General features: G+C 46.1%; 44 protein-coding genes (2 of these 44 cut by a window edge). 34 read left to right on the top strand and 10 right to left on the bottom strand.

The genetic code is table 11. The features are described from left to right. Positions 1–1,219 carry the 5' portion of a bifunctional lysophospholipid acyltransferase family protein/GNAT family N-acetyltransferase gene (locus N2K84_RS10020; protein ID WP_282591668.1) on the bottom strand. It extends 572 nt beyond the left edge of the window, so the window shows 1,219 of its 1,791 coding nt (coding positions 1–1,219); the start codon lies at positions 1,217–1,219; its stop codon lies off the left edge, out of view. A gap of 178 nt (positions 1,220–1,397) precedes the next feature. Between N2K84_RS10020 and N2K84_RS10015 the strand changes: the two genes are divergently transcribed. Beyond that, on the top strand, positions 1,398–3,239 hold the full coding sequence (locus N2K84_RS10015; RefSeq protein ID WP_282591667.1) for a YgiQ family radical SAM protein: 1,842 nt from the start codon (positions 1,398–1,400) through the stop codon (positions 3,237–3,239). A 56-nt stretch (positions 3,240–3,295) separates the two neighbouring features. On the opposite strand, the gene N2K84_RS10010 is transcribed toward N2K84_RS10015, so the two are convergent. The 3 genes from N2K84_RS10010 to N2K84_RS10000 are packed head-to-tail and all read right to left on the bottom strand — an operon-like array spanning position 3,296 to position 5,284. Continuing rightward, a complete protein-coding gene (locus tag N2K84_RS10010) occupies positions 3,296–4,072 on the bottom strand; it encodes a GNAT family N-acetyltransferase (RefSeq protein WP_282591666.1) in 777 nt (258 codons plus the stop codon). A 38-nt stretch (positions 4,073–4,110) separates the two neighbouring features. Beyond that, positions 4,111–4,776: a hypothetical protein gene (locus tag N2K84_RS10005; protein ID WP_282591665.1), complete on the bottom strand. Its 666-nt coding sequence runs from the start codon at positions 4,774–4,776 to the stop codon at positions 4,111–4,113. 1 nt (position 4,777) lies between these two features. Then, on the bottom strand, positions 4,778–5,284 hold the full coding sequence (locus N2K84_RS10000; protein ID WP_282591664.1) for an RNA polymerase sigma factor: 507 nt from the start codon (positions 5,282–5,284) through the stop codon (positions 4,778–4,780). A 441-nt stretch (positions 5,285–5,725) separates the two neighbouring features. Here N2K84_RS10000 and N2K84_RS09995 point away from each other — a divergent pair, with 441 nt between their 5' ends. Next, a complete protein-coding gene (locus tag N2K84_RS09995; protein WP_282591663.1) occupies positions 5,726–5,983 on the top strand; it encodes a hypothetical protein in 258 nt (85 codons plus the stop codon). A 209-nt stretch (positions 5,984–6,192) separates the two neighbouring features. Here N2K84_RS09995 and N2K84_RS09990 read toward each other — a convergent pair whose 3' ends face one another. From N2K84_RS09990 to N2K84_RS09980, 3 genes are all read right to left on the bottom strand, one after another. Then, the gene (locus N2K84_RS09990; RefSeq protein ID WP_282591662.1) at positions 6,193–7,722 is read right to left on the bottom strand and encodes a pectate lyase; all 1,530 of its coding nucleotides are present in this window, start codon (positions 7,720–7,722) and stop codon (positions 6,193–6,195) included. Between the two features lie 432 nt (positions 7,723–8,154). Continuing rightward, a complete protein-coding gene (locus N2K84_RS09985; protein WP_282591661.1) occupies positions 8,155–8,787 on the bottom strand; it encodes a hypothetical protein in 633 nt (210 codons plus the stop codon). Between the two features lie 319 nt (positions 8,788–9,106). Beyond that, positions 9,107–9,409 carry a PDZ domain-containing protein gene (locus N2K84_RS09980; protein ID WP_282591681.1) on the bottom strand — a complete coding sequence of 101 codons (303 nt, stop codon included), beginning with the start codon at positions 9,407–9,409 and terminating at the stop codon, positions 9,107–9,109. Positions 9,410–9,676: 267 nt separating this feature from the next. Between N2K84_RS09980 and N2K84_RS09975 the strand changes: the two genes are divergently transcribed. The 21 genes from N2K84_RS09975 to N2K84_RS09875 all read left to right on the top strand — a co-directional run bounded on the left by N2K84_RS09975 (position 9,677) and on the right by N2K84_RS09875 (position 36,112). Beyond that, positions 9,677–10,102, top strand: a complete 426-nt coding sequence (locus N2K84_RS09975; RefSeq protein ID WP_282591660.1) for a Fur family transcriptional regulator — start codon at positions 9,677–9,679, stop codon at positions 10,100–10,102. 16 nt (positions 10,103–10,118) lie between these two features. Next, the gene (locus N2K84_RS09970; RefSeq protein ID WP_282591659.1) at positions 10,119–10,580 is read left to right on the top strand and encodes a Dps family protein; all 462 of its coding nucleotides are present in this window, start codon (positions 10,119–10,121) and stop codon (positions 10,578–10,580) included. A gap of 6 nt (positions 10,581–10,586) precedes the next feature. Further along, positions 10,587–11,288 (top strand): peroxiredoxin, encoded by a 702-nt coding sequence (locus N2K84_RS09965; RefSeq protein ID WP_282591658.1) that lies wholly within the window; start codon positions 10,587–10,589, stop codon positions 11,286–11,288. Positions 11,289–11,604: 316 nt separating this feature from the next. Then, a complete protein-coding gene (locus tag N2K84_RS09960) occupies positions 11,605–12,303 on the top strand; it encodes a DUF4386 domain-containing protein (RefSeq protein WP_282591657.1) in 699 nt (232 codons plus the stop codon). A 3-nt stretch (positions 12,304–12,306) separates the two neighbouring features. Next, complete coding sequence (locus N2K84_RS09955; protein WP_282591656.1) at positions 12,307–13,518, top strand: serine hydrolase domain-containing protein; 1,212 nt, start codon at positions 12,307–12,309, stop codon at positions 13,516–13,518. 104 nt (positions 13,519–13,622) lie between these two features. After that, complete coding sequence (locus N2K84_RS09950) at positions 13,623–15,341, top strand: serine hydrolase domain-containing protein (RefSeq protein ID WP_282591655.1); 1,719 nt, start codon at positions 13,623–13,625, stop codon at positions 15,339–15,341. A gap of 219 nt (positions 15,342–15,560) precedes the next feature. Next, positions 15,561–17,159, top strand: a complete 1,599-nt coding sequence (locus N2K84_RS09945; protein ID WP_282591654.1) for an Eco57I restriction-modification methylase domain-containing protein — start codon at positions 15,561–15,563, stop codon at positions 17,157–17,159. Next, positions 17,107–18,042 carry a BsuBI/PstI family type II restriction endonuclease gene (locus N2K84_RS09940; RefSeq protein ID WP_282591653.1) on the top strand — a complete coding sequence of 312 codons (936 nt, stop codon included), beginning with the start codon at positions 17,107–17,109 and terminating at the stop codon, positions 18,040–18,042. Before N2K84_RS09945 ends, N2K84_RS09940 begins: the two co-directional genes overlap by 53 nt. A gap of 110 nt (positions 18,043–18,152) precedes the next feature. Then, positions 18,153–19,226 (top strand): magnesium/cobalt transporter CorA, encoded by a 1,074-nt coding sequence (corA, locus tag N2K84_RS09935; protein ID WP_282591652.1) that lies wholly within the window; start codon positions 18,153–18,155, stop codon positions 19,224–19,226. Positions 19,227–19,243: 17 nt separating this feature from the next. Next, on the top strand, positions 19,244–20,200 hold the full coding sequence (locus N2K84_RS09930) for a calcium/sodium antiporter (protein WP_282591651.1): 957 nt from the start codon (positions 19,244–19,246) through the stop codon (positions 20,198–20,200). Positions 20,201–20,235: 35 nt separating this feature from the next. Then, positions 20,236–21,747, top strand: coding sequence for a potassium/proton antiporter (locus N2K84_RS09925; protein WP_282591650.1), 1,512 nt, complete (start codon positions 20,236–20,238; stop codon positions 21,745–21,747). A 97-nt stretch (positions 21,748–21,844) separates the two neighbouring features. Beyond that, positions 21,845–23,677, top strand: coding sequence for an outer membrane protein assembly factor BamA (bamA, locus tag N2K84_RS09920; RefSeq protein ID WP_282591649.1), 1,833 nt, complete (start codon positions 21,845–21,847; stop codon positions 23,675–23,677). Between the two features lie 8 nt (positions 23,678–23,685). Then, positions 23,686–27,561 carry a translocation/assembly module TamB domain-containing protein gene (locus N2K84_RS09915; RefSeq protein ID WP_282591648.1) on the top strand — a complete coding sequence of 1,292 codons (3,876 nt, stop codon included), beginning with the start codon at positions 23,686–23,688 and terminating at the stop codon, positions 27,559–27,561. 399 nt (positions 27,562–27,960) lie between these two features. After that, positions 27,961–28,248 carry a YtxH domain-containing protein gene (locus N2K84_RS09910; RefSeq protein WP_282591647.1) on the top strand — a complete coding sequence of 96 codons (288 nt, stop codon included), beginning with the start codon at positions 27,961–27,963 and terminating at the stop codon, positions 28,246–28,248. Positions 28,249–28,311: 63 nt separating this feature from the next. Then, complete coding sequence (locus N2K84_RS09905) at positions 28,312–28,668, top strand: hypothetical protein (protein ID WP_282591646.1); 357 nt, start codon at positions 28,312–28,314, stop codon at positions 28,666–28,668. 15 nt (positions 28,669–28,683) lie between these two features. Next, positions 28,684–28,887, top strand: a complete 204-nt coding sequence (locus tag N2K84_RS09900; protein WP_282591645.1) for a hypothetical protein — start codon at positions 28,684–28,686, stop codon at positions 28,885–28,887. Between the two features lie 180 nt (positions 28,888–29,067). Next, a complete protein-coding gene (locus tag N2K84_RS09895) occupies positions 29,068–29,967 on the top strand; it encodes an EamA family transporter (RefSeq protein WP_282591644.1) in 900 nt (299 codons plus the stop codon). Positions 29,968–30,482: 515 nt separating this feature from the next. Next, positions 30,483–30,992: an O-acetyl-ADP-ribose deacetylase gene (locus tag N2K84_RS09890; RefSeq protein WP_282591643.1), complete on the top strand. Its 510-nt coding sequence runs from the start codon at positions 30,483–30,485 to the stop codon at positions 30,990–30,992. Between the two features lie 105 nt (positions 30,993–31,097). Further along, on the top strand, positions 31,098–33,512 hold the full coding sequence (locus N2K84_RS09885) for a hybrid sensor histidine kinase/response regulator (RefSeq protein ID WP_282591642.1): 2,415 nt from the start codon (positions 31,098–31,100) through the stop codon (positions 33,510–33,512). A 138-nt stretch (positions 33,513–33,650) separates the two neighbouring features. After that, positions 33,651–35,009, top strand: a complete 1,359-nt coding sequence (locus N2K84_RS09880) for a sigma-54-dependent transcriptional regulator (RefSeq protein ID WP_282591641.1) — start codon at positions 33,651–33,653, stop codon at positions 35,007–35,009. Between the two features lie 200 nt (positions 35,010–35,209). After that, entirely contained in the window at positions 35,210–36,112 is a 903-nt protein-coding gene (locus tag N2K84_RS09875) for a Cbp1 family collagen-binding glycoprotein adhesin (RefSeq protein ID WP_282591640.1), read from the top strand. A gap of 142 nt (positions 36,113–36,254) precedes the next feature. Here the strand turns inward: N2K84_RS09875 and N2K84_RS09870 are convergent, their stop codons facing one another. The 3 genes from N2K84_RS09870 to N2K84_RS09860 all read right to left on the bottom strand — a co-directional run bounded on the left by N2K84_RS09870 (position 36,255) and on the right by N2K84_RS09860 (position 39,169). Next, complete coding sequence (locus N2K84_RS09870) at positions 36,255–36,635, bottom strand: SRPBCC domain-containing protein (RefSeq protein ID WP_282591639.1); 381 nt, start codon at positions 36,633–36,635, stop codon at positions 36,255–36,257. Positions 36,636–36,647: 12 nt separating this feature from the next. Next, on the bottom strand, positions 36,648–38,621 hold the full coding sequence (locus N2K84_RS09865; RefSeq protein WP_282591638.1) for a DUF3078 domain-containing protein: 1,974 nt from the start codon (positions 38,619–38,621) through the stop codon (positions 36,648–36,650). An 83-nt stretch (positions 38,622–38,704) separates the two neighbouring features. Continuing rightward, positions 38,705–39,169, bottom strand: coding sequence for a CYTH domain-containing protein (locus N2K84_RS09860; protein ID WP_282591637.1), 465 nt, complete (start codon positions 39,167–39,169; stop codon positions 38,705–38,707). Positions 39,170–39,579: 410 nt separating this feature from the next. Here N2K84_RS09860 and N2K84_RS09855 point away from each other — a divergent pair, with 410 nt between their 5' ends. The 11 genes from N2K84_RS09855 to N2K84_RS09805 form a co-directional block, all read left to right on the top strand. Continuing rightward, entirely contained in the window at positions 39,580–40,050 is a 471-nt protein-coding gene (locus N2K84_RS09855) for an NADH-quinone oxidoreductase subunit NuoE family protein (protein WP_282591636.1), read from the top strand. 80 nt (positions 40,051–40,130) lie between these two features. Next, positions 40,131–41,318 carry an NADH-ubiquinone oxidoreductase-F iron-sulfur binding region domain-containing protein gene (locus tag N2K84_RS09850; protein WP_282591635.1) on the top strand — a complete coding sequence of 396 codons (1,188 nt, stop codon included), beginning with the start codon at positions 40,131–40,133 and terminating at the stop codon, positions 41,316–41,318. Positions 41,319–41,335: 17 nt separating this feature from the next. Further along, positions 41,336–43,126, top strand: coding sequence for an NADH-dependent [FeFe] hydrogenase, group A6 (locus tag N2K84_RS09845; RefSeq protein WP_282591634.1), 1,791 nt, complete (start codon positions 41,336–41,338; stop codon positions 43,124–43,126). Between the two features lie 191 nt (positions 43,127–43,317). Then, positions 43,318–43,878, top strand: coding sequence for an RNA polymerase sigma factor (locus tag N2K84_RS09840; RefSeq protein WP_282591633.1), 561 nt, complete (start codon positions 43,318–43,320; stop codon positions 43,876–43,878). Between the two features lie 77 nt (positions 43,879–43,955). Beyond that, positions 43,956–44,951 carry a FecR family protein gene (locus N2K84_RS09835; protein WP_282591632.1) on the top strand — a complete coding sequence of 332 codons (996 nt, stop codon included), beginning with the start codon at positions 43,956–43,958 and terminating at the stop codon, positions 44,949–44,951. A gap of 97 nt (positions 44,952–45,048) precedes the next feature. Next, positions 45,049–48,423, top strand: coding sequence for a TonB-dependent receptor (locus tag N2K84_RS09830; RefSeq protein ID WP_282591631.1), 3,375 nt, complete (start codon positions 45,049–45,051; stop codon positions 48,421–48,423). Positions 48,424–48,451: 28 nt separating this feature from the next. Then, on the top strand, positions 48,452–50,131 hold the full coding sequence (locus tag N2K84_RS09825) for a RagB/SusD family nutrient uptake outer membrane protein (RefSeq protein ID WP_282591630.1): 1,680 nt from the start codon (positions 48,452–48,454) through the stop codon (positions 50,129–50,131). An 86-nt stretch (positions 50,132–50,217) separates the two neighbouring features. Beyond that, positions 50,218–51,873 carry an alpha-L-fucosidase gene (locus tag N2K84_RS09820; RefSeq protein WP_282591629.1) on the top strand — a complete coding sequence of 552 codons (1,656 nt, stop codon included), beginning with the start codon at positions 50,218–50,220 and terminating at the stop codon, positions 51,871–51,873. A 385-nt stretch (positions 51,874–52,258) separates the two neighbouring features. Continuing rightward, positions 52,259–54,028 (top strand): alpha-L-fucosidase, encoded by a 1,770-nt coding sequence (locus N2K84_RS09815; RefSeq protein WP_282591628.1) that lies wholly within the window; start codon positions 52,259–52,261, stop codon positions 54,026–54,028. Positions 54,029–54,457: 429 nt separating this feature from the next. Continuing rightward, the gene (locus N2K84_RS09810; RefSeq protein ID WP_282591627.1) at positions 54,458–55,828 is read left to right on the top strand and encodes a glycoside hydrolase family 27 protein; all 1,371 of its coding nucleotides are present in this window, start codon (positions 54,458–54,460) and stop codon (positions 55,826–55,828) included. Between the two features lie 31 nt (positions 55,829–55,859). Next, on the top strand, positions 55,860–57,671 hold the 5' portion of the coding sequence (locus N2K84_RS09805; RefSeq protein ID WP_282591626.1) for an alpha-L-arabinofuranosidase C-terminal domain-containing protein. The gene runs 783 nt beyond the window's last position; only the first 1,812 of its 2,595 coding nucleotides appear in the window; its start codon is at positions 55,860–55,862; its stop codon lies off the right edge, out of view.

Here is a 57,671-nt window from a genome sequence, read left to right as displayed (position 1 = left end):
CCTTCAGACGGAACAAACTCTGCACATAAAAGCCGCGTGGGCCGTAGTCGTGCAGAATGTCGTCTCCTTTGCCGATGCGGTAAGCGCCAACCAGTTTTTGGGCATCAACATCCCAAATAAAAAGCTGGTTGTAATACAGGTCAAACTCGTCGAGATCGATACTGCGGTTGGTGCCCTCACCCACTTCGCGGAAAGTAACCTCGCGCAAACGGCCTATTTCATTCAGCACATTTGGTATTTCACCGGAAGGCGCGCAATAAACAGCAAAGTTCTTTAGCTGAAAAAGCAACCGCTCCGCCTTCAGATTTTTAATCTCATGGGTAAGGATGCCGCTCTCAACCGGCGCAACGATTTCCTCCGGTTTGGGATGACGTTTCAGTGAATAGTTGAAAAAGCGCTTCACTTCCATGCTGCTGCACAAGCTGTAGGTTTTGGCCCGCAAATAGCGGCCGAATTGATAGACTTCCGGAAAATTATCCTGCTCCTTCACCGGGATGGGCGAGCCAATACGCACTTTCACCGGCTTCTTCTTTTTATTCAGCAATTCGGAAGGCAGCTTCACCGTGCGCAGGTTGGGATGAATGCGCCCGATAAGGTGGAACAGGCGGCTGTTGTGCCCGCCGAAATAAACAGGTAGCACCGGAACACCAGCTTTTTTGATAAACTTGAGCACCGGGTATTGCCACTGACGGTCGGTAATTTTATTGGAGGCATCGTAACTGGAAACTTCTCCGGCCGGGAAAATGCATAAGCCACCCCCCGCCTGCAAATGCTCAAATGCGTTTTTGATGCCGCCAATGCTGGAGCTGGCGCCTTTTCGGTTTTCGAAGGGGTTTACAGCTAAAAAGAAATCGCTGATCGGCTCAATCCGTTTCAGCAGAAAGTTAGCCAGTACCTTCGTGTCGGGGCGAACCTGCGCCAGCAGCTTAATGAGCAAAATGCCATCCAACCCGCCAAACGGATGGTTGGCCACCACAATAAAAGGCCCTTCTTTGGGCAACTTTTTCAAATCGGCCGGATCAAATTCGTACCGGATTTCCAGTATTTTAATCAGTTCATCAATAAATTCAATGCCATGCTTATCAGCAATTTGACCGTATATTTTATTCAACTTGTTAAAGCGAAGAACGTACATGATGAACTTTGCCAAATTTTCACCGCCCAGGTAGGCCAGGTACGGACTCGCTTGCAGAATATCCTTCGGGTTGACCAATTCCATAAATTCAATTTTAGTTGCACCTAAAAGTATAAATGTACACTTAATTTGAACACTTCCTTCAGTCCTTTTTTTTCGAAGGAAGAATCAGGCGGGGAAACCCCAAAAAAGACCCAAAAGTCTTTAAAATTGAACAAAACCGGTTTACCTTTGTCGTTTGAAATGAAAATGAACTGCATACGTGAATATACTTTATCAGAAATATAAGACAACCGACTGGTTACCAACCACCAAAAAAGAAGTGGAAGAACGCGGCTGGGACAGCCTGGATGTGATTTTATTTACCGGCGACGCCTATGTGGACCACCCGTCGTTTGGTGCGGCGGTTATTGGCCGCATCCTCGAAGCCGAAGGGCTGCGGGTGGCCATCATCCCCCAACCCAACTGGCAGGACGACCTGCGCGACTTCAAAAAGCTGGGAGCCCCACGCCTGTTTTTTGCCGTCACCGCCGGGAACATGGACTCGATGGTGAACCATTACACCGCCAACAAGCGCAAACGATCGGACGATGCCTACACGCCGGGCGGGCAGGCCGGCAAACGTCCGGATTACCCCACCATTGTGTACGGCAATATCCTGAAAAACCTCTACCCCGACGTGCCGCTGGTGATTGGCGGCATCGAAGCCTCGCTGCGCCGGGTTACCCATTACGACTACTGGCAGGATAAGCTGAAACCATCGATCCTGGTGGACTCGCAAGCAGACCTGCTGTTTTACGGGATGGGCGAAAAGTCGATCATCGATTACGCCCGGCTGGTACAAAAAGGCGTGGACCCGAAAAGCCTGACCAACATTCCGCAAACAGCCTTCCTCGCCGGAATCGAAGAGCATTACGCCACACAGAAAAAATGGAACAGCCTGGAGCTCTATTCCTACGAAGAGTGCCTGGCCGACAAAAAGAAGTTTGCCAAGAACTTCATGCACATCGAAGAAGAATCGAACAAGGCCGAGGCCAATAAGCTCCTCCAACGGGTGGGCAACCGGCAGGTGGTGGTAAACCCGCCCTGGCCGCCGCTCGAAGAAAAGGAAATCGACCGCTTTTACGATTTGCCCTTCACCCGGCTGCCCCATCCGAAATACAAAAGCAAAGCCCCCATTCCGGCCTACGACATGATCCGGCACTCCATCAACATCCACCGCGGGTGTTTTGGCGGCTGCACCTTTTGCACCATCTCGGCCCACCAGGGCAAGTTTATCGCCAGCCGCTCGCAACAGTCCATTCTGAAAGAAGTGGAACAGGTGACACTGATGCCCGATTTCAAAGGCTACATCTCCGACCTGGGCGGCCCCTCGGCCAACATGTATAAAATGAAAGGCATCCACGAGGAGATTTGCCGCAAATGCAAACGCCCGTCGTGTATTTTCCCCGATGTGTGCAAAAACCTGAACACCGACCACCAGCCCATGCTCGACCTGTACCGCGAGGTGCGTAAAAACCCCAGGGTGAAAAAAGCCTTCATCGGCAGCGGCATCCGCTACGACATGATTCTGCACCATACCAAAGATGAGCAGGTAAACCGCAACAACATGAACTACCTGCGCGAGGTGATCAAGCACCACGTGTCGGGCCGGTTGAAAGTGGCGCCCGAACATACCTCCGACAACGTGCTCCGCATCATGCGCAAGCCATCGTTCGGCCTGTTTTTTAAGCTAAACAAGGTATTCAACGAAATCAACAAGCAGGAAGGACTGAAACAGCAGCTGATTCCCTACTTCATCTCGAGCCACCCCGGGTGCAAAAACGAAGATATGGCCAACCTGGCCGCCGAAACCAAACGGCTCGACTTTAAGCTGGAGCAGGTGCAGGATTTTACGCCCACGCCCATGACCCTGGCCACCGTAATCTTTTACACCGGATTCCACCCCTACACGATGGAGGAAGTTTTCACGGCCAAAACCAAAACAGAAAAGCTCGGACAACGTAAGTTTTTCTTCTGGTACAAACGCGAATACCAGCAGCAAATCCGCCAGGAACTGTTAAAGCTGAACCGGAAAGATTTGCTGAAAAAGATTTTGGATTAAAAACTGAAAAACCGGAAGCGCAATAGTCGCAAAGAAGTGAATACGATTGTATCCAATTATCTCAACTTCTTTTTCATGATATTCTCAAACCGGGTGTTGCTGATAGGGTGATAGCTCAGGATTTCGCCATTGTAAATCAGGCAGAACGTACCAAAAGCACAGGGCGAATTCTGAACTTCAGCCGCATTGGCCAAATCAACCCGGTTAACTTGCAGGTTTAGCTTTTGAGCTGTTTCCAGGATGGCGTTAACATTTTTTTCGGTGTACGGACATTGAACCGAACGCAAGATCGTCAGTCCCTGGCCGTATGTTTTCAGGTTCTCTTTCATATCCGACCGGAATTTCGGCGCCTGCGATTCATCCTGGAATTGTTTCACCAACAAATTAAAATCAGGCTCAGCCCGATCAACAATCCGAAAGCCTTTCTTGAGAAAGATGTCGTTACCTGCCATGAACGGGCCTTTTCTGGTTACAGCGGCAACACCAAGCATCTGTTGATCTGCTGCCTCTTTCAGGCATTCATCCAGCAACGCCGAGGCATAACCTTTCCCTTTGAAGTCAGTTTTAAAGCCCACAAAAATGCAGTGGATAAACAGGTAGCCGTCCGCCTCAACCGGGCGATGGGCATATTTTCCGGGAATATACTCCAGCATCCCCTGATAGCCGCCCGTTTTCGAAATGATGGTTTTTATCCGGAGCCCTTTGGGATAATATTCCTTAAACCACGCTATTTTTCTCCGGAGTTCAACATGCTTCGTCAAATCTTTATACCCGCAAACGCCATAATCCGCAATGTTCGCCGGGGTCAGATCGATGATTTGGATCTCTTTCATGGTACTGCCAGTAAATTAGTCCACTTAAAACTCCTTCTCTATCTTTCTTCTTTTTCAAATTCTTCTATCTCAGTCAGAAAGCCAAGCGCCTCGTCAACCTGACTGCCACTTCCTTGCAACATCCAGTTCAGCCATTTTTGACTGATATTTTCCGGGCGAAGTGCACGAAGAACAAATAGCGACAAAATTTCCAGAATGATGGTGACAACTGCGAAAGAGACTATCATCCCATCATTTATTATTTGAATCAAATCAAAATTAAACAAAGCCTTAACTAAAAACAACCCGATAAAAGGCGCAAATGGAAGAATCCAGGCAGCGATTTTCAAATTGTAAACCACTGAAACTTTTATTCGCGAAGTGTCTTTCTGAAGTTTCAAGACAGGCGCTTGGTAGTCAATTGACAAAATTTGCTTTAGCTGACGGATGGAAGAGGCGATAAACAGCAGCGAAAAAAAAGTTACAACTGCCCCCGAAAACGCAAAATACCAGGTTTCCCAATTTACAACCGTAAAATACAATCCGTAAGATGCTGCGATGAGATAAAAAAGCAATGTGCTTATGGGAAGAAAAAGCAGGCTTTTCAACGAAGATTTTGCCTGACCCAGTTTTACCTCCCGTAAAAGACTTTCATTTAATTTCCTGGTCTTTTCGAGCAAGATTCCGTGTTGGTTCCAGATTTCCTGTATGTTTAAATTTTCCATTTTATTTTTGATTAAATTTTTTCTTTAATTGTTTCTTGATGCGGTTGATTTTGGTCCCCACATTACTAACCGAAATTCCTATTGCTTCCGAAATTTCGGCATGGTTATTTCCATCAAGGTACATAACTAAGATCGCCCGGTTCAAGGGTTTAAGTTCATCTATAAATTGCCTCAACCGGTAGATGTTTTCATCCAAATTCGGCTCGTCCTGCTCATCAATTGTAACCAGTTTTTCTGGCATTGGAACAACATATTTCTTCCGGATTTTCACGCTTCGATAGTGCGATATGGAAACGTTAAAAGCAATTCTATACATCCAGGTGGTGACTTTCACCTGATGGTCAAACTTTTCGTAACCTTTTATGATTTGAAAAATGATTTCCTGAATTAGGTCTTCCTGCTCATGATCATCGAAGCAATAGCTGTTTACGACCTTATAAATTAGCCTTCGGTGCTCCTCAATGAGATCAGCTATTTCTGTATGATTATCCGGTTTCCTGGTTCTCATCTCAATTGGTTTTTAACGGCGGGGATGCGACCTTTTCCATGGCCGGTTCAGGGAATCACATCCCGTAACGTTTTTACATTCTGCAAGATAACAATCTTCAGGTGAATCTGTTTTTAGGGATGGAGGATATCCAGTACCTGCAACGAAAAACAAGAAAACTGGAATCCTGTTTTCAACAAAGTTTTTCATACTAAAATGGTTTAACTGTTTATTTGCTCCATTAATCGGTTGACTCAGAAAAAATCACACTTTATCGTAAATTTTATTGAATCACGACCAGATCAAGTTCTATCCATTCTCCGGATTGGTATTAAAACCAGGCAGACTACTGATCCGGATAGACTTCATCTTTCAATGGCTGAACATATCGCTGTGTGACCCGGATCACAGAAAATGACCGTTTGTTTAGCTATACTTGCCGGCACAATTTTAAAAGACACAATGAAACCTTTTCAATTTAAGCAGCTGGATCTGAAACCGGAAGGCAACTGGCTAAGCCGGGCACTGAAATCGCCCCATTTGAGAAAAACCATGCTGGCCGCCGGACTGGGCGCCTTATTGGGATATGCTTTTTTTTATTTCTCGGCTCCGGCAGATTCGAGCGTGCTGTGGAGTAGCGAAGCCCTCTCCAACATCCTGATGGGACTCGGGTTTGGTATTTTTATCACCAACAGCCCCTGCGCCCGGGGAAGATGTTAAGACACGGCTGAGTAAAATACAAGAGGCAGAACTTTTGAATGATGATTGTTGAATGATGATTGATGAATAGCAGCTGTCTATTCCGCTGGCCGTTTCGCTGTGGTCCCGCGAACTGTCAACAGCGACTGGCGACTGAATACTGCGACTGAACAAACAAGCCCCCTGTCGTCGCGTTGCTCAAACAAGGGGCTTGCTGTCTGTGGTTTTCATCAGCTGATGGTATCCACGTTGTTACCGAGGTTGCGGTAGTTAATTTTCTCGTTCGGGTTGGTACCGTTAAGGTATTCTTCAACGTTGGTATAACCATCGCCGTCCGAATCCACTGCGCCATCTGAAGCATCATGCTGATTCAGCCCGTTTTTGATTTCCCAGGCATCGGGCATACCGTCGCCGTCCGTATCAACCGGCAACTTGGCCGGATCATACGTTAATTCAGGATAACCTCCCACCTCCGAAATGTCTTTAATGATACCGGTCTCCGTCATCGGTTTTCCGCTGCGAACCATTTCCGTAACACGTGCATCAACCGCATCGCGCCGGGGCAGCGTGGCACCCACGTTGGCAAGTACCGATTCGAAAACAACATCGGCAGTTTGATGTGGCGCAACAGGCCAGCCTTCGAACGGCGTGTTCACACGCGCCAGTTCCTCGGGACCGCGCATGCCGGCCCAGTTGTTTTGGGTGATCTCCTGATTCCCGTGCATGATATTGCCGGCCACATACCATTTGCCAGGCCGGTTTTCGGCTTTGGGATACCAACCCCCTTCAGCCCAGGCGCTGCCGGGTGAATACATGCTGCGTTGCTCGATACGGGCAAAAACGGCACGCATGTTCTCGTTGGTAGCCGGACCGGGTCTGTAGTAATTATTGATAACGTTTACAAGAGAAGTTTCGTCGCCGCCATCCATGGTGCGGTGGCGCCAGTTGAAGATCACATTGTAGCGAAAATCAAACGGGCCCGACATGCCAATGGAGGGGTTACGGGCCGTGTTGCACGCAAAAAGGTTGTGATGAAACGTGGACGGGTTGCCGCCCCAGGTGCCGCCAAAAGCGTGACCGCGGGCATCGAGCGCTTCGCTGGAGATTGTCCACTGAATCGTAACGTTTTGCACCGGATCTTTGATTTGGGTGCTTCCGTCGAGCGAGGGTCTCATGTGCCGGTAGAGCGAAATGTTTTCGTCCATGCCCCAACTGGTCGAACAATGGTCGATGATGATATCACGGGCCGGATTTCCCCCGATGTTATCGTCGCCTTGTCCGCCAACCGGAACCCCGCGACGCACACGAAGATGCCGTACAATCACGTTGTGCGTGTTGATATTCAGGGTTCCCGCAATACAGATACCGTCGCCGGGGGCGGACTGACCAGCAATGGTAATGTCGGGGTGATTGATATTCAGGTCTCCGTCTACGTGGATGGTTCCGGCCACGCGAAACACCACCATGCGAGGCCCTTCGGCTTCAAGAGCGGCACGCAGGCTTCCCGGGCCACTGTCGTTCAGATTGGTGACGGCGATCACCTGTCCTCCACGCCCGCCTGTGGTAAACATGCCGGCTCCCCAGGCGCCGGGAAATGCCGGAATGGCGCCCTCAGGCAACCGGGGCGGATGTGGGGGGATCTGTCCGGGTTCGGGCAGTGCCGAAGAAGAAGCACTCTCCTGTGCATGCATGCCTGTCACTGCGCTTAGAAGAGCTAGTAGCAGCAAACTTCTGCTGATAATTCGATGAATTGTTCTCATGATTTTATTGGTAAATAAGTAAAAAACTGGGGTTAAAATTCAGTAAAATCAACAAGACGAACAAGTTTTTCGGGCATTTTATGAAAACGTTTTCAATGTTTTTTGATCCATTGTCCCGACAGGTCGCACTTGCCCGAAAAGATTATCTGCCGGGGCGCTTTGCCTCAACGAATTGGACACCGACGGCGCGGATTTATTTTGATGGATGATGATTTAAGCGAAGCCATTCCCTCACAGTTACTCACGACAGTCGTAACCAGCCTCCCGGCCACAGCATACCGTGACCCTGTGTGCCGGGTAAAACCGGAAACATCATATAAGAGAAAGCCCGGTAAGGTCACGATACATCGTGACTAACAAACTAACCCACGGGAAAGCCAGGTGAAGTCACTGCACATCGTGACCAACCTACCAAACTAATCTTTCCAAATCTTATACCCGGAAAAATTTATCGTCCGAGTAGCACGAAGCATCTTTACGCCGGAAGAAGAGGAAAAGCGCCGGGTGTTCCTGTGCTTGCTGTTCGTTAAGGTGAAGGATGTAAGCGCCGGCTCCCCGGCCCACGCCGCAGCCAACAAGCCTCGCCTCATACGGATCGCCCAGCAATACCAGGCAAAGCTCGTCGTCGGCTGCTTCCTGTTGTGTGAAACAACGGGGCTTCCAGCTAATATGTACCTCCGCTGGCTGATCTCCCGATCGCTTGACAGATAGATTTTTGGGCAGGGGCAGCGGCCCACAGGAAAAATGAAGCAGGCTTTGGTCAACCAGTTGCCCAAATTCGCCGAAGGCCGGCAGGTTGGCCTTGATAAATAAGTTGTAACCGGTATGTTTTTTCGTGGACGAAAGCTTCCAGATCGGCTCTGCAAATTCCTGTTTCACCTTCCGGTACAATACATTCACCCCATAAAACCGCCGTCGATGTTCTTGTTGCTTTTGGCTCCAACTGTCGCTTTTCCGTTTTTCGGGGGCCATGCGGACAATGGTTTCGTCGCCGTAAGGAACAAAAACCAGATTGCCCAGCTTACCGCTTAGCTGTAGTCCTCCTATACCTTTCGTTCGTGCCATGTTTGCTGTTTAAATAAAGAATAACTAATTATTCACTAAGATTTCCCTAAGTTAATATATAATAAGCTTAGAGAAAGCTTACAGAAAACTTTTATTAAACACCATGTTTGTCCCTCGGAAAGGCGAAGGAAGAGCCTTAGTAATGTTGATTGATGAATGTCGAATGATGAATGGGGTGCTTTACGCCTGCTTCCCTTTTCTATGCTTCGGCTGTATTTTTTTACTATAGACCTGCTGATTGATATATCCGGTTTAGCGATTTTACGATGAGAAAAATCGCTAAACCGGATACGTTGCGAATGGTGCTTAAGGCTGCCTTCTAAAAGGTCATAGCTGGATATAAAGTTACTTCCTGACCGTTACGGACTGCTTTCACCGAAGCAATATCCGAAGAAATCAGCTTCCGGAATTCATCCATATCCTGAAACGGCGTACCGTTAATACCGACGATGATATCGCCAACGGCAAGTTGCATTTGTGCGGCCACACTCCCCTCCACCACCGAGGTAACCCGGAACCCGGCGTATGCTGTCATGCCCAAACGCTCCCGTTCGGATTCGCTTAAAGGTTGGGCGCTGATGCCAAATACCCGGTTCGAATTTGCTTCAAAAGAACAGCCTATATTGTTATATGAATCCCGCCGCTGTTTCGAATCGGCAATTCACGCTGCGGGTTTCCGCTTCACTCCTTTTCGTGCCAGGATGAATCGATGATAAAAGTGCCTTACAGCACAGCACCAAGGTAAGATCAAAAAAACGAGAATAACTATTAATCAGCAAATCTGATTTAAACTAAATATTCGTTGGTTCTATTCAGATTATCTCTTAATTTTGAACAATAGTTAGTTATGAATCATTCGTGATTAGAGGTTATTACAATGGTAAAAAGCTTGGAAATAAGAAATTTAATTTCAGCAAAAGGAATAAAAGTTACTCCTCAAAGAATGCGTGTCTTAGAGGCTATTCATAAGCTTAATAATCACCCTACTGCGGAGAATATCCTGGCTTATATCAAGAAAAAAGACCTAAATATTGGTTCAGGAACAGTTTATAAAGTGTTGGAAACGCTTGTGGAAAATAACCTGATTAAAAAGGTTAAAACTGAAAAAGATGTGATGCGATATGATGGTATCCTGGAAAATCACCACCATTTGTATTGTCTTTCATGTGATTACATCGAAGATTATAATAACGAAAAGCTGGACAAACTTCTTGTTGACTTTTTTAATGAAAACAAAATCGACAATTTTTTAATTGAAGACATAACGGTCAGTATTACAGGCAACTTTATTAAACACAAAAACATTAATCATTAATTAAAAACAGACAATTATGAACATCGGATTAAAAGACAAGTACAAAAATGAAATGGTAGAAAAACTAAATGCTTATTTGAGCAATGTTCAAATCATGTATATGAATGTACGTGGATACCATTGGAATGTAGTTGGCAAACAGTTTTTTGCCTTACATGCAAAATTTGAGGACGTCTATAACAGTCTAAATGAGATGGCTGATGAAATAGCTGAGCGTATTTTAATGCTCGATGGAAAACCTTTACACTCTTTTTCGGAGTATATTAAAGTTTCCTCAATTAAAGAACGATTAAATGTAAGTTCTGCGGAAGATACCATTAAAGCTCTTCTTGAAGATACCGCTAAACTTTTAGAAGCTGAACGTGAAATTCTAGCCTTGGCATCCGATAATGATGATGATGGAACCGCAAGTCTAATGTCAGGATTTATCGGGGAACAGGAAAAAATGGTTTGGATGTTTAATGCACTTTTAAAATAACTGATTATGGGATGCGCAACAGGTGTAAAACCACTTAAGAAAAAAGAAAATAAAGAAAACTTAGTACAAAATATAAATTTGGAGGAAAAACCTATGAGTTCAACAATGGTAAGGCAGCTAATGCCGGAATTTGAAATGGATGCCTACGATGCAAAAACCGGACATTATACAACTGTTAAAAGTGATGATTACAAAGGCAAATGGGCTGTAATTTGTTTTTATCCTGCCGATTTCACATTTGTTTGCCCAACAGAAATAGCAGCAATGAATGCCCATTACGATGAGTTTCAGGAAATGAATGTCGAAATATTGGCAGTATCGGTTGATTCTAAGTTCTCGCATAAACGATTTGCAGAAACCGAACCCATACTAAAAGGATTGAAATTAACAATGGGTGCTGATTCAAACCAAGAGGTAAGCCGTGCATTTGGAGTATTGGTTGAAGAAGAAGGAGTTGCTCTTAGGGGGCGTTTCCTCTTTAATCCTGATGGTATTTGTGTTGCTCAGGAAGTTCAGGCTGATTCGGTTGGCAGGAATGTAAACGAATTTATTCGGCAAATTCAGGCTTGGCAATATGCCAGCAAAACCGGAGAAGTTTGTCCAGCCGGGTGGAGACCAGGAAAGAAAACTTTACCTGTCAATACCGACGTTGAGAAAATGACTGGTCATGTTGGTGATTATATTACTATTGAAGAAATATTAAGCTAATAAACACTCCCACGACCACTACATCGTATAAATAATGCCGGGGTTTGTAATGCATTCAAGCGTTCTGCCCCGCATTTATTTTTGTGGTAACTTGATAGGAAACTCACTCCATCAGCTGCCAGTCATGCACGTACCGTTGTAGAACGTGCCAGGATGAATCGATGATAAACGTGCCTTGAAAACCTTAGAAATAAATATTGAAGCCATCACCTGAGATAACTTTAGGGGTACAGACAACAGAGTTACAATCACCTTAGATTGAGAACAAAAAAGAATTATTGGTGTTTTAAACAAATAGAGTTAAACCTGTTTTAAAATGCACAACAAAGAGAAAAAACAAGGAATCATTGCAGGTATTTCATTGGTTATTATGGCCATTGTCGCAGGTTTCTCTTTCGGATATGCTCACAATAATCTGGTTACAGATTCTCCTGAAAATACTTTAAATAATCTGATCGCTAATAAATCACTGTTTTTTGCCGAATTGTCTGGTTGGAGTTTAATTCTGATTACCGACTTAATTGTGGCCATTGCATTGTATTTCTTCTTTAGCAAGACATCAAAGCAAATATCGACATTAACTGCCTCAATAAGAATCATTTATACCTTAATACTAGGGATTGCCATTGTGCAGCTGTTTAAAATAATTCCTATCTTATCTTCAGGCAACCCAATATCAGATGAACTTACCATATCTGAAACCGCATCTCATATACAACTGTTTGAAAAACTATGGTCTATTGGCCTCATTATATTTGGATTGCACTTAATCGGCTTGGGATATTTATCGGTTAAATCAAAGTCAGTACCCGGGTTATTGGGTTATTTGTTATATTTCGGTGGGATTAGTTATACGTTTTTACATAGCTCCCGGCGGTTAAGCTTATTCAACACCAACATACTAGACTCAGTTGAGAATATTCTTGCCCTGCCCATGGCACTTGCGGAAATTTTGCTGGCTTTCTGGTTAATTTACAATGGATTCAGAAAATCAGTCTCCAAAATCAAAGCTTAAAAAATGAAAAGAACAATTAAAATAATTGCATTAACACCATTTGTTCTTCTGATTCTTATTCTGGCTATTTTATCCGTTAAATATTCTCCTGTATATGTTTACCGTTTGATTACGCAAAATGTAGCTGACGTTTATGATTACCAACTCTATGAAAACAGAACCATAAATGGTGCTGAGAGTGCGTTCGAATTCACCAAAAGTCATGATAAAGAATATGTTGAAGGTCTGTTTCAGGATAGGGTTTCGCACTCCGGATTTAAAACATTTGATGAATGGGCAGAAAAATCGCAAACCACAGCCCTGATTTTTATCCGTAAGGATACTATTTTGTATGAAAAATACTTTAATGGTTTCAATAGAGATTCTTATTTCCATTCGCAATCCATGGCAAAATCATTTATTTCATTTCTAATTGGGGCAGCTATTGACGATGGTTTAATTACAAGTGTTGATGACAAACTCACAAAGTATATTCCGGAATTGCTGAAAAGGGATACAAGGTTCGGTAAAATCACCATTGAGCATTTATTGGAAATGCGCTCTGGACTTGAATACAATACCAGTTACATTCCGGGAACATATATTCACGCTCCGTGGCATGATGAGGCAGTAGGGTATTACCATCCAAATGTTCGAAAACTGTTGCTTAAAAAGGTTAAAATCGCAACTGAGCCGGGAGGTAACTTTCAATATTGCAATTACAATACCAGCTATTTGGGATTAATAATTGAAAGGGCAACTAAAAAAAGTGTATCGGAATATCTTGAAGAGAAACTATGGTCAAGAATAATGGAATACGATGCATTATTCTCCTTCGACAGTAAAAAATCAGGATTTGAATATATGCCCAGCCGTTTAATAGCAAGAGCAATTGATTACGCCAGATTTGGACGTCTGTTCCTATATGAGGGCAACTGGAATGAAAATCAAATTATCTCTAAAAATTGGGTATTACAGTCAACACGGGAAAATAAGGCTATACCTCGCAATATCTATCCCGACTGGTTTGGAGATGGTTGCAAGAAGATTTATTACGGTTATCAATGGTGGGGGCATTCAAACTGTGATTCTACTTTCCAATTTGCAGCTTCCGGAAATTTAGGACAAAACATCTATGTTATTCCAGATAAGGAAATCATAATTGTTCATTGTGGTAACTCCTTGGAACATTATGGGGATTTTGATTTATGGCATGTCGCTGAACAATTAGATTAATTAATAGATTATATGAATTGAGTTAAATTTCAGAAATCAAAATAGGTAAACTTTAATATATTGAATGATATATTACAGATACAAATGGTAAACCAATACGTCCTATGAAAATATTTTCAATACTCCTATACTTCGTTTTGCTTATTAATTCTTGCCGGAACAAGCCAGACCAATGGAATGGTCCAAAACTAACACAACCGCGCGATGAACTAACCGTTGAACAGTTGCAGGGAGACAGCTTGCTTGCATACATGGATATGAGTTATTATACCTTACCGGACTGGGCAGGCGAAGCTACACAGGGCTTGTCCGGTTCTGTTTCGTTTCATGATACAGAAATGACGATGACCTATCCTCAAGGAAGAGAACCCTATGAAGGGGAAAATATCTTTCCGGGAATTACCATTGACTTTATCACAAAGGATGGAGAACTCATTCCGATTCAAAAAAACCTCATCATCACAAGGAATCATAGTAAAAGTTTCTGGGATGTAATGGTGGGCGTGGGAAAGGTATGGCAGGAAGCACAAGATGGTGAATGGAGCCGTGCATCGTTTCCAATAACCTTAACCGACCGGTATATAGGGCAAGCCCGAAATTGCGTAGCCACTTTCGTTTATAAAGCGGATACCATGAGTAATGTCTGTGTACAATGCAGCCAAGAAACGGCAGATCTTAATGATCATCAGGTAGGTAACATGCTTGTCAGGTTGCAGGCAAAATACGAACCTAAGCATTATGCCGATTCGACTCAGGTGATCGAGCGACATCGTCAATTCGAAAAGAGAAGACTCCCCGTTTTCCCATTAAGCACCATTGATAGTAAACATGAGGTGGCTGACTATTTCGAGAAATCATTGTATACCAATGCGCCAACAAGCCTGGGCGCATTATTAGTGGACGGAAAACTATACCTACACCCCCCTAAAACACGTCATGGACTGTACCCATATCCTGCTGAAATGCGACACGGACTTTATTCTGTCACTAAAAGTATGGCAGGTGCACTTTCAATCCTGTATTTTGCTGAACGTTACGGAGAGGCTATTTTTGATGAATTAATTACGGATTACGTACCCGCATTGGCTGAGCATCCCGGATGGCAGGGAGTAACTTTTTCTCACGCGCTAAACATGGTAACAGGCACGATTGGAAGTGAGAGCGCTGCACATCTTCTAAATACGCTTATTCTGGCCAGGACTGCAGAAGAGTCTATTCATAATATTGCCGACCTCGGAGATACTCCGGAAGCACCAGGTGAAAAATTTAACTATGCCTCTACGAATCTGTTTGTATTATCCTATGCACTGCAAAACTATGTAGAGGAAAAGGAAGGTGTAGCGGTTTATTATTGGGATTTGGTTCGCGATAATGTTTTGATACCAATAGGTGCAGATTACTTTACCGTAATGCATACCGTGGAAACCAACGGATCAAAAGGCATTCCCAGACTGGCTTACGGAGCACTTCCAACCATTGATGAAGCAGCAAAAATAGCCCTGTTGTTCTTAAACGAAGGGAATTATGAAGGAAAACAACTGCTGAACAGAGAGAAAACCCGTGAGGCTCTCGGCCGCACTGCGTGGACCGGATACAGCACCGACAATGATTATCGGGGAAAAAACTATAGACATGCTTTTTGGGCAACTGATATCAAAGCGAATGGGTGTGATGCGGATATAACGTACATGTTGGGCTTTGGTGCAAATTACTTATGGTTTTTCCCGAGTGGTGTGATCGCCTTTCGGTTTATGGATGAATATGATCTGGACTTTAAAGACCTTGTCAAAAGTGTAGAGAGAATCAGGTCCTCGTGTAAATGAGAATGAAATGAACCTGTATTTTTCATCTATAGGAAAATCTATTGATAATTAGAGGAATGGCCACTGGCCATATGGCGTAACCGTTTTGTTGCATGAACAACAGCAACATGCCAACGCACATTTGGCACATTTGTAAGCTACACCCCGCAAGCTGTTACTTCAGCATGCACATCAAAACAAAATTTTGCCTACACGCCCAAGATTGATTAGTTTTGTTTTATGATGGAGTTACCAGATCGATACAAATCACCTTCTGAGTTCGCTGAGTTTATCGGACTTGAATATGCTCGTTCCTCATCCGAAAAACACAAAAGAGATAACGGACAATTCTTTACTCCGAAACAAATTGCTGATTTCATGGGAAATTTAGCAAAGCCAAAATCAAATAAGGTCTCAATTCTTGACCCTGGTTGCGGTACCGGAATCTTGAGCTGTTCACTTATTGAAAAGTTAGCTCAGAAGACGGAGATTTCTGAAATTGAATTGACGCTGTATGAGACAGACGAGAATGTTTTGCCGGATACCCAAAAAGTAATTGACTTCCTGGCTTCCTGGCTGGAAGGGAGAAATATTCAATTCAACTATCGGATTGAACAAACTGATTTCGTACTTGAGAATTCAAACGTGTTTCATCTGACAACACTGTTTGGAGTCGAGAAACCGAAACAGTACGACTATATCATTTCAAATCCACCGTATTTTAAAATCCCGAAGACAGATAAACGGGCAATTGCTGCAAAAGAATTGGTGTATGGTCAGCCAAACATTTATTCCTTGTTTATGGGTGTGTCTGCCAAGTTACTGAAGGAAGACGGGGAATTAATTTTTATAACACCCAGAAGTTTCGCAGCCGGAAATTATTTCAAGGCATTCAGGAAATCCTTTTTCAGCGATGTAAGCGTTTCAAACATACACATCTTCGAATCACGAAATAAAATGTTCAGGAATGATAATGTTCTTCAGGAAAATATTATTCTGCGGGCTACAAAGCAGTTAAATTCCGCAATAAAAATCACCGTTTCTGAATGTGATAAAGGATTAAACCGTCCGATGGAACAAGTGTTTAAAACCAGTTCTCTTATCGATTTAAAGTCACAGGATCTGATTCTGTTTATTCCATCAAATGAAAAGGAAACAAACACGATTGAAATCTTCAAGAAGTGGCAAAATACGTTGAATGACTACAATATTCAGATATCGACAGGACCGGTTGTTGCTTTTCGTTGTACCGAATTTCTGAAAACAGAAGGAGTAATGAGTAATTCTCTTTCACCGTTGGTTTGGTTGCACAACATCAAAGAAATGGAATTTGTTTATCCACTTCAAAAAGGGAATAAACCAAGTCTTATCGTAAATTCGGAGGAATCGAGAAAAGTGTTGCTCAAAAATAAAAACTATATATTACTTCGAAGATTTAGCTCAAAAGATGACAAGAGCAGATTGGTCTGCTGTCCATTTTTCTCATCCTATTTTGCAGCTGACATGATTGGTTTTGAGAACCATGTAAATTATATCCATCGGCCAAACGGAGATTTATCGGAAAATGAAATCTGGGGAATTTCGGCACTATACAGCAGCAGTTTGTTCGATACCTATTTCAGAACTTTTAATGGGAATACACAGGTGGGAGCTACTGAATTAAAGCAAATTAAAATGCCGCCACTGGACGATATCATCATAATTGGCGGTAAAATTAAAAAATGTCAAAAGCCTCAAAAGCAGGATATAGATCACATTGTAAATGAAGTCCTTTTAGAAAAATCATATGTCGAAAATACAAGAAGCACAGGCAATTTTACGAGAGTTGGGGTTGCCTGAAGCTCAGCAAAATGAAATTTCCGGTTACACGTTACTTGCTTTATGTAATATTCGGGAAAGCGATAAGTGGCCGAAGGCTTCCCGTCAAAGTCATGGTGTTTCAAAAGGAATAATGAATTTTATTGCTGAGAATTATCAGAAAGAATATGCACCAAATACCAGAGAAACAGTTAGAAGACAAGTCCTGCATCAATTTGTACAGGCCGGGATTGCCGATTATAATCCGGACATTCCGGATTTACCGGTAAACAGTCCTCGTGCCCACTACGCAATTTCAGAAATAGCACTGGAGACGATAAAAACCTACCAAACCAGAACCTGGAAAAAAGCAGTCGAAAACTTTGTATCTGAAATTGGTGCGTTAAAGGAAAAGTACAGTAAAGACCGTGAAATGTCCAGAGTTCCATTAAAACTTTCTGACGGAAGGGTTTTGATGTTGTCACCCGGAAAGCACAATGAAGTTCAGGCTGCTGTTGTTGAAGAATTTGCTTCACGGTTTGCACAAGGTTCAACCTTACTTTATGTCGGTGATACTGAAAAAAAGAACTTACACATCGACAAAGAAATTCTGGAAAAGATAGGAATCCCGATTACTGAACACAGTAAATTGCCAGACATTGTCATTTACGACGAATCAAAGAACTGGTTGTATCTCATTGAGGCTGTTACATCTCATGGCCCAATGACCCCGAAGCGAATTGTTGAATTGGAGGACTTTCTGAAAAATTGTAAAGCAGGTAAGATTTTTGTTTCTGCATTTCCCGATTTTTCAGAGTTCAAAAAACATACAGCTGAGATTGCCTGGGACACAGAAGTCTGGATAATGGAATTTCCGGAACACATGATTCATTTTAACGGCGACCGGTTTTTGGGCCCAAGATGATCGGCCAACGTTTCTCAACTATACCATAAAATCGTTGTGTGCCAGAAATAGACATACGAACAAGATGAGACAACTCTGCATATTCCTTGTTTTTAAAAATCAATGAAACAATGAAAACACTGAGAAACCAGAAAAACTCGCAACTGCTGAACCGGAAAAAGCAAGATCCTGAGAAGTTTATATTCACCGGCACACAGCCGTCCGGAGCAGTGGACATTCAACTGTTTCGGTATAACCGGGAGCAGTGCATCGAAAGCAAGAACCTTCAGCCCGCACAAATTGAACGGTTCGAGGGCAATGGCTTTCACTACTGGCTGAATGTGTACGGAATCAGCGACCCCGCCCCCATTGTCTCGGTTTGCAAAAAACAAGGCATCCATAATCTGGTCATCCAGGACATCCTGGATGTGAACCAACGCCCCAAGTTCCAGGTATTCGAAAACTTTTGCTTTCTCACCATCAAATCGACCGTACCTTCCAACTCGGATTTGATGATTGAGCAAATCAGCTTTGTGTTCGGAAAGAATTTTCTGTTGTCGTTCCAGGAAAAGAAGGCCGACTATTTTGAGCACCTGCGCTACCGTTTGCGCGAAAGCAAAGGCATCCTGCGCGAGCGGGGTTCCGACTATTTACTCTACACCCTGCTGGAAGCCATCCTCGACAACTACTTCAAAACCCTGCAACAGATCGACAATGAAGTGGAAAAACTCAACTTCGTGGATGTAAAAACCGACCTGTCGCCCTTGGCACTAGAACAAATTGAGCAGAACAAGAAGTCGGTGCTCTTCATCAAAAAAGCCATCCTCCCGATCAAAGAATTTACGCTGATTGCGGAGCGCGAAGAAAATGAATACATCGAAAAAAGACACCTGAAATATTTTCTCGAAATTCAGGATTTATGCTTAACCTTGCTGGACAATTGTGACATCATTTTATCAACCTTGGAAAGTAAAACGAACCTGTTTTTTTCGGTGCAGGGACACCGGATGAACCAAGTGATGAAGACGCTGACCATTGTGGCTACGGTATTCATCCCGCTGACGTTTATTGCCGGTGTTTACGGAATGAACTTCGCCCATATGCCCGAGTTGCAGTGGAAATACGGATACGCCGCCGTTTGGTTGATCATGCTGCTCATTCTTGCCGGAATGATTCTTTATTTGAGACGGAAAAAATGGTTTTAACTTAATCGTGTGCTGGGATGTTGATTCAGGTTTTATTTCTCGTTGCAGGTTTTGTGGTTTTGATAAAAAGTGCTGACTGGCTGGTGGAAGGCGCCTCGGCCCTGGCCCGTAAACACCATATTTCCGACCTGGCCATCGGGCTCACCATCGTGGCATTTGGCACTTCGGCGCCTGAGTTGGTAGTCAATACCTTTGCGGCTTTCGAGCAGCACTACGACATCGTATTCGGGAATGTCATCGGAAGCAACAACTTCAACATCTTCGTTATCCTGGGCATTACAGGGCTGATCACTCCGCTGGTGGTGCAGTCGAGCACCGTATCACGCGAAATTCCTTTTTCGTTCCTGGCCATCCTGGTCTTGTTTGTCCTGGCCAATAACTTTTTGTCGGCCGGGCCCAACCTGTTATCGCGTTACGACAGCCTGATTTTACTGGCGCTCTTCCTGCTTTTCCTCTACTATGTTTTCAACCAGCTGAAATCCAACCATGCCGAACAGCAGGCAAAACATGCTAATTTTACCAACCGAAAAATCTGGGTCCTCATCCTGGCTGGACTTGCCGGCCTGGTTATTGGCGGGAAACTCATCGTCAACAGCGCTGTGGAAATTGCCACGGTGATGGGGGTTAGTGAGAAGATTATCGGCCTGACCATTATTGCTGCCGGCACCTCGCTCCCCGAGTTGGCCACCTCGGTGACGGCAGCCCTCAAAAAGAACAACGACATCGCCGTGGGCAACATCATCGGTTCAAATATTTTCAACATTTTTCTGATTCTGGGCGTCAGCGGGCTGATCAGGCCACTGGAATATAAATCGGTTTTTAACACCGATTTGTACCTGCTCATTTTCGGAACACTCATCCTGTTTTTTGCCATGTTTACCGGAAAAAAGAAAAAACTGGATCGCTGGGAGGCTGCCATCCTGTTGGTGAGCTATATCGGCTATACGGTTTATCTCATTCAGTACGAACTATAGATTGAACAAAACGCACAGGCTGATTTTTGTTATATTTGTCAAACAAGCAACCTGAAGCCATGAACCTCACCACCGAAAATATTTTGCTGATCGGATCCATCCTCTTGTTTATCTCGCTGTTTGCGGGAAAAACATCGTACCGGTTTGGCGTGCCGGTGCTGATCCTCTTCATCACGATTGGCATGCTGGCCGGTTCTGATGGTATTGGCGGCATTCATTTCGATAATCCCAAAACGGCCCAGTTCATTGGCATTGTGGCCCTGAATTTTATCCTGTTCTCCGGGGGGCTGGATACCGACTGGAAATCGATCAAGCCCATTGTCTGGCAGGGCATCACCCTGTCAACGTTGGGCGTATTGCTAACCGCCGTATCCGTAGGCCTGTTTGTTTGGGCCATCACCGACTTTACCTTTTACGAAGGGTTGCTGCTCGGCTCCATCGTTTCGTCAACCGACTCGGCAGCGGTGTTCTCCATTCTGCGTGGAAAGAAACTGGCATTGAAAGGCAATCTGCGCCCCATCCTCGAACTGGAAAGCGGCAGCAACGACCCGATGGCCTACATCCTGACAATCGTCTTTACCGGACTGGTAGTGAACCAAGACGCCGGCATGGGCGGTATCGTCCCCATGTTTCTGATGCAGCTGTTTATTGGCGGTCTGATGGGATTTGCCCTGGGTAAAATCGGCACCCTCCTGATCAACAAAATCCGGTTGGATTACGAAGGACTGTATATCGTCTTGATGATTGCCCTGATGTTTTTCACGTTTTCGGTTACCGATTTCATCGGGGGCAACGGCTTTCTGGCCATTTACCTGTGCGCCGTTTATTTAGGCCAGCAGGAACTGATCCACAAAAAGAAATTTCTGAAGTCGTTTGACAGTTTTGCCTGGCTAATGCAGATTGTGCTTTTCCTCACACTGGGGCTGCTGGTTTTCCCGAGTCAGGTAGTTCCGGTTATTGGCCTTGGCCTGGCGATTTCAATTTTTCTGATTTTGGTGGCCCGGCCAATAGGTGTCTTCGTGAGCCTGACCCCGTTTAAGGTGAACAGCCGGAGCCGATGGTTTATCTCGTGGGTTGGCCTGCGCGGCGCAGTTCCCATTGTTTTTGCCACCTACCCGCTGCTGGCCGGGGCGTCCCAGGCCAATATGATTTTTAATATCGTCTTTTTTATCTCCCTAACCTCTGTATTGATACAGGGTACCACCTTGCCCCGGGTGGCCAAATGGCTAAACCTTACCCTCCCCGAAGAACTCAAGAAAAGGACCCAATCAGATATGGAACTTACCGACAGTATTAAGTCGCTGCTTACCGAGATTGTCGTTCCCGCAAATTGCCCAGTCGTTGGCAAGCAAATTGTCCATTTGGGGTTGCCCAAAACCGCCTTGATCTCGTTTATCCTTCGTGGTGAAAAATACATCACCCCAACCGGATCAACCGTACTCGAAGAATATGACAAGCTATTTGTTTTGTCGGAAGACAAAACATCGGTTCAAAAAGTATTTCAATGTCTGGAGGTGGAACAGACAGAAAAAGAAGCAGCCGGTTGAATCCGGAAGTTTCCGTCCCATCACCGGGTAAAACACGCCTGATGCGCTTTCAGGGTTCGCCAAAATCCCTTAAATTGGGCTGAATAATCGCCAAGTCATGCATAAATCCGTCCCGGTTATCTTCCTTTTTCTACTGAACATCCTTGCTGCCACTCAACTGCTGCAAGGACAGGAGAATTACGAGATCAGGCGGATTACGTTCACGGGCAACAAAACCCTGGATGAAAGTGTGCTGACCGAAGCCCTGGCGATAAAAAAAGTGTCGTACCTCGAAAAATTGTTCACCAAGTCCGAACCATCGCTCTACAACCAGGAATTGCTGGACATCGATTTGGAACGCCTCACCCGCTTCTGCCAGCGTGAAGGTTTTCTGGATGCCAGCGTCACCCTGCACCCTCCGAAAGTAAATGACAACAGGCAGGTGGTGAAGCTCAATTTTACCATTGATGAAGGCCAGCCGGTGCTGATCGATTCGATGAACCTCCGCCTGACAGAAGAAAGCAGTATCGACCCCGACTCGCTATGGCAGAAAATAAGTCGCAAACTGGAACTGTCGGCAGGCAAGCGGTTCCGCGACCAGGCCTTGCTGAACGATGTGCAACTGCTGGAAGATGCCTTCCGCAACCTGGGCCATGCCTACGCGAAAACAGACTATCAGCTCAAACTCAAACCAGCGCAACAGGCCGTAGCAATTACTTACGAAGTAAATCCCGGACCTCTTTGCCATGTTGGCGAAACCAGCATCAGCGGCTATAAAAACACCAGCGAGAGATTTATCCACGAGCAACTGGAATACGAAGAAGGACAGTTGTACAACAAATCGCTGCTTGACAAAACCAGGAAGGACCTTTATCAACTCCAGCTGTTCCGGGTGGTTTCGGTGCTGCCCGAAACCGACGCTGCCACCCGCAAAAGCCCAATCCCCGTTAAGCTGTATGTTGAAGAAGCGCCGCGCGTGAGTACCCGGTTTGGGTTAGGCTACGGCACCGAAGACCAGTTTCGCACCTTCCTCGATTTGAATTACCGGGGTTTTCTAAGTGGCGCTCGCCGCATCAACCTGTACCTGAAACATTCGGCGCTTGTCCCCTACTCGGCCAGCTTACGGTGGATCCAGCCGCAGTTCCTGACAAAAAACAGCTCGCTGACCTTCAACCCCTTCATTAGCCGGAACACGGAACCCGGCTACGAAACCCGCACCTACGGGCTGAATGTGCCCCTCACCTACCGTTTCAACGACCAGCTCACCAGCAGCCTGACCTATTATTTCGAAAAGGTGCAGCAAACGATTGAAGCCGAAGATGCGGAATTCAAAGACATGGAAAGCCGCAAATTTCCGTACAACAAGTCGGGGGTGTTGCTGAGTACCGTTTTCAACAACGCGCGGCCACAGTTTTCGCCAACACACGGGCAGAGCCTGTCGGTGGGCTTTAAACTGAACGGCCATCTGTTTGGCACCGATTTTAACTACACCCGGCTGTGGAGCGATTTTCGCAGCTACCACAAACTGGGCGATTGGGTGCTGGCCTTCCGGATGATGGGAGGGGGCATCGCCTCGGCCGACAGTAGTCAGTTCATCCCCGTGGAAGACCGCTTTTATTCGGGGGGCAGCAATTCGGTGCGTGGCTGGAACCGATCGGAGCTGGGCCCCAAACGTGAGAGCGGTACGCCCTTGGGTGGTAAAAGTCTGCTCGAAAGCAACCTGGAACTCCGCTATCCGCTGTTTTGGCGACTGAGTGGAGTAGCATTTCTGGATGCCGGAAACGTGTGGGCCAACTCGTACAACTATCGGCTGAACGACCTGGCCTACGCGGCTGGCGGCGGCATCCGTATCGATACGCCCATCGGGCCTATCCGTTTCGACCTGGGTTTTCCGGTGTGGAACGAAAAGAAAAGCCCACAGTTTTTTATCAGTGTCGGACAAGCTTTTTAAACGAAACAATGCGCAAGATCATCACATATAGCCTGAAAGTACTGGGTTGGCTGCTCCTGGCCCTGGTGCTGCTGCTGCTGGCGGTACCATTGCTCATTCAAACCAAACCGGCAAAACGAAAACTGGCTCAGTTGGTTGAACAACAAGCGCCGAACTTCATCAACGGACAACTGGCGCTGGGAGTAATCGAAGGCAACTTTTTCACCGGCCTAAGCCTGAGACAGATTTTGCTGACTACCGAAACAGACACACTTGCCTTTATCGAATCGGTGGAGTCCCGTTACCAACTTTGGCCGCTGCTGACCGGCAAACTCCAGGTAGATAGCCTGACCATTACCCGCCCCAGCTTGTACCTGAAACAAGTAAACGACTCCACCTGGAACCTGCAACAGCTGATGAAGCCATCGCCAACTGACACCGTAGCCAAACCAACTTCAAGCAGCGCCTTTGCCATCAACCTGGCCCACTTTCAACTGATCGGGGGCGCTGTGAAAATTGACGCGGCCGACACCATCATCCCGAAAGCAATCGGGCCAATAAACACCAGCCTGTCACTCTATTATTCTGAAAAAAGGCAAACCTTGCAACTTCGCGATTTTTCGCTTTTCACCCGTGATCCTGATTTCCGGTTAAAGCAATTGTCGTTCAACCTAAACCGGAATGCCGAATGGATCGAGTTGACGGATTTCGTGCTGCAAACAGGTCTCAACCAGCTCGACGGAAGGGCGGCCTACGCTACCGCAAAAGGTGAAAAATCGGAAGTCAGTCTGCAAAGCACACCGTTGCAATTGAACGAATTTGACTTTTTCCTGGCAGGCTTGAAATTGCCGGCCACTCCCCTATTCCGGCTCGATGCAGGCCTGCAACACGATAACCTGAAGGTGACCCTCGAAGTAGCCGACCAGGGACAACGCCTGCTGCTGGAGTTGATTTCGGACAACTTCGCCCAATGGCTGTTCCGACCCGATAGCCTGGAACTTGACTACCAGCTAAACGGGTTGCTGGACAACATCCAACCGGCGCACTGGCTGGGCAATCCGGAACTGAACTACCGGATCAACGGCGAACTGTCGGCCACCGGAAAAGGAATTGATCCGAAAATGGCCACCATCAACCTGACCGGCAATTTCAACGATTGCATCATCCAGGAAAAGCCAGTGGAACAACTTCTTTTCAACCTGAAAGTGGAGCAAGGAAACCTGGAAGGCTTTGCAGAAGGGCGTGGTGATTTTGGCGAATTCCGTCTGGCGCCGGTAGTACGCGATTTGTTGGGCGATCCGTCGTACCGGCTCGAACTGGTAACCCAACACCTGGATGCAGCCCAATTGACCGGCATCGACAGTTTACAGTCCGACCTCAACCTGACAGCACAAATTACCGGCAAGGGCATCGACCCAAAAACTATTCAGGCACGGGCATCCGTTGTTTTTTCGCCCTCGCACATCATGCAGGTCCACCTCGACAGCATGGTCGCCAACGTAAACTACCACAACGAAAATGTAAAAATTGACACCCTCTGGCTGCAAACCCAAACCGCCTCACTCCAGGCGCGGGGAAATTACAGCCTGAAAGGCCATTCCGACCTCCAACTGGCGGCCTCGATTGACGGGCTAAGTGAGTTCAGCCATTTTATCCCGGTGGACAGCCTGCACACCCGCGGAAAGCTGACAGCCCACCTCTCCGGCCAAACCGATTCGCTCCGCCTCAATGCCATCCTTGACCTGGCTGAAACCAGCTACGGCGGCTTCTCAATCGCAAAAGCCCAACTGGATGCACAAGCCCTGTTATCCGCAAAAGATACGCTGGTGAACGCCCTGCTGCTTGTCCGTGATGCCGGGAACGACTCCTTCCGGCTCGATTCCGTGAAGATGGAACTGGAAGCCCGCCCCGACTCGGTTTACCTGATCGCACAACTCGCCAATGCAGCTATGAACAGCTACCTGAAAACCGGCCTCTGCCTGGGCGACCAGATTCGGATAACGCTGGATGAATGGCAGATCGGGTACAGAAACCAGCAATGGACTTTACAGCAGGCGCCGGCCATCGTTCAACTCGACTCGGTGAATTACCGCATCCGAAATTTCAAATTAGCGCCCGACGACCATGAAAATTCACCTTACCTGCTGGCCGATGGGCAAATCAGTCTCAGTGGCAAAGAAGAATTTAAGATGGAGGCCGCCAACATCGATATGGCCCAAGTGGCCGGCCTGCTGGAACAGGAACTGCCGGCATCCGGCATTTTTGGACTGAAACTGGAGGTAGGCGGAACGGCCGCCTCTCCCGAAATAGCCGGAAAATTCAGCCTGGACCAGGCCATATTAAATGGTTTTGAGATGAACGACGTTGGCGGAAGCTTCAACTTCCGGGACAACCAGGCCCGCATGCAAACACAAGTCATCCCCAAAGATGGCGGCCAGGTCAAACTGGAAGGGAAATTGCCCGTACAGTTGGCGCTCGACAGCATGAGCTTTCATTTCGACCCGAAAGATTCGGTACAGGTAAAGCTCACCGTGGACAAGTTCCCGCTGGCTATCCTTCAGAATTTCAACCTGAATGAAGAAATAAAAGGCTATCTGCATGGGGCGATTACGGTGGACGGAACGGTAGAGTCGCCCGACCCAACCGGGAAACTGGAATTACAGGAAGCCTCAGTGAAGGTGCCTGCTTTTGGCATCGATTACCGCAACATCCTTTTCGAACTTGGGTTCCTGCGTGACAAGATTATGCTGGACACCTTCCTGATCCGTTCGCCTGACGGGACACTGACGGCGGGCGGACAAATCGATTTCAACTCCGATTTTTACAAAGGGGATATCCGGCAATCAGACATCAGCGTCCGTTTCAATAAGTTCAACCCCGTAAAGCACCGGCAGTTTAACATGCAGGTTTCGGGCGATGTCCACCTGGGCGGGAAGAAAGGTGAAGTAGCTTTCGATGGTAACCTGAACATTCCGCAGTCGGAAGTGTACCTCCCCGCCGTTTTCCGGTTGATGGGCAAGATGGCAGCCCCCGATATCCCACAACCGATATTGCTCCGGGAACTGGAACTGATGGCCGGACCTACTGACAGCCTGCCCGAAACTATCGCCTCTGCCGATACTTTCAGCTTTGATTATTTTGACCAACTGACCGGAAGGCTGCGGATTAAAATACCCCGGAACACCTGGATCAAAAATGAGGACTTGCGCCTGGAGCTGTCCGGCGATCTGGAATTGATAAAAAACGCCCGCTTCGTTGAGCTGTTTGGCTCGGTGGATGTGGTGCGCGGCCAATACGACCTGTTTGGCCGTACCTTTGTCATCAGCAGCGGCAGCATCCGTTTCCAGGGCGGCGAAGAAATGCTCCCCGAAATGGATATCCAGGCAAGCTATACCTTTCGCAACGCCCAGCGGGTATCCCAAAAACTTAGCATTGATGTAAAAGGAACGGCCACATCGCCCACCGTAAACTTCACCCTGGATGACGATCCGATCAGCGAAGGCGATGCCTTGTCGTACATCCTGTTTGGGCGGGGTATGAACGAGCTGACCATCGATCAGCAGGACAACCTGGCCGGCGCCGGTGGCGGCAGTTTGGCCGAAACGGCTGCCGCTTCGTTACTCTCGTCGCAAATCACCAAATTTTTGGGCGACAAGCTCAACGTAGATTACATTGAAGTGAAAAGCGAAGGCGGGTTCGACAATGCCAGCGTAGTTGTTGGAAAGTACCTCACCCACGACCTGTTTGTGAGTTATGAACAACGTTTAGGCGAAACCGACGAAAAAGACATCGGCAAATACGAAGTGAAGCTGGAATACGAATTGTTCCGCTTCCTCTTCTTCCAATTAAATAACTCATCCTACGACAGCGGATTTGATGTGATTTTCAAGTTTGACTCCCAGTAAATTCAGAAAAATCCCAAAGCCTGAAAAGCAAAGAAAAATGCTCTTAAAGTTACGATAAACCGGTGTTTATCCATAAACCAGAAACCCGAATATCCGTACAAGGATTTGTAATGTTCAGTAAGAAAAGCTGTTCGTAAGACGGAAACTCAACCTGGTCCGCGTGTTTAAACGATCCAAAGACACCCAGTTTACACGGCATAACGACAGGTCACTATTACTGAACAAATGCAAAATATCATTGTTAACCATATTATAAACAGTCATCATGAACAACAATAATCAGATCGTTCTAAATTGTGGACCGCCACCGGACAGCTAGCGGGGCAGCCCCTTATCCGGAAACTGCCCCCTTGCCACCCCTTCAATTAACACCATGTTTAACCTTAAAAAAACGAAGTCATGAGTAGCACAACAAAAGCATTGATCGGATTTTTGGCAGGAGCAGCTGCCGGAGTAATAACAGGAATTTTGATTGCCCCCGACAAAGGTTCGGTGACCCGCGAAAAACTGCAAAATAAAGCTAAAGATGTATCGCACGACATCACAGAAACAATCAGTGAAAAAATCAGCAAGCTGGAAGAACAGATTAAAAAGCTAAAAAAAGACGCCGAACAGAAAATTGAAGAGGTCAAAAAATCGGCTGCCGAAAAAGTAGAAAAGGAAGCCAAAAAGGCAAGCACCAACTGATGAGATCAAAAATGGCCGAAAAAACCGGTAGCCACAACCATGCACAAACTAAATTACCACCACATGAAATCAAACCTGTCAGATAATTTTCATGAACTGAACCAATCCGTCCAGGATTACCTGAAAGTGCGGTTAGACCTTGTAAAACTGACCCTACTGGAAAAGATGACGAAAATTTCGGTATTTCTGATTAGCACCGTCGTTTTTATCTTGCTGGGTATGATCTTTTTCCTGTTTGCAACAACCGCATTTGTAGTATGGTACGGAAATCAGTTTCAAGATTATTTGACGGGTTTATTTATTGTGACCGGAGTCGTGGTATTGATTGGATTGCTCTTTTTGCTTTTGAGAAAATCACTGATAACCACCACCATTATCCAGAAGCTGTCATCCATTTTGTTTGAGGAAGATGAAGAGTAATAAAGCTGAACGATCATGAGAAAAATACATTCCATCAACGAGATTAAACTGCACCGGACTAATCTGAAGCACGAACTTCGCTATCACGAGGACAACCTACGGTTGGAAACAAACAAAATCGTTTCGGCCTACAAATTATTTCTGACCAACGCCCTCCTGGAAAAAGGTATCCACTCGGTTATTACCTATTTCGTAAAACAAAGACAGCAAAAGGAATAAAATTTCTTTCACCGTCAGATTCACCCCCCACCTGTCAAAAACAGCATATTGCGCCGGAGCCCGATCATTCAGCGACACTGAGTAAAGATGCATTAAACAATGTTTAAGGTTCGGGAGCTTCCCGGTGAAAATACATGCCGACATACAAATCCTTCTTAGCTTTGCGCCAAAATTTTTAAGATGTGGGTACTGCTGGCCTTAATTTCGGCGCTTCTCCTGGGACTATACGACGTATTTAAAAAACTTTCGGTGAATGCCAATGCCGTGTTGCCGGTTTTGTTTATTTCCACCATTGCCGGCGCAGTGCTGGTGACACCTTTTGTGGCAGGTTCCGTTTTCTTTCCCGAATTTTTCAAATCGATGCAACTGTTCGTTCCGCCAATTACCCAGCGCGAACATGGGCTGATCCTGCTGAAATCGGTCATTGTGGTTTCGAGCTGGATTTTTGCCTTTCATGCCGTGAAGCACCTGCCCATCACCATTGTGACGCCCATCCGGGCCTCCGGGCCAATCTGGACACTCGCCGGCGCCATTCTTATTTTTCATGAAACCCTCAACCTTACCCAATGGATCGGGGTAGTGATAACGCTCGTTTTCTTTTATATGCTCTCTACGGCAGGGAAACTCGAAGGGATCAATTTCCGCAAGAATGTGTGGATTTTCTGCATTGTGGCGGCTACCTTGCTGGGGGCGGCCAGTGGTTTGTACGATAAGTTTATTATCCGAAAAATTGACCGGTTGGCGGTGCAGGCCTGGTTTTCGTATTACCAGGTAGTGGTTATGCTGCCGGCCATCGCTTTGTTTCGCTGGGCCAAACCCCGGGAAGAACGGCCCGTCTTTGAGTGGCGGTGGAGCATTCCGGCAATCGGGCTTTTTCTGTTGATGGCCGACTTTGCCTATTTCTATGCCCTCAGCTACGAAGACTCGATGATCTCTATCATTTCGGCACTGCGGCGCGGTGGTGTGTTGGTAGCCTTCGCCATGGGCGCGCTTATTTTCCACGAAAACAATATACGCCGAAAAGCGATCTACCTGCTGGGCATCCTGACCGGCATCCTGATTATCAGCTTGGGAAGCTGATGACTTAACCCGGCCAGTTTTAAGCTAATAACTAAACACTTACCACAATCTCACCGCAAAACACCCCAAGGAAATCGCTTTTAGTAAAATATGCTGGATTTGACGTCACATCGCTCATCAGCCGACGGATCCAAGTCATGGTACTGATCTCCTGAGACCTTATTTTCCTGATCCACCTTAGTAGCCTGTCTGGCCTCATTCCGTCCAACCTTAGTTACCTTATTCGTATATTCTGGTCACGTTCTGAATAAGCTAAATAAGGTTGGAAATTTATGTTATATCCTGGCTACTAAGGTTTTCAAAAAAAAATAAGGTCTTACAATTCTTATTTGAACGATTGGCGGCACGATCTTTTTTAACCGGATCTCCGCAACCTTCTTCTTGGGAAGTGGTTGATTCCAGCCAGTCGTTAGCGAGTGGGACATCTTATATAAAGGTTAAAAGCGATTTCACTGCAAAACACCCATACAAAGTAGCTGTTTCCATTGAAAGAGCTTAACTTTAGGGGAAAAAAGATGGACCGAATCCAAGTCTTTCAGGGTGATATTACCGAGATGCACATAGATGCGATTGTAAATGCCGCCAATAAAAGCCTGCTGGGTGGAGGCGGTGTTGACGGCGCCATACACCGGGCTGCCGGCCCCAAATTGTTGGAAGAATGCCGCCAGCTGAACGGCTGCTCAACCGGTGAAGCCAAGATTACCCACGCGTACCGGTTGCCGGCGCGTTATGTTATTCATACCGTGGGGCCGGTTTGGTACGGAGGGCAAATTGGAGAGCGAGAACAACTGGCCAATGCCTACCGGAATAGCTTGTTGCTGGCGCAGGAATACGGATTGCGAACCATTGCTTTTCCCAATATTAGCACCGGCGTATATCGTTTTCCAAAAGAACTGGCAGCCGAAATTGCCATTCGCACGGTTCGCGATTTCTTAATAAATGACGATACCTTTGAGTCTGTCATCTTTTGTGTGTATGACGATGAAAACCGGGAAATCTATCAAAAACTGTTGGCCGGACTGTAAAAAGCCCCCGAAGGATACTGGAATAAAAATCAACGTTTTTTCTCTAAATTTTCTGTTCAGCTAAAAACAATCTCTTCCCTAAAATAAAATGCAAGACAGACACGCATGAAACGAGTAAAAATTGAACTACAGGTCACGTTGCTGACCCTTATTATTGCCGCGGCAGTGATTGCCTCAGGCTACCTTGTTTATCAAAGCCTGTCGAAAATTGTTGATTCAATCCACAAGGAGGCCCGTCCCGATTTCAAGTTACTGCTGATAAAGGATATTGCATCTGAACTAAATGAAGTGGAAAACACAGTGCGCCTGTACAGTCTGACCGGCGATGCCGCATTCTTCCACCCCTACCTCAAATTAAACGAATCGATCCAGGAAAAGCTGAACAACCTGAAAGATTACGCCCTTCCCGAGTCTGACGAAATTCAGCAAATCGATTCCATACGGCTACTCACTAACCAGAAACTGCTGATTTGGGAAGAAATACGCACTCTGCACAACCAAAAAGAAACTACCACCAGCTCGTTCTCCGATCTGTATTCAAAAATCGACACGGTCATCATTCAGCCCGACACCATCACCTTTCAGCCGGTAGAAAAGAGAAAAGGCATTTTCAAACGCATTTTTGGCAAGCGCGATACTGTCGTTCCCCAGCCCATCATCATCGACAAAAGCAAGGAACGCGAAATCATCAAGCAGGAAATTGCCGGCATCGAGCAGCAAATTTCCGATCAAAACCAACGATTGCAGGCACAGGAAAAGGTATTGCTCGAACGGAACATTCAGATCAGCTCGCTGATCGCCCAGCAAATTTCGCTGCTGGAAACTACCGAACAGCGCCGGCTGCTGACCAAAACACAGGAAGCCGATTTTATGGCTGCCCAAACCTACCGACGCCTGAGCATTTTCACCGTCACTGCCGTCATTTTGCTGATCACCGTACTCATTTTGTTTTACCGCAACCTGCAACGGAACCGCGCCTACGAGCGAATGCTCGAAAAGGCCAAAACCGAAGCAGAAAGTCTGGCCAAGGCTAAGGAAATGTTCGTTGCTACGGTGAGCCATGAAATGCGTACGCCGGTAAACGCCATTTACGGACTGACTGAGCAGATGCTTCAAAAGGCCCACTCCGAAGAAATGTCGGACAACCTGAAAGTGGTCCACAAATCGGCCCAGCACCTGATTACCTTGGTGAACGACACCCTCGATTTTTCCAAAATCGAGTCGCAAAAGCTGAAAATAGAACAAATCGACTTTATGCCGGATGAGGTGTATAAAGAAATTTACACGCTGCATAAAGATTCGGCCGCAGCCCGTGGCAATCAGTTGATTATCAACAATCGGTGCGATAAAAACAGGGTATTAAAAGGCGACCCGGTGCGCCTCAAACAGATCCTGATCAACTTGATTACAAATGCCATAAAATTCACCAGCCAAGGCCAGATTATTTTTACAGCGGCCGAAGAAAAATTGTCGGGGCACACCTGGATGATCCACCTGGAAGTTACGGACACCGGCATTGGCATATCGGAGGAAAACCTGCAGATGATTTTCGACGAGTTTGTGCAATTGGATACCGATCTGACGATGAAACACCGAGGGACAGGCCTTGGGCTGGCTATTGTAAAACGCCTGATCGATTTGCATGATGGCCATATACAGGTAGAAAGTGTGCCCGGGAAAGGCACCCGTTTTATGATCCAACTACCTTATCAGGAAGGCGACACCAGTAACATAAAAGATAAGGAAATTGACCGGATCAGAATACCGGCCAACTTCCGGAAACTTCATTTTTTATTGGTAGATGATGAAGAGTTTAACCTTTACCTGCTGAAAAATATTCTTAAAAAATGGGGCATCGCTTATACCGAGGCAAACAATGGGAAGGTGGCCGTCGAACTGGCATCAAGCCAGCCCTTCGATCTCATTTTGATGGATATGCGAATGCCCGTGATGGATGGGTACGATGCAGCCAGGCAGATCCTGAAAATATGGCCCAACATTCGGATTATTGCCCTTACCGCGACCAACCGCCCCGAGGACATACAAAAAAGCCAACAAGCCGGCATGCAGGGATTTCTGCAAAAACCCTTTTCCGAAGCCGACCTGTTTGAGGCCGTTACCCGTTTACTCCCCGCTGAAAACAACATTCCGCAAGAAAGCGATGAAACCAATCAACAGGTGCAAATCGATTTAAACGAACTGCAAAAGATGGCAGGTGACGACCCGGCCTTTTTCAACGAAATGCTGGAAATATTCATCCATTCGAGCGAAAAAGGACTGGCCAACATCCGAAAAGCCTTTGCTGAAACGGATTGGGAAGCGATTTCGGAAGCTGCCCATAAACTGGCCGCCCCGGCAAAACACATGCAGGCCATGTCGCTCTATCACAAGCTGAAGGAATTGGAGATTAACATTCCGGCAACTAAAAATGTCGTCGATGCGGAGATACTGATCAATACGATTGAACAGGAAATCATCCAGATCAACGCCTTTATCCGTGAGAAACTTAGCGATAAATAACTGTCACCATGAAACAATGACCAAAAAAACTGCAAAAAAACATTTTACAAAATGAACATGAGGCAAACGATTTAACGTATATTCTTACTAACTTGCAGTACATGCAGACGAGTTTACTGCTAACAAAAAATCACGGCAATGTCGGAAAAGCCATTTAAAATATTTGTAGTTGAAGATGACGAATGGTACAACCGTTTGTTGGTTCATAACTTATCGCTCATCCCTGACTACGACATACAATCTTTCTCGACCGGGAAAGACTGCCTGGACAACCTGAACCAAGAACCTGACGTGATTACACTCGACTACCGGTTGCCCGACATGAAAGGCCTGGAAGTGCTCAAACAAATCAAAGAAATCAACGAAGATATCCAGGTTATTTTGATATCGGAACAGGATGACATTGAAGTGGTGGTTGACCTGCTCCGTCATGGGGCTTATGATTACATTGTTAAGTCGCGCGACATCAAAGAACGCTTGTTGAACACCATCAACAACATTCGGAAGGGCAGCAAGCTGCGGAAGGAAATTGTGAGTTTACGGCAAGAGGTAAAGAAAAAGTACAGCTACCAGAATACAATTATAGGCAACAGTGCTGCCGCCCAAAAAATTTTCGAGCTAATTGACAAAGCCACCCGCACCAATATAACCGTTACAGTTACCGGCGAAACAGGAACAGGCAAAGAACTGGTAGCCAAGGCTATACATTACAACTCTACCCGGGCAAAAAAACAATTTGTCGCGGTAAATGTGGCAGCTATTCCCAAGGATTTAATCGAAAGCGAACTGTTTGGCCACGAAAAAGGCGCCTTTACCGGTGCGGCATTCCGGCGCATTGGTAAGTTTGAAGAAGCCAACGGCGGTACCCTCTTTCTCGACGAAATGGCCGAGATGGACATTTCGCTCCAGGCAAAACTGCTCCGTGCCCTTCAGGAAAAAGAAATCATCCGTGTGGGAAGCAATGTGCCGGTAAAAACCGATTGCCGCATTATTATCGCCACCAATAAAAACCTGATGGAAGAGGTGAAACAAGGCAACTTCCGCCAGGATTTGTACTACCGCCTGTATGGGCTCCCGATCGAACTGCCGCCACTGCGCGAACGCGGAAACGATGTAATTGTTTTGGCAAAACACTTCATCAACATGTTCTGCAAGGAAAACAACCTGCCCGCAAAAACCCTGTCGTCTGAGGCCTCCAACATGCTGCTGGCATACTCCTTCCCGGGCAACATCCGCGAGTTGAAATCAGTGATCGAACTGGCCGTTACCTTGGCCGAACAAGATGAGATTACCGCCGATCACATCGTCCTCGGCGGCGGGCACGACCTGCTTCCCGGATTATTGACCGAAGAACTTACCCTGCGCGAATACGATATTCGCATTGTAAAGGATTTTCTGAAAAAATACGACAACAACACCAAGCTCGTAGCCGAAAAGCTGGATATTGGCGTGGCTACCATTTACCGTATGCTAAAGGAAGAAAAAGAACGCGAATAGTTTACCTTAAACTCTCATTCTGAAAGCTATTTCATTCAATTTGATAAAATAATTGTTTTCCTTGCAAACACTAAAACACTGTATTTCTACAACTTAACAAATACGACACACACTGGCACAGAGATTGGCTTAATGGGTCAGAATAAATAAAAACAAAAACAGATTTTCGAGTCTGAACTTTAAAATGGAGGATTACAGTCATGGAAAAAAAACAATTAAGAACAATTATAATTGCGGCAGTAATTGTAATTGTAGGCGCTGTTGCAGCAATCTATGTTTACACGCAGAAACAAACTGAGATTAAAGCATTGATGGCAGAACAAATGGATCTGAATGAAATGATTCAACAGAAAGATTCAGTTGTTAACGACCTGGTGACCACTTTTGATGAAATTGAGAGCAACCTGACATTCATCAAGGAAAAAAGGAGCCAACTCTCGCTGGAACAAGCTGAAGGTGGAAAAGACCGCAAGCAAGCTCTTTTGGAAGACATCACCCTGATGAACTCCATGCTGGAAGAAAGCAGTAAAAAAATTGCCGAACTGGAAGAGAAGTTGAAAAAATCGGGCTTGAACCTCCGCGCATTTGAACGTCGTGTGGCTGCCCTGAACGAAAGCATTGAAAGCCAGAACGTGCAAATTGCCGAACTGAAACAAATCATTGAGCAGAAGGATTTCCAAATGGCCGAGCTGAACAGCAAAATTGAGGAAATGGGCATGGAAATGGCCAAACAAGCCGACTCCATCTCGTACAAAGATCAGGTAATCACGGATAAAGTGAGCAAACTGAATACCGGTCATATTGCTTACGGAACGTACAAGGAACTGGCCGAAAAAGGCATTCTGACCAAAGAAGGCGGAATTTTGGGCATTGGCGCAAGTAAAACCCTTCAGCAAAATCTGGATGAAGAATACTTTACAACGCTGGACATACGCGAATCTACGGTTATCCCACTGCACACCAAAAAAGCCAAGGTCATTTCAGAACACCCATCTGATTCTTACAAATTGGTTGAAGAAGAAGGGCAGATTGCTTACCTGCAAATTGAGAACCCGGACAAATTCTGGAAAATCTCGAAGTACGCAGTGATTGAAGTTAAATAAACAGAATTAAGGCAAAGTAGCTAGCACGAGGTACTCATTCAAATAATTCGACAAAGATTCCCTTACTCGTAATATTGCGTTAGCTATGCGAAAGCTGTCCCGGAGCGTCCGGGGCAGCTTCTTTTTTGGCCGGAACTAGATCTTATTCTTCAAACAACTGGTTCAGGGCATCAAAATAATCCTCTTCCCATCCCTCAACCATATTTTCATAAGCTTCGTCGGGAATGTTGGTGTGTTTCACTTCCATGGTTGTACCGCCTTTGTGGGGATGCAATTTAATGGTGACAATCGAAGGCTCTTCCTGCTCGCCAAAATACCATTCCTGCACAATGAGTTGGTCTTTGACAAACTCCAGGTTTTTTCCACAAATACTTCCGTCCCAAATGGAAAATTCGGTGCCCGGAACTTCTTCCATCTCCGCATTTTCACCTGTCCAAATTTCCAGCATTATCTTGTTGGTCAATGCGTTGTAAACATCTTTGGGCTCGGCCGCCAATTGAAAATATTGTTTGTAGTCTTTCATAAATGCACAAGATTATTTGAGTTTTTGCCGTCGGTAAACCTGTTTGTTAAGTTTATAACTGAAACCAATGGTAATGAATTCCTTAAACTGCAATTTGGGTTTATAAATCGTATTCCCCTCCAAGTCAATCTTATCGGTCGGGAAAGTAACGTTCGCGTCATAAATAAAGTGCAGCAACACCCGCATATTAATGTAATCGTTCAGTTTCATCACCACATTATTCTCCCAATCGATATCGAAACTGGCAGGATCGGTATAATTGACGAACATTTTGTATTTCAGCTCATAGGTAATGTCAGGTGTAATATCTTTCTTCAGTTTCAGGTCGGCATTCAAACCTGGCTCCCAGTAGCGTTTCTTTCCCGCCTCAATACCATATTTGGTCACATCAATCCGGGCGGTATCGCGAACAGATACAATTTTGGCAGTCAAAGGCGAAATGAATAAGGAGAAATCTTTGTTCGGTTTATAATCCAAACCAAATTTGATCATCGTTTTTGCCGGTGACAGAAATCCGGAAATCAGGTTGTCACGATCCGGATACTTGTACCCGTTAAACAATTGTGTCTGAAAATCAATTTCGGTTGAATAGTACCATTTTTTAAAAGCGCTCAGTCCCAAACGAGAGGTAATTTCAAATTTGTCATCATTTTTCTGGATTTTATCCTCAGAAGATTTCAGCCAACCGTTGCGTATTTCTGCCGAGTTCTCCCACTTTAGCTTTTTTGATGAATAGTTGGCATAGCCACGCAGCACCACCAGGGTTGACAAAGCGCTCTGCCCACCTTTCTTCCAGTTGCTAAGATATGTTTGAGTGAAACCTACAGTTCCGTCGCCCCCCATGTTCCAAGGAGTGATCACCGCAAAGCGTTTTTCCACTTTTTGAAGCTTCCCTTCCGACAGCAAATTATTGAAATCAAATTCCTTGGTTTGTTTTTGGGCGAAGCGCGACAGAGTAACACCATCGTCGATCAGCAGCCGGAGCGAATTTTTGCCGGTATTTTCAATCCGTACACTCAACGAGTCGTTTTGTTCGTTTTTGATGAACAGACGGGTATAATTGTGGTCGTTATCCCTCAGCCAAAGATGCGCCGTACTATGATCAGAATTAGTTACCAAAAGAGACGTTGAATCGTTTGCCGCATAATTGGTCAGGATCTCTACGACGCGGGCGATGGAGTCATTTACGGCAGCCATCACCGAGTCGTTGTAATGCACCAGCCTCAACCGATTTTGGGTGCGGATGGAATCGGCAAATTCGCGTTGAATTTTTTTAGAATATTCCGAAATGTATTCCTCACGGTATGCAGCGGTCACCGAATCAACATAGTTGGTCAGCACCCGGTTGTTAAAATCCATTCGCGCCTGCTCCAACAACGCCCGTTTGGTGCTGTCCAAACGCTGGATACGGCGAAAATCGGAGGGATTGCTCATTATGGAATCCGGAATAACATTATACATGGTCAAACTATCCGGAATTTTCACCTGTTGTGTTTCAAGCAACCATTCTGCATCTTCCTGATCCAACAAATCCACCTTGGAATCCAGGTTTTCGAGCAGCTGCTCCGGCACAGGTATCTGATCCTTCACGATGCTGTTCCGAACGGATCGGTCAATCCGCTTCAGTCGTTCGGTCAGCTCGCTTTGCGACATAAACCCGGACACAAACAAACTATCGGACACCTGGTCGGCCCGGCGGTAAAAATACGGCTGCTCGGAATGCTGATACCGCCCAAGTTTATGCAGGATGGTATCGATCTTTTCATCCTCCACAAAATTTACCAGTCCCCGCAGGCTCCGGGCCAGCTCCGGATCGTAAGGATACCAATTTCCTTGCTCTCCCAGAAAATATTTTAAATAGTTTACCCCAACCTTGACAGAATCAACGGCAACCGTTTCCTTTCGTTTGTCTGCGGGACTTGAAGCCGTGAGAATCTGGCTTGAAAATGCAAAGAAAATCCCTAGCAGAAGAAATCTGTAATTCATAGCAGAAAAATTATTTATTTGGCTTTTGGGTTAAACGGAATATTAAACGTTTTCGTGTGCGGTAACAAAAATCAGACCACAGCCTATTCCCAGCGTGTAAAGGGGAACTCCGACAATCGGGAATTATGGTAACGCATATCGCCGCTCACCTCTTCCCCTACCCAATCCGGAAGGGTGACGGACTCATTCTCAGTATCCAGCTCCACCTCGGCCAACATCAGCCCCTGGTTCATTCCTTCAAAAATATCAACTTCCCATTTTTTCCCATTCACCCATATTTCATATCTCACCTTCTCTACCGGAAATCCAACAGCAAGCTTCATCATCTCCCGGGCCTCCTCAGCCGGTATGGCGTATTCAAACTCAGGCCGCGAATTTCCGGTCAGGCCTCCTTTAACTGTCAGCCAAGCCAGGTTGCCTGCAATGCGTACGCGCACCGTACGCTGCGGATCGGCACATAAATAGGCCTGAACCATGGGAATGGCCCGTGCGTTTTTGGGTACAAAATCAGCTTTAACTAAAAATTTACGTTCAATCTCGAGTGGCATAAGACAGTAATAAGGTGAGCGGGCAAAGTTAAGAGTCTCTCTCCGATTACCAGTACGTTATCACTTAAGTTTTTCTTAATTCTCCCAATGAGTCGCCTCAAAATCCGATTAACGGATGTGCCGAAAAAACCATAAACCGTATCCACCGGTTTCAACCGGCAATACCGGTTTACAGCGCTATTCCCTCAAAACTAATATGCTGAAAAACAGCCCATCCACCTTCATTCCTGATAAATAACAGTAGTTTTTATCCCAGCTCTGCCTTAATTTTAAAGGAAAACTGAAATCCATGTTTGCCCTTAGGGTGAAGAACCATTGTGTAAAACCGACCCAGCCATGAATTGGCGCTCTTTCTGATTGAAAAGAAACTACAAACAACTACATTTTAAAAAACCGATAATCACACGTATATGAATCCAGTACAGGACCTAATTAAAAGTCTGGCCGACAAGCACGGGAAAAACAGAGAAAACCTGCTGCCCATCCTGCAGGGCGTGGTTGAGCAAGAAAAGTATTTATCCGAGTATTCGATGATTGAAATTGCCCGCGAGCTGGACCTTCCGGCAGCCGAAGTTTTCGGAACAGCCACATTCTATTCGTTTCTGGAACACAAAAAAATGGGTAAATACATTATCCGGGTTTGCAAAACCATCACCTGCTCCATGAAAGGCAAAAATCAAATCTTACATGCTATCGAGGATATGTTGAAAGTATCCATTGGAGAAACCACCCCCGATGGAAAATTCTCGCTCATGCAAACCAACTGTCTGGGGTGGTGCCACAAGGCGCCCGCCATGCTGATAAACAACGACATATACACCGAACTAACCCCGGAAAAAGTCCGGGAGATACTGGGTGAATACATGAAACGGGAAAGTTGAGAACAACTATTATCCGGAACAACCACCCTTTCAATTAAAAAACATTCAGACCAATAAGCAATAACCTAACTGCATCCATTATGGCATTCGAATCATATCAACTAAAACGGGCCGATTTCATTTTCAAGAATGAAAACGACTGGGAAAAAATCCTCAGCCGGACCTTGAGCCGTCCGCCACAAGAAATCATCAACGAACTGATGAGCTCAGAATTAAAGGGACGCGGTGGCGCCGGGTTCCCTACGGGACTGAAATGGAAACTGACGGCTGAAGAATCCGCCTCGGTAAAATATGTTATCTGCAACGCTGACGAGGGCGAACCAGGCACCTTCAAAGACCGGGAAATCCTCTCACTTGTTCCTTACAAGGTGTTGGTTGCTATGGCTGTTTGCGGCTACGTGATTGGCGCTGCCAACGGATTTATCTACCTGAGAGGCGAATACAAATACCTGGTTCCGGAACTAAACAAAGCCATCAAAGAATTTGAGTATTACTGTAAAGAAATAAACCACAACTTCAACATCAGCATATTTTTGGGTAGCGGCGCCTACATTTGCGGCGAAGAAACTGCCCTGTTCGATTCGATGGAAGGCAAACGTGGCGAACCGCGCAACAAACCCCCCTACCCAACTTCATCCGGATACATGGGAAAGCCCACCGTAATCAACAACGTGGAAACCCTGGCCCATACCTTCACGATCTTTAAATACGGCGCCAAAAAGTTTTACGACTTAGGAGTTCAATATTCACGCGGATCAAAGTTATTCTCTGTTTCGGGCGACACGCCCAAACCGGGCATTTATGAGCTGGAGTTGGGTATGAGCCTGCAGGATTTTGTGGAAGAATTTGGCGATGGCGACACAAAAGCGGTCCAGGTGGGCGGGGCATCCGGTTTTTTGGTGCCACGCAAAAAATTCGCCGAAACGGCTATCGGTTACAAAGGAAAACTCACCGGCATCTCGCTGCCTACCGGAGGTTCGATGATGCTATTCAACAGTTCGCGCTCCATGTACAACGTGCTGGATAATTACCTGGAATTTTTCAAGGAAGAAAGCTGCGGGCAATGTACCCCTTGCCGGGTAGGATGCCAGCAATTATACAGCGGGATCAAAGCCGTCAAGCGTGGCGAGAAACCCGCCCAATACCTCGACAAGTTGTTAAAGCTGACCGAAACCATGCAGCTTACCGCCAAATGCGGGCTGGGCCAATCGGTTGCCAATTCGTTTTCTTCCATTGTCGAGAACTTCCGTGAAGAAATGATTTACTAACGAAAAAGAGAAAGAACATGTCAGAAAAAATAAATATCACCATCAACGGGATGCCGGTTGAAGTGGAACAAGGCAAAACTATTTTGGAAGCTGCAGACCAGTCGGGCGTGATCATCCCCAGCCTTTGCTACCACAAAGACCTTTGCGTGGCCGGAAACTGCCGCGTTTGTGTGGTCGAAGTAGTTGGACAGAAGCGTCTTTCGGCAGCCTGTGCCACGCCCTGCGAGGAAGGCATGGAAATACGCACCAACAGCCTGAATGTGCGCAATTCGCGAAAACACATCATTGAGCTGCTGCTTTCGGAACACAATGCCGACTGCACACGCTGCTACAAAAACGGGAATTGCGAGCTGCAAAACCTGGCCTCAGAATACAAAATCATGAGCCAGGATTTTATACCATTGGCGCCGCAGAAAAAATACACCATCGATATGTTTTCGCCGTCCATCATTAAGGACAACAGCAAATGTATCCGTTGCCAGCGCTGTGTTCGCACCTGCGCCGAGTTACAGGGAGTGAATGCCCTCACCGTCGCCTTCAAGGGCGACGAAATGAAGATTACCACCTTCTTCGAAAAAGCGATGAACGATGTGGTATGCACAAACTGCGGGCAATGCATTAACCACTGCCCCACCGGCGCGTTGGTAGAGCGCAACTATATTGAAGAGGTTTGGGAAGCCATTGCCAATCCGAATTTACATGTGGTGGTACAAACCGCGCCGGCTGTTCGCGTTGGGCTGGGCGAAGAGCTGGGCATGCAACCAGGTACGCGGGTTACCGGAAAAATGGTGGCCGCACTCAAACGGCTGGGATTTGACTCGGTCCTCGACACCGATTTTACCGCCGACCTGACCATTATCGAAGAAGGCCACGAGCTGCTTTCGCGGTTGAAAAAAGCCTTGGTGGACAAGGACAAATCGGTGAAACTGCCCATGGCCACTTCCTGTTCGCCGGGATGGATCAAGTATATCGAGCACATGTACCCCGAGTACCTTGAAAATCTGTCCACCTGCAAATCGCCGCAACAGATGTTCGGGGCGCTGGTAAAAACCTATTACGCCAAGGCCCGCAAACTCTCGCCCGATAAAATCATTTCGGTATCCATTATGCCGTGTACCGCTAAAAAGTTTGAGGCGAACCGCCCGGAAATGCACGACAGCGGCTACCGGGATGTGGATTACGTACTCACCACCCGCGAACTGGCCATCATGATTAAGCAGGCGGGGATCGACTTCTATAAGCTGGAAGATGCCAAATTTGACCGGCTCATGGGAGAATCGTCGGGCGCTGGTGTAATTTTCGGGGCGACAGGCGGGGTGATGGAAGCCGCCCTGAGAACAGTTTATGCAGTTGTTACCGGCCGCGATGTGCCCTTCGAAAACCTGGACATTACGCCAGTACGCGGAATGGAAGGAGTTCGCGAAGCCAGCATTAAGATTGAAAACCCGCAACCGGAATGGGCTTTTCTGGATGGCGTTGAACTGAGGTGTGCCGTTGCCCACGGACTTGTAAATGCCAAAAAAGTAATGGATGACGTGGCAGCCGGGAAAAGTAATTTTCATTTCATTGAAATCATGGCCTGCCCCGGCGGGTGCCTTGGCGGCGGCGGGCAACCCATACCCACCAGCCCCGAAATACGTCAAAAAAGAGCAGAGGCCATTTACGCCGAGGATGCCGGAATGCCTATCCGCAAATCGCATGAAAACCCGGAAATCTTAAAAATTTATGAAGACTTCCTAATCAAGCCACTCGGCGAAAAATCGCACCACCTGCTACACACCCACTATGTGGGGCGAAATCGGTTTTAAAACTTCGAAGAGCTGTCCATCCGGCAGCTCTTCTTATTTTCAACAGGTTAAGCCAAGAGTCGATCCTTAATCCTAGTCAGTTACTCTATCTGATTAAAAGACATTGCAACAGGTCTGCCCTATGACATCACATGCAGAAATGTCTTTTTTTTAAAGTAATTTATACTTTTGAGCAATCAATTCCTCTAAGTATGCAAAATAGCGATCTGGTAATTTGGGAAAGCATCCGCAACGGGAAGGTCGATTCGCTTCGAATCCTTCACGAACGGTATTACTTTCAGCTATGCCATTTTACCAATAGCTACCTTCAAAATTTGACTGTCTCGGAAGAACTGGTTTCCGATTGTTTTCTGAAACTGTGGACACAGCGGGAACGGATTTTCATTCAGAAATCGGTAAAGGCCTATTTGTATTTTATGGTGAAGAATCAACTTATTGATTATTCCCGGAAAAAGAAACAAGACTTGATTCAGCTGACAGAAGCATTACCTGATTTTCCGGACGAGGAAGTGATGGACAAACAAGACTCTTATGCCGCCTTGTACCGTGCGGTAAAACGTCTTCCCGAACAGCGGCGCAAAATCCTTGAGCTTGCGGCTTTCGATGGATTGAAGTACCACGAAATAGCCTCACAACTAAACATTTCGGTCAATACGGTAAAAACCCAAATGGGCCGTGCTTACCAGTTTCTAAAAGAAGAACTTGGCACCCGTAATCTTCTGCTTTATTTCCTTTTCAAACGGTTTCGGTAAGAAAAATCAAAAAAAATCATTCCCCCCTGTCACCCTCGCTTTTCGTTTTTTCCGTCTTACAAGTAGAAACGAAACTCATGGAGAATAACGATCAAACTTTTTGGAAGTCTGCCGTATCTGATTTGCACCAGGCGCAGGAAGAAAACAGACAGTCAGATTTGACTGAAGAATCGCAGGCAGCATACGATCGGGTGTACCGTGATGCCGCAAAAATCCGGAATGGCTTGAAGGAGGTTGGCTCTGCCTATCAGATAAACAGCACTGCTTCCTGGAAAAATATCCGACGTCATGCACGTGTGCAGCAAATGAGGGCGATGGGTTTTGTCGTTGCCAGATATGCAGCCGTTATTCTGATTGCCCTTCTGATTGGCAATTACCTGCATCCTTTCCGGATGGATAATCTGGATGTGCAGTATGCCGCGATTGAGGTTCCTTTTGGACAGACGAGCCGCATCACGCTTTTCGATGGCACCGAAGTTTGGCTGAATTCCGGAAGCCGTTTTAAATATCCTAACCAGTTTAATCAACATCAGCGAGAGGTTTATCTCGAAGGTGAAGGCTTTTTTAAGGTCACCCCCAACAAGAAACTACCGTTTAAGGTGAAAACCGAACGGATGGAAGTGGAAGTGCTAGGCACTTCGTTTAATGTATCGGCTTACCATGATGAAGCCGGCCATTCGGTGGTTTTGGAAGAAGGCAAGGTGCAAATTAACGAACCTGATGGGAAAAAACTGTTGGAACTGGAACCGGGACAACGGGCCGAGCAAGATTTGGCCGACGGAAAATTTGTTGTTGAACAAGTACGAGCCACCGACTATACTAGCTGGAAAAACGGGACCATTGTTTTTCAAGCTGAAAGTTTGGGTGAAATCGCTAACAAATTGGAGCGCTGGTACAACGTGGAAATCCGCATCGAATCCGACGAGCTTGAGCGGTACCGAATTACCGGCGCCATTCTTCGGAATAAACCGATCCATCAAACCCTTCAGGCTTTCGAGCTACTGGCCCCTATTCAATCCGAATACCTGCCGCAAACCAATGCCAAAGACATCATAAACATCCGAAAAAAGTAATGCCTATGCCGTAAAACAAAGGCGATGAAATGCTGCGAACATTCCACCGCCTGTTCAATTAAAACACAAATGTTTCAATTTAAAATCAACCAAATTTATGAAAAAACATCGAGAGTTTCACCGCGACCTCAGGTTGCGAAAAAAGATTATGCGCGTTATGAAGCTAACAACTCTATTTATCCTGACACTCCTTATGAGTGTCCATGCTGCCAGCTATTCGCAGGCCACCAAGCTAAACCTCAGCCTGAAAAACGAATCGCTGGTTGAAGCGCTGAAGCAAATTGAGGACCAATCCGACTTTTATTTCTACTACAACAACGACGATGTACTGGGAATCAGCAACGTTTCGGTCGATGCCAAATCCAAAAACATCGACGAAGTATTGACCCAATTACTTCAAGACACTGGCCTCGACTACAAAATGATTGACCGCTATATCGTGATCAAGCGGAAAGAAGCGTCTGATCATTCGGTATTTGTCAACCAGCAAAAACCGGTTAATGGGAAAGTAACCGATTCAGCGGGTCTTCCGTTGCCTGGGGTAACTGTGGTGGTGAAAGGAACAACCACAGGAACTATTACAGATGGAGAAGGAAACTACAACCTGAACAATGTGCCGGCAGATGGTTTGCTTGTGTTTTCGTTTGTGGGGATGCGGATACAGGAGATCCCAGTAGTCAGACAAAACACCATCAATGTGACTATGGCTGAAGAAACTGTGGGAATTGAAGAGGTTGTGGCCGTGGGTTATGGCACCCAGAAAAAAGTCAATTTGACCGGTTCTGTTGCAGCAATCGAAGCCACGGAACTGGCCAATAAACCGGTTGCTACCACTTCTCAGGCGATTGCCGGTTTAGTTCCGGGATTAAGTGTTGTCCAGTCTTCCGGTCGACCAGGAACAAGTGCTACCGTTAAGATCAGGGGTACCGGTACTTTTTCCAGTGCAGGAAATAATCCACTGGTTTTAATTGATGGGATGGCAGGAAGTATCGATGATGTTAGCCCTGACGATGTTGAGAGTATATCGTTTCTGAAAGACGCAGCTTCGGCTTCGATATACGGTAACCGTGCTGCCAACGGTGTTATTCTGATTCAAACTAAAAAAGGGAAAGAAGGAAAATTCAGAGTTTCCTACAATAACTCATTAGGATGGCAAAAGCCAACAGAACTTCCTGAATTCTTGTCTTCCTGGGAATACGCTACCTATTATAATGAAGCCATGGAGAATATGGGGAATGCTGCGGCTTATACCAACGAACAGATTCAAAAATTTAAAGATGGTTCAGACCCGGATAACTATCCGGATGTAAACCACCTGGAATGGTTGCTGAATTCAGGTTCCGGATTCCAGCAACGGCATAATATCAGCATTCAGGGTGGAACTGAACGAATTACCCAAAATTTCTCGATCGGTTACTGGAAACAGGACGGGATGACTGCAAAAACTTCCAACGAAAGATATAACGTCCTGTGGAATACAAAAAGTAACCTTCTGGAATCCCTGACGTTGGATACACACTTGAACGCTTATACCAATTTGTACAAAGCGCCGAATGGTGAGCCCCAAAGTATTGATGGTATGATTGGATATGCCGTTCGTGAAGGGCCAATTTATGCCGGACAAAAATCGGATGGCTCTTTCGGCTATCAGGATAGTTATAGCCCGGAAGCCTGGCTTGCAAGCGAATCGTTTGTGAAAAATAATGAAGTGAATATTACCGGAACAATGCAGTTGACCTGGGCGACCCCGGTAAAAGGCCTTTCAGTTAGCGGAAAAACGGGGATTACATACAATACTGATTACAATAAGTCCTACCGCGCGAAAACCTATTTTGATGCGTCAAAAACCGTTGGCCCGGCTACTTTATCGGTTGTTTCAGGTAACAATACCTACAAAACCTTTGAGGGGTTGGTGAAATACGAAAAACAACTCGACTCGCATACATTTAACCTATTGGCCGGTTCTTCTTTTGAGGAGTATAAAGAGAATTATTTGACCGGTTACCGGAATACCTTTCCGAATAACTATTTGTATGAACTTGCTTCAGGGGCAGCTTCGAGCATGTCTAATGACGGCTATTCCAATGAATGGTCCCTTTTATCTTATTTTGGAAGATTAAACTATTCTTATCTGGATCGCTATTTATTGGAGGTGAATGCCCGGTATGATGGTTCTTCCCGTTTTGCAAGCAGCGAACGCTGGGGATTTTTCCCTTCTGTGTCAGCAGGATGGAGAGTTTCACAAGAAAATTTCTGGCAAAATTCAGGACTTAACAGCGTGATTGACAATTTTAAAGTACGTGGCTCATGGGGTGTTCTTGGTAATCAAAACATTGGCACATACCCATACCAGCAAACGTACTCATTAGGGCAAAATGCTGTTTGGGGGAGTCCGGGCACGATGGTTTCGGGAGCCAGGATCACATCTTTCAATAACCCGGAAATAACCTGGGAGACAACCCGGATTTTGGACCTAGGGATCGATTTCAGTCTTTGGTCCGGCAAAATAAACGGTGGGGTTGATTATTTTGACAAGTACACCGATGACATCCTTTCCTCGGTTCAGGTTACCCGAATAATGGGACGAAGCGTAGGCCAATCCAATATTGGCGCCGTTTCCAATAAAGGGATTGAAATCAATCTTGAGTATAATGCAAAGATTGGTAAGGATATTAAAATTAGTTTAGCGCCAAACTTTACCTACATTAAAAACGCGGTTGAAGAACTTGCTGACGGAGCATTGACTGACATTAACAATAACCGGATTGTCGGAGAACCTTTAGGTATTATTTACGGGTACAAAACAAACGGATTGTTCGTTGACCAGGATGAAATCAATGCAGCACCGGATCAATTGATTGGCAAAAGCGGGCTAAAACCCGGATATGTAAGATACGAAGATATAAGCGGACCAAACGGAGTACCAGACGGAATCGTTAATTCGACGTATGACAGAACAGTGATCGGAAGTACCACTCCCAAGTTCTATTATGGATTAAATATCAATGCCTCGTATAAAGGATTTGATTTTTCAGCTCTTCTTCAGGGCTTAGGTGGTTATGACCGGTTAATCGGATCGTACATGGCTTACGCATTTTATAATGGAGGACAAATTCAACAATGGCAGGCCGATAACCGCTGGACGGTGGATAATCCGGATAAATGGGCTAAATACCCGCGTTTGGAAACTCTCAACATGAACAACACAAACCTGCAGGTTTCCGACTATTGGCTGAGAGATGCCAGCTTCTTGAGAATCAAGAATGTGCAGATCGGCTATACGTTCACCAAAAGTTTGGTAAGTCGGTTGGGACTTCAACAATTGAGAGTGTTTTTCAGCGGACAGAACCTGTACAATTTTACCTCTTTCTATAAAGGTTGGGATCCGGAGAATGAAATATCTACCGGTGATGCTCCTTCTTACTATCCGATTAACAGTATTTATTCTTTTGGAATAAATGCCAAGTTCTAATTCACTAATAATTGAAAAGATGATAGTTATGAAACGAATAAATATAAAATCAATTTTGGCGGCCGTTCTTGTATCCCTGATTTTATTTTCAGTGACGAGCTGTGAAGATTTATTGGACAAGCAACCGCTTACTTCCATTTCAGATGCCAGCTTCTGGACGGGCGAGGAGGATGCCTTGTTGGCATTGGTCGGATGTTATAGATTTCCCAGCGGATGGACACATGATGATTTTGCACATCCTCAGGGATTAATGTATTTAGACCTTGCAGGCGGACACGGTGTTGAAAAGGAAAACTTTACGACTCTTGGCATGGCCAGCAGCAATACCGTGGCTACAAGCGGCAATATCCTCGGATACTGGTCCAACGCTTATTCTCAAATTGCTCATTACAATACTTTCCTTGATAAAATAGGAGATTGTCCGATGGATGAGAGTAAAAAAACGCTTTGGGCCGCAGAGGTAAAATGTCTGCGATCATATTACCTGTTCTATCTTGCTTTCCATTGGAAGGATGTGCCAATGCCTCTGACAACAATAGGTGTCAGTGACGCCAATTCGATTGCACAGACTCCACAGGCTGATGTGTATAAACAGGTTGAAGATGATCTGAAAGCTGCTATTGCGATATTGCCGGAACAGAGAACTTCCTCGGAGTATGGCCGGTTTACCAAAGGTGCGGCACAGGTGCTTTTGAGCAGATTGTACCTGGCTGAGGAAAGATGGAGCGATGCTGCCACTGCTCTGAAAAGTGTCATTGATTCGGATGAATATGAAATTGACAGAAGTAATGGGGACGATAGCTACGAAAAGCTCTTTCAGATTGGAGGCGAATACAGCTCCGAAATGATTTTCAGTATCCAATACCTGAAAGATAATATATCAACCTCGCGGTATATCTATTTGTCTCCGGAGGCTCTTGGAGGATGGCATCAGTTTGCGCCGTACAACGAGCTGGTGAAAGCCTATTTTTGTAGTGACGGTAAAGATATTGCGACCTCTGCTGTTTATGATGACGATGATCCTTATGTGAACCGTGATCTCAGGTTATATGCAACCATTTTCCTGCCGCCGGTGGGAACATACGAAGGGACCACGTTCAATAACGTAACCTATAACTGCTTTTTGGGGGCAAACAAGAGTGACAGTTACAACCGGTACACTTTATTTAATGGTTACTGTCCGAAAAAGGGATTAGATGCAAGTGTTTCCAATCCATACGAAACGTATACCTATACCCCGATTATGCGTTATGCCGAGGTTTTGCTTGGTTATCTGGAAGCCGTGAATGAGGCCACACCCGGAGCCGTTGACCAACAATTGCTGGATCTAACAATTAATGATATCAGGGACCGCGTTAATTTACCTCCGGTCCAGATTGCCGATGTTGCCAGTCAGGATTTGGTTCGCCAGGCTGTTCGTAAAGAACGAAGGGTCGAGCTGGCCTTCGAAGGATTTCGTTATTATGACGTACTGCGCTGGGGGATTGCAGAGCAGGAATTGAATCATACCTTCACCGGAGTGAAATTGTCGGATGACCCGAATGCTCCAAATTACCGGGGATCTGGCTCTACAGCCTCACCGGTGGATGAGGATATGTATTACAAATTTGAAACACGTACCTGGTCTGCTCATAACCGGTACTTCCCGATACCTCAAAATGACCTGAACATAAACGATAACCTGGAGCAAAACACAGGGTATAATTAATCTCAACGTATAAATCCAGGGTGTCTGAAATAGCGAGACCCTGGATTTATTTTTTTTAGTCAACAAAACAGTAAGAAATCAAGCCGATGAAACGAAGAACACTATTAAAGCACTTAGGTATTTCGGTGCCGGGCATGATTCTGGCCCAGCACACTTTATCCTCCTGCATGTTGAATGGAAGCAAGAACAGGGATATCGCTCGCGGACCATTTCAACCGACCTGGGAATCATTGGAAACCTATCAAACTCCGGCATGGTTCCGGGATGCCAAACTTGGGATGTGGGCACATTGGGGGCCTCAGTGCCAGCCCGAAGCAGGCGACTGGTATGCCCGTGGCATGTACCAGGAAGGCTCGCATCAGTACAAATACCATCTCGATAAATATGGCCATCCATCTGTTTTTGGATTCAAGGATGTCATTAATGAGTGGAAAGCAGAAAAATGGGACCCGGAAGAACTGGTCACATTGTACAAAAGTGCGGGGGCAAAATATTTCATGGCTATGGCCAATCATCACGACAATCTGGATATGTACAACAGTACTTATCAACCCGATTGGAATTCAACGAAAGTTGGGCCTAAAAAAGATATCATTGACGGTTGGGCAAAAGCAGCCCGGAAAAATGGTTTGCCTTTTGGCGTCAGTGTTCATGCTGCCCATGCTTGGAGCTGGTACGAAACTGCCCAGCGTTCGGATAAGAACGGACCGTATGCCGGGATTCCCTATGACGGGAAAATGACTAAAGCCGATGGGGCGGGCAAATGGTGGGAGGGCCTTGACCCGCAGGATTTGTATGCCCAAAATCATCCGCTGAGCAAAAACAGCGAAAATGATGGCATGATCCATCGTCAATGGCATTGGGGCAATGGCGTGGCCCAACCTACCCAGGAATATATTGACAAGTTTTATAATCGAACCATTGAACTCATCGATAAATATGGACCCAACCTGGTTTATTTTGATGACTCACAGCTCCCTTTCTGGCCAATCAGCGATGCCGGATTACGCATTGCCGCGCACATGTATAATAAGAGTATTGGCGATCATGGGGAACTCCGGGCTGTTATCAATGGCAAAATATTGGATGAAAACCAGCGCAAGGCCATGGTCTGGGATATCGAGCGCGGCCAGAGCAATGACATTGAGCCTTTGCCTTGGCAGACTGATACCTGCATTGGTAGTTGGCATTACGATCGGTCGATATATGAAACCAAACGTTACAAGTCGGCCAAAACAGTCATTCATATGTTGGTTGACGTAGTCAGTAAAAACGGGAACTTGATGTTGAATATTCCGGTACGAGGCGATGGTTCCATCGATGAACTGGAACGACAAGTGGTTGAGGAAATTGGAGGGTGGATGAAACTGAATGGCGAAAGTATTTATGGAACCCGCCCGTGGAAGGTGTTTGGAGAAGGTCCGGCACAGGAAAGTGCAGCGGCTTTGTCAGCGCAGGGGTTCAATGAAGGAAAAGGAAAACCTTTCTCGGCAGAGGATATTCGCTTTGCAACCAAAGGAGAAGTGTTGTATGCAATTGTCATGGGGTGGCCGGAAGATGGAGTGGTAAAGATAAAAAGTCTGGCAGCTGCTTCAGCCGATTATCCCAAGGAAATTAATAAAGTAGAATTAGTCGGCACGAAGCAGCCATTGAAGTTTGAACGTACTCTTGATGGACTTCTGGTCTATTTTCCTAAAGAGGAGGTATCCGACTCTTATGCTGTACCACTGAGAATTGTGTAACTCGTAAGAGCATATTTACATCGCATGCATAGGCAAATATTAATGCTACCATACAAAAAGGCGTAGAACTAGCGTCTCATCTCTGGAATCTGGGATGAGCGATCAATCAGCCGAAGCTGAAACAACTTGTACTATTATGCAATGAATTGTAGAAAAGCTAGTGACAAAAGTTAGACGCCCCGTCTACCGCACGATTCAAACTTAAAATCTGCGATGCGAGCATTCAATCAACTTTTAGCTCTTACAAGATCCGGATCTTCGGGGTATCTTCTGGGTTTGGAAATCCAGAAGATACCCCGAACAACCCTTGAAGATACGAGCTAGATAGAGTGGTGGCGTGGACATGATTTATTTAGTCCGCATTTTTAAACTAAAAAAGAAAAAAATGAAAAGAATTCTAACTATCTGCATTACGTTATTAATGGCATTTTACTCAAATGCCCAAAATTCGATACAAATAAAAACTGTCGACGATTCCAATATGCTTCCTCCGTTTCCCGAAATTCCGGCAAAGCAATCTATAAACAGTGTTGAAATGGGCGACTCGAAAGCATTCCCGGAAATGATACTGGATATTCCTATCGCTGACGGACCATTTGAGCCAACTTGGGAGTCAATCGAAAAAAATTATCCTGGCGAACCAGCTTGGCTTCGTGAGGCGAAATTTGGCATATGGGTTCATTTTGGCCCTCAATCGGCAGGAGAAAGTGGCGATTGGTATGCTCGACACCTTTATAAACCAAGTCATTTGGCCTACAAAAACCATGTAGAAAGGTACGGCCATCCCTCTGAAGTTGGATACAAGGAAGTACTACGTGATTGGAATCCGAACAAGCTTGATCCAACTGCACTCACAAAGATATACGAAGATGCCGGCGCTCGTTTTCTGATGATACAAGGCGTACATCACGACAATTACGATTTATGGAACTCAAGATATCATCCATGGAACTCTGTAAACATAGGGCCTAAGCGCGACCTGATCGGCGAATGGGCCAAGGCATGCCGGGCTGAAGAGATGCATTTTGGTGTTACCTTCCATCATGAATACACATGGTGGTGGTGGCAAACAGCTTTTGGATGTGATATCGAGGGGGATAAGAAAGGTATTCCTTACGATGGTAACCTCACACTTGCCGATGGCAAGGGGAAATGGTGGGAAGGATATGATCCTCGTTTACTATACGGCATCGACCTGCGCGAATATAAGGGTGTAAAAGATGCAGCAAATTCGCCTTGGTCCCCTCCTCCTGCAGGTATATTTTCAAATCATCTGGAGTTTGCCAAATGGTACACCACCCAGTGGGCCTTGAGAATGATGGATGTTGTGGAACAATACGATCCCGATTTCATCTACACCGATGGGACGGTCCAGGGGCCTTTCACCGGAGATGGAACAGGAACGGGAATCAAAGCCAATGCTATGCCACTGGTTATGGCCGATTACTACAACCGCACACTTCAAAAACGTGGTGAAGTAAACACTTTTAGTATTGTGAAATTCCGCGAAAAAACAAACGGCACTGTAAATACCGAAGAATTTGGCGTTCCGGCCAACATCAACACCAACCAACCGTGGATTGCCGAAGCACCAGTAGGAGATTGGTTTTATGCCCCCAATTTTACTTATGATGCAGGCATGATGATCCGGTATATTATTGAGGCCATTGCACGCGACGGTAATGCTGCATTGTGTATTTCAATTTTGCCGGACGGCTCTTTGGATGATGGAAGCTTAAAAATGTTGAAGGAAGTTGGTGTGTGGATGCGTTTGAATGGAGAAGCAGTTTACGGAAGCCATGCATGGAAAATCCCTGGAGAAGGTGAAATGGTAAATGGTAAATTAAAGATGCTTCCCGGAGGAAAACTGGAACGTCGCCATGCTGATTTCAAGTTCGCATCTCAAGACTTTCGTTTTACGATTGGGAAGAATGGGGCACTTTATGCATTTTGCATGACCGTTCCAAAACCTGGAGAACAACTAAGAATAAAATCGCTTGGTACAAATACAAATTACCTGGACAAACCCCTCAAAAGCGTAAAGCTGCTTGGCTACCAAGGCAAACTCAAATGGAAACAGGAAGCTGACGGCCTTACCATTACCTGTCCGCAATTAATGGCGTTTGCCACGTCAGTTGTGTTCTGTATTGAATAAATATACTGATCAGATAGTTTAATTAATCTTAATGAGACGATTTGTAACGAATCGTCAAGAAATAGCCAACCGTCAACTCTTGGCCTCTGCTCCCCGTTCTTACGATTGCATTGTATGGTATCAGTTGAGCCCTCTTTTACTCCTACCAAATCCAGATCTTCCGGGTATCTTCTGCGTTACTTCTGCGTATCTTCTGTGTTTTTCATCGTAGAAGATACACAGAATAAACTTCGGAGATTCGAGGCAGGTACGGCGGAGGTGTGGACTGGGGTAGGCTTTTGTGTCCGCTTCAATGGCAGAACCTGATTCGGGATGTAAATCCAATCATTAGAACAGTTTACGTTTTGCAAATTCATTAAAAATGTCGATTTTTGAGAAAAGTAATTCTGACTTTTAAAACCGAATAAATCAAACCAATACACGCTTGAAATGAAATCGCTAAACTTTTTGCTGGCCATTTTGACGCTGGCTGCTCTTTCTTCCTGCCAAACCGAAAAGAAACCCGAACCCTTTGCCAAAGGAGAGTTTAAAACCTGGGCCCAGACCCCTCCAATGGGTTGGAACAGCTGGGATTGCTACGGACCTACCGTCGAAGAACACGAAGTAAAAGCCAATGCCGATTACATGGCTGATCATCTGAAGGAATTTGGATGGGAGTACATTGTGGTGGACATTCGCTGGTTTGTGGAAAACGACAAAGCAGGTGGCTACAACCAAACCGATCCGCGCTATGTCATCGACGAATACGGCCGCTACCAGCCTGCGGTGAACCGTTTTCCTTCGGCTGCTGATGGCAAGGGATTTAAGGAGCTGGCTGACTACATTCACAGCAAAGGGCTGAAGTTTGGCATCCACATCATGCGTGGCATTCCGAAAGTGGCGGTGGAGCAGAAGTTGCCGATTCTGGGTACGGATGGCATTACAGCCGACCAAATTTATACCACCGAACTGCAATGTAAATGGCTCCGCGATAACTACACCATTCTGGCCGACCGCCCCGGCGCACAGGAGTACTACAATTCACTTTTTGATTTGTATGCTGAATGGGAAATCGATTTCATCAAGATTGATGACTTGTCGCGGCCCTATCATCAGGCTGAAATTGAGCTCATCCGCAAGGCCATCGACCAGTGCGGACGCCCGATTGTGCTGAGCACCTCGCCGGGCGAAACACCTATTGAATCGGCTGAACATGTCAGTGAACATGCCAACATGTGGCGCATGGTAGACGATGTTTGGGACACTTGGAACCACATCACCCACTTGATGGATATTAGCCAGCAATGGTACCCTTACATTGCGCCGGGCACCTGGCCCGACTGCGATATGATTCCACTGGGACGCATCTCTATTCGTGGCGAACGTGGTGAAGACCGCATGAGCCGCCTGACTCCGGATGAGCAATACACGCTGATGACTTTGTTTACCATCTTTAAATCGCCCCTGATGTTTGGTGGCGACCTGCCAAGTAATGATGAATTCACCCTTTCGTTACTGACCAACGAGGAAGTGCTGCGCATGCACCGCGAAAGCACCGATGTGCGGCAACTGTTTCAGGAAGACGGGAAGGTAGCCATCACCTCAAAAAATCCGAACACCGGTGAGGTGTATCTGGCGCTATTCAACATTTCCGACAGCGAAGCGCCGGTTGAGGTATCGGTTGATCTGGCGGAACTGGGTCTGGATGCAGAATGCACGGTGATGGATCTATGGAGCAACGAAGATTTGGGTACGGCTTCGGGCACGTTTAGCCAGCCATTGGCAGCACATGCCAGCGGTTTATTCAAATTAAGCCGTTAATTTAGAGGAACGACTATTCAAGGACGATAGCATGAAGAAAATCTATTTATTTCTGATGTTGATTGCAGCGACCATGCTGCAACCAAGCTTGGCCAACGAACCCGACTCGGCATGGGTGTTTTCCTACGCCACCACCAAGAACCGTGGGGGCAATGGCCTCCACTACGCCTGGAGTATTGACCGGGAAAACTGGCAGGGTATCGGGCCCGAATTCCGCTTTCTGTTTTCCGATTTTGGAACCTGGGGCGCTCAAAAGCGGATGCTCACGCCTGTTGTGTTTCAGGACCAGCAGGGCGAGTGGCATGCTATCTGGAGCCTGAATGAAGAAGTGGGGCAATTCGCCCATGCCCAAACCGCGGATCTGTACACCTGGGATTCGCAGGATTATCCGTATGTGATGGACGAAGATAATGTACTGTTGCCAGAAGTTTCGTTTCAACCCAATGAGAATAACTACATGATTACCTGGCTGAGTGAGTTTGAAGATGAAAAGAAAATTTATAAGACAACCACCACCGACTTTAAAAACTACACACCTACCACTGAGGGGACGACAGGCGACCGCCTGAACAGCCGAGAAGAAGTTTTGATTGACGGTGAAAAGCAGCTGGGAACGGTTTCGAAAGTTTCGTGGAAGCTGATCGATGGCTTAATCAAATTTTATGAACTCAATCAATACAAAGAAATTCTACGGAGCGAACGACTCACCGATGACGCAAGCCGTTTTGCGGATTTGGAGCCACTGACCGCTGAGATTACCGCGATCCCGGAAAACAGCAAAGCCATCAGCAATATGCTCATCGGTATTTTCTTTGAAGACATTAACTATGCGGCCGATGGCGGTTTGTATGCCGAACTGGTTCAAAACCGGGGCTTCGAATACAAGCTTTCCGATACCAAGGGCCGCGACAAAAGCTGGGATAGCAAAAAAGCGTGGAACTTCACCGGCGCCGAAACCGGTTTTGTCATGGATACCATCTCACCGGTTCACCCCAACCAAAAGCATTATGCCCTACTGACGATCTCTCAAGTGGGCGAAGCTTTGGAGAATGAAGGTTTTGACGGCATCGCTCTGAAAAAAGGCGACCAATATAATTTCGCGGTCTTTGCCCGCGGGCTCGATGGTACCAAAGGCAAACTGCTCGTTCGGTTAGTCGATGAAAGCGGAAAGGTTTATGCCGAAGGAAGCACCAAGTCTGTTGGCGCCGACTGGAAAAAGCTGGAACTGACGCTCACCGCCAAAGAGGCAATTGAAGATGCCCGATTACAGGTGATCCCACAATTTACCGGCAAAGTGGCGCTGGATCTGGTGTCGCTCTTTCCGCAGAAAACTTTCAACAACCGCAAAAATGGCTTGTGCACTGACCTGGCCGAAGCCATTGCCGAGCTACACCCACGTTTTGTGCGCTTTCCCGGAGGATGCGTGGCTCACGGCGATGGCTTGGACAACATTTACCGCTGGAAAAATACGATTGGTCCACTCGAAACACGCAAGCCCGACCGCAACATCTGGAATTATCACCAGTCGATGGGGCTGGGGTATTTTGAGTACTTTCAGTTTTGTGAGGACATTGGCGCCGAGCCGTTGCCGGTAATTGCTGCCGGCGTTCCCTGCCAAAATTCGTCTTGCGGCGGGCATGGGCAGCAGGGCGGCATCCCGATGTGCGACATGGATGATTATGTGCAGGATGTGCTCGATCTGATTGAATGGGCCAACGGCGACAAAAATTCGGAATGGGGAAAACTGCGTGCGCAGGCCGGACATCCCGAGCCCTTCAATCTAAAATACATTGGCATTGGCAATGAAGACTTGATCACCGATATTTTCAAGGAACGTTTCGAG

The organism is Gaoshiqia sediminis (assembly GCF_025907915.1).
GTDB lineage: Bacteria > Bacteroidota > Bacteroidia > Bacteroidales > Prolixibacteraceae > Gaoshiqia > Gaoshiqia sediminis.
Note: the sequence above shows the minus strand (reverse complement) of the source record. Positions and strands in the feature narration are given on the sequence as shown.

What these genes read in the sequence shown, in the direction of transcription:
- N2K84_RS10010 (WP_282591666.1), bottom strand. Translation starts at nt 4,072, where the DNA reads ATGAAAGAGATCCAAATCATCGATCTGACCCCGGCGAACATTGCGGAT.
- N2K84_RS10005 (WP_282591665.1), bottom strand. Translation starts at nt 4,776, where the DNA reads ATGGAAAATTTAAACATACAGGAAATCTGGAACCAACACGGAATCTTG.
- N2K84_RS10000 (WP_282591664.1), bottom strand. Translation starts at nt 5,284, where the DNA reads ATGAGAACCAGGAAACCGGATAATCATACAGAAATAGCTGATCTCATT.
- N2K84_RS09995 (WP_282591663.1), top strand. Translation starts at nt 5,726, where the DNA reads ATGAAACCTTTTCAATTTAAGCAGCTGGATCTGAAACCGGAAGGCAAC.
- N2K84_RS09990 (WP_282591662.1), bottom strand. Translation starts at nt 7,722, where the DNA reads ATGAGAACAATTCATCGAATTATCAGCAGAAGTTTGCTGCTACTAGCT.
- N2K84_RS09985 (WP_282591661.1), bottom strand. Translation starts at nt 8,787, where the DNA reads ATGGCACGAACGAAAGGTATAGGAGGACTACAGCTAAGCGGTAAGCTG.
- N2K84_RS09970 (WP_282591659.1), top strand. Translation starts at nt 10,119, where the DNA reads ATGAACATCGGATTAAAAGACAAGTACAAAAATGAAATGGTAGAAAAA.
- N2K84_RS09965 (WP_282591658.1), top strand. Translation starts at nt 10,587, where the DNA reads ATGGGATGCGCAACAGGTGTAAAACCACTTAAGAAAAAAGAAAATAAA.
- N2K84_RS09960 (WP_282591657.1), top strand. Translation starts at nt 11,605, where the DNA reads ATGCACAACAAAGAGAAAAAACAAGGAATCATTGCAGGTATTTCATTG.
- N2K84_RS09955 (WP_282591656.1), top strand. Translation starts at nt 12,307, where the DNA reads ATGAAAAGAACAATTAAAATAATTGCATTAACACCATTTGTTCTTCTG.
- N2K84_RS09950 (WP_282591655.1), top strand. Translation starts at nt 13,623, where the DNA reads ATGAAAATATTTTCAATACTCCTATACTTCGTTTTGCTTATTAATTCT.
- N2K84_RS09945 (WP_282591654.1), top strand. Translation starts at nt 15,561, where the DNA reads ATGATGGAGTTACCAGATCGATACAAATCACCTTCTGAGTTCGCTGAG.
- N2K84_RS09940 (WP_282591653.1), top strand. Translation starts at nt 17,107, where the DNA reads ATGTCGAAAATACAAGAAGCACAGGCAATTTTACGAGAGTTGGGGTTG.
- corA (WP_282591652.1), top strand. Translation starts at nt 18,153, where the DNA reads ATGAAAACACTGAGAAACCAGAAAAACTCGCAACTGCTGAACCGGAAA.
- N2K84_RS09930 (WP_282591651.1), top strand. Translation starts at nt 19,244, where the DNA reads ATGTTGATTCAGGTTTTATTTCTCGTTGCAGGTTTTGTGGTTTTGATA.
- bamA (WP_282591649.1), top strand. Translation starts at nt 21,845, where the DNA reads ATGCATAAATCCGTCCCGGTTATCTTCCTTTTTCTACTGAACATCCTT.
- N2K84_RS09915 (WP_282591648.1), top strand. Translation starts at nt 23,686, where the DNA reads ATGCGCAAGATCATCACATATAGCCTGAAAGTACTGGGTTGGCTGCTC.
- N2K84_RS09910 (WP_282591647.1), top strand. Translation starts at nt 27,961, where the DNA reads ATGAGTAGCACAACAAAAGCATTGATCGGATTTTTGGCAGGAGCAGCT.
- N2K84_RS09905 (WP_282591646.1), top strand. Translation starts at nt 28,312, where the DNA reads ATGAAATCAAACCTGTCAGATAATTTTCATGAACTGAACCAATCCGTC.
- N2K84_RS09900 (WP_282591645.1), top strand. Translation starts at nt 28,684, where the DNA reads ATGAGAAAAATACATTCCATCAACGAGATTAAACTGCACCGGACTAAT.
- N2K84_RS09895 (WP_282591644.1), top strand. Translation starts at nt 29,068, where the DNA reads ATGTGGGTACTGCTGGCCTTAATTTCGGCGCTTCTCCTGGGACTATAC.
- N2K84_RS09890 (WP_282591643.1), top strand. Translation starts at nt 30,483, where the DNA reads ATGGACCGAATCCAAGTCTTTCAGGGTGATATTACCGAGATGCACATA.
- N2K84_RS09885 (WP_282591642.1), top strand. Translation starts at nt 31,098, where the DNA reads ATGAAACGAGTAAAAATTGAACTACAGGTCACGTTGCTGACCCTTATT.
- N2K84_RS09880 (WP_282591641.1), top strand. Translation starts at nt 33,651, where the DNA reads ATGTCGGAAAAGCCATTTAAAATATTTGTAGTTGAAGATGACGAATGG.
- N2K84_RS09875 (WP_282591640.1), top strand. Translation starts at nt 35,210, where the DNA reads ATGGAAAAAAAACAATTAAGAACAATTATAATTGCGGCAGTAATTGTA.
- N2K84_RS09870 (WP_282591639.1), bottom strand. Translation starts at nt 36,635, where the DNA reads ATGAAAGACTACAAACAATATTTTCAATTGGCGGCCGAGCCCAAAGAT.
- N2K84_RS09865 (WP_282591638.1), bottom strand. Translation starts at nt 38,621, where the DNA reads ATGAATTACAGATTTCTTCTGCTAGGGATTTTCTTTGCATTTTCAAGC.
- N2K84_RS09860 (WP_282591637.1), bottom strand. Translation starts at nt 39,169, where the DNA reads ATGCCACTCGAGATTGAACGTAAATTTTTAGTTAAAGCTGATTTTGTA.
- N2K84_RS09855 (WP_282591636.1), top strand. Translation starts at nt 39,580, where the DNA reads ATGAATCCAGTACAGGACCTAATTAAAAGTCTGGCCGACAAGCACGGG.
- N2K84_RS09850 (WP_282591635.1), top strand. Translation starts at nt 40,131, where the DNA reads ATGGCATTCGAATCATATCAACTAAAACGGGCCGATTTCATTTTCAAG.
- N2K84_RS09845 (WP_282591634.1), top strand. Translation starts at nt 41,336, where the DNA reads ATGTCAGAAAAAATAAATATCACCATCAACGGGATGCCGGTTGAAGTG.
- N2K84_RS09840 (WP_282591633.1), top strand. Translation starts at nt 43,318, where the DNA reads ATGCAAAATAGCGATCTGGTAATTTGGGAAAGCATCCGCAACGGGAAG.
- N2K84_RS09835 (WP_282591632.1), top strand. Translation starts at nt 43,956, where the DNA reads ATGGAGAATAACGATCAAACTTTTTGGAAGTCTGCCGTATCTGATTTG.
- N2K84_RS09830 (WP_282591631.1), top strand. Translation starts at nt 45,049, where the DNA reads ATGAAAAAACATCGAGAGTTTCACCGCGACCTCAGGTTGCGAAAAAAG.
- N2K84_RS09825 (WP_282591630.1), top strand. Translation starts at nt 48,452, where the DNA reads ATGAAACGAATAAATATAAAATCAATTTTGGCGGCCGTTCTTGTATCC.
- N2K84_RS09820 (WP_282591629.1), top strand. Translation starts at nt 50,218, where the DNA reads ATGAAACGAAGAACACTATTAAAGCACTTAGGTATTTCGGTGCCGGGC.
- N2K84_RS09815 (WP_282591628.1), top strand. Translation starts at nt 52,259, where the DNA reads ATGAAAAGAATTCTAACTATCTGCATTACGTTATTAATGGCATTTTAC.
- N2K84_RS09810 (WP_282591627.1), top strand. Translation starts at nt 54,458, where the DNA reads ATGAAATCGCTAAACTTTTTGCTGGCCATTTTGACGCTGGCTGCTCTT.